54 protein-coding genes are annotated in these 56,955 nt (G+C 59.9%); 30 read left to right on the top strand and 24 right to left on the bottom strand.

The genetic code is table 11. The features are described from left to right. Positions 1 to 677: molybdopterin oxidoreductase family protein (locus GVK32_RS22120; protein ID WP_304623232.1), on the top strand; the 677-nt coding region annotated here is incomplete at its 5' end. Positions 678 to 802: 125 nt separating this feature from the next. Here the strand turns inward: GVK32_RS22120 and GVK32_RS22125 are convergent. Beyond that, positions 803 to 1,573, bottom strand: coding sequence for a DeoR/GlpR family DNA-binding transcription regulator (locus GVK32_RS22125; protein WP_045858664.1), 771 nt, complete (start codon positions 1,571 to 1,573; stop codon positions 803 to 805). Positions 1,574 to 1,664: 91 nt separating this feature from the next. Between GVK32_RS22125 and GVK32_RS22130 the strand changes: the two genes are divergently transcribed. Together GVK32_RS22130 and GVK32_RS22135 are read left to right on the top strand one after the other, a co-directional pair. Further along, on the top strand, positions 1,665 to 2,048 hold the full coding sequence (locus GVK32_RS22130) for a VOC family protein (RefSeq protein WP_041145950.1): 384 nt from the start codon (positions 1,665 to 1,667) through the stop codon (positions 2,046 to 2,048). Positions 2,049 to 2,083: 35 nt separating this feature from the next. Continuing rightward, the gene (locus GVK32_RS22135) at positions 2,084 to 2,725 is read left to right on the top strand and encodes a CatA-like O-acetyltransferase, family 1 (protein ID WP_159872374.1); all 642 of its coding nucleotides are present in this window, start codon (positions 2,084 to 2,086) and stop codon (positions 2,723 to 2,725) included. A 46-nt stretch (positions 2,726 to 2,771) separates the two neighbouring features. Here the strand turns inward: GVK32_RS22135 and GVK32_RS22140 are convergent, their stop codons facing one another. Beyond that, on the bottom strand, positions 2,772 to 3,275 hold the full coding sequence (locus GVK32_RS22140) for a DUF1543 domain-containing protein (protein WP_159872376.1): 504 nt from the start codon (positions 3,273 to 3,275) through the stop codon (positions 2,772 to 2,774). Positions 3,276 to 3,552: 277 nt separating this feature from the next. Between GVK32_RS22140 and GVK32_RS22145 the strand changes: the two genes are divergently transcribed. From GVK32_RS22145 to GVK32_RS22185, 9 genes are all read left to right on the top strand, one after another. Continuing rightward, entirely contained in the window at positions 3,553 to 4,776 is a 1,224-nt protein-coding gene (locus tag GVK32_RS22145; protein ID WP_159872378.1) for an SfnB family sulfur acquisition oxidoreductase, read from the top strand. A gap of 10 nt (positions 4,777 to 4,786) precedes the next feature. Then, a complete protein-coding gene (locus tag GVK32_RS22150) occupies positions 4,787 to 5,452 on the top strand; it encodes a methionine ABC transporter permease (protein WP_370461189.1) in 666 nt (221 codons plus the stop codon). Positions 5,453 to 5,526: 74 nt separating this feature from the next. Beyond that, on the top strand, positions 5,527 to 6,303 hold the full coding sequence (locus GVK32_RS22155; RefSeq protein WP_159872380.1) for a MetQ/NlpA family ABC transporter substrate-binding protein: 777 nt from the start codon (positions 5,527 to 5,529) through the stop codon (positions 6,301 to 6,303). A 64-nt stretch (positions 6,304 to 6,367) separates the two neighbouring features. After that, complete coding sequence (locus GVK32_RS22160; RefSeq protein ID WP_159872382.1) at positions 6,368 to 7,396, top strand: methionine ABC transporter ATP-binding protein; 1,029 nt, start codon at positions 6,368 to 6,370, stop codon at positions 7,394 to 7,396. Between the two features lie 163 nt (positions 7,397 to 7,559). Further along, positions 7,560 to 9,263, top strand: a complete 1,704-nt coding sequence (locus GVK32_RS22165) for an ABC transporter substrate-binding protein (RefSeq protein WP_159872384.1) — start codon at positions 7,560 to 7,562, stop codon at positions 9,261 to 9,263. Positions 9,264 to 9,308: 45 nt separating this feature from the next. After that, positions 9,309 to 10,268 carry an ABC transporter permease gene (locus GVK32_RS22170; protein ID WP_133598055.1) on the top strand — a complete coding sequence of 320 codons (960 nt, stop codon included), beginning with the start codon at positions 9,309 to 9,311 and terminating at the stop codon, positions 10,266 to 10,268. Beyond that, positions 10,268 to 11,215 carry an oligopeptide ABC transporter permease gene (opp4C, locus tag GVK32_RS22175; protein WP_370461187.1) on the top strand — a complete coding sequence of 316 codons (948 nt, stop codon included), beginning with the start codon at positions 10,268 to 10,270 and terminating at the stop codon, positions 11,213 to 11,215. Before GVK32_RS22170 ends, opp4C begins: the two co-directional genes overlap by 1 nt. Next, on the top strand, positions 11,212 to 12,192 hold the full coding sequence (locus tag GVK32_RS22180) for an ABC transporter ATP-binding protein (RefSeq protein ID WP_159872386.1): 981 nt from the start codon (positions 11,212 to 11,214) through the stop codon (positions 12,190 to 12,192). Before opp4C ends, GVK32_RS22180 begins: the two co-directional genes overlap by 4 nt. Then, positions 12,189 to 13,154 carry an ABC transporter ATP-binding protein gene (locus GVK32_RS22185; RefSeq protein WP_159872388.1) on the top strand — a complete coding sequence of 322 codons (966 nt, stop codon included), beginning with the start codon at positions 12,189 to 12,191 and terminating at the stop codon, positions 13,152 to 13,154. Before GVK32_RS22180 ends, GVK32_RS22185 begins: the two co-directional genes overlap by 4 nt. A gap of 106 nt (positions 13,155 to 13,260) precedes the next feature. Here the strand turns inward: GVK32_RS22185 and GVK32_RS22190 are convergent, their stop codons facing one another. Then, on the bottom strand, positions 13,261 to 15,666 hold the full coding sequence (locus tag GVK32_RS22190) for a membrane-bound PQQ-dependent dehydrogenase, glucose/quinate/shikimate family (RefSeq protein WP_200842921.1): 2,406 nt from the start codon (positions 15,664 to 15,666) through the stop codon (positions 13,261 to 13,263). Between the two features lie 497 nt (positions 15,667 to 16,163). Next, the gene (locus GVK32_RS22195; RefSeq protein ID WP_159872390.1) at positions 16,164 to 17,072 is read right to left on the bottom strand and encodes a DUF535 family protein; all 909 of its coding nucleotides are present in this window, start codon (positions 17,070 to 17,072) and stop codon (positions 16,164 to 16,166) included. Between the two features lie 310 nt (positions 17,073 to 17,382). Here GVK32_RS22195 and GVK32_RS22200 point away from each other — a divergent pair, with 310 nt between their 5' ends. Continuing rightward, complete coding sequence (locus tag GVK32_RS22200; RefSeq protein WP_004102786.1) at positions 17,383 to 17,523, top strand: hypothetical protein; 141 nt, start codon at positions 17,383 to 17,385, stop codon at positions 17,521 to 17,523. A gap of 110 nt (positions 17,524 to 17,633) precedes the next feature. On the opposite strand, the gene GVK32_RS22205 is transcribed toward GVK32_RS22200, so the two are convergent. After that, positions 17,634 to 18,548, bottom strand: coding sequence for a LysR family transcriptional regulator (locus GVK32_RS22205; protein ID WP_200842922.1), 915 nt, complete (start codon positions 18,546 to 18,548; stop codon positions 17,634 to 17,636). Positions 18,549 to 18,690: 142 nt separating this feature from the next. Between GVK32_RS22205 and GVK32_RS22210 the strand changes: the two genes are divergently transcribed. The 8 genes from GVK32_RS22210 to cspF all read left to right on the top strand — a co-directional run bounded on the left by GVK32_RS22210 (position 18,691) and on the right by cspF (position 25,176). Then, a complete protein-coding gene (locus GVK32_RS22210) occupies positions 18,691 to 19,398 on the top strand; it encodes a CoA transferase subunit A (RefSeq protein WP_041145964.1) in 708 nt (235 codons plus the stop codon). A 2-nt stretch (positions 19,399 to 19,400) separates the two neighbouring features. Then, complete coding sequence (locus tag GVK32_RS22215; protein ID WP_159872394.1) at positions 19,401 to 20,057, top strand: CoA transferase subunit B; 657 nt, start codon at positions 19,401 to 19,403, stop codon at positions 20,055 to 20,057. Between the two features lie 10 nt (positions 20,058 to 20,067). Further along, the gene (locus tag GVK32_RS22220) at positions 20,068 to 21,264 is read left to right on the top strand and encodes an acetyl-CoA C-acetyltransferase (protein ID WP_159872396.1); all 1,197 of its coding nucleotides are present in this window, start codon (positions 20,068 to 20,070) and stop codon (positions 21,262 to 21,264) included. After that, complete coding sequence (locus GVK32_RS22225; RefSeq protein WP_159872398.1) at positions 21,261 to 22,184, top strand: 3-hydroxyacyl-CoA dehydrogenase family protein; 924 nt, start codon at positions 21,261 to 21,263, stop codon at positions 22,182 to 22,184. Before GVK32_RS22220 ends, GVK32_RS22225 begins: the two co-directional genes overlap by 4 nt. A gap of 43 nt (positions 22,185 to 22,227) precedes the next feature. Beyond that, positions 22,228 to 23,622, top strand: coding sequence for a GntP family permease (locus tag GVK32_RS22230; RefSeq protein ID WP_200842923.1), 1,395 nt, complete (start codon positions 22,228 to 22,230; stop codon positions 23,620 to 23,622). 37 nt (positions 23,623 to 23,659) lie between these two features. Next, positions 23,660 to 24,430: a 3-hydroxybutyrate dehydrogenase gene (locus GVK32_RS22235; RefSeq protein WP_123708220.1), complete on the top strand. Its 771-nt coding sequence runs from the start codon at positions 23,660 to 23,662 to the stop codon at positions 24,428 to 24,430. A 167-nt stretch (positions 24,431 to 24,597) separates the two neighbouring features. Then, the gene (locus GVK32_RS29265; protein WP_217698331.1) at positions 24,598 to 24,768 is read left to right on the top strand and encodes a YnfU family zinc-binding protein; all 171 of its coding nucleotides are present in this window, start codon (positions 24,598 to 24,600) and stop codon (positions 24,766 to 24,768) included. A 195-nt stretch (positions 24,769 to 24,963) separates the two neighbouring features. Beyond that, the gene (cspF, locus tag GVK32_RS22240) at positions 24,964 to 25,176 is read left to right on the top strand and encodes a cold shock-like protein CspF (RefSeq protein ID WP_076948161.1); all 213 of its coding nucleotides are present in this window, start codon (positions 24,964 to 24,966) and stop codon (positions 25,174 to 25,176) included. Between the two features lie 12 nt (positions 25,177 to 25,188). Here the strand turns inward: cspF and GVK32_RS22245 are convergent, their stop codons facing one another. After that, entirely contained in the window at positions 25,189 to 26,061 is an 873-nt protein-coding gene (locus GVK32_RS22245; protein ID WP_159872402.1) for a LysR family transcriptional regulator, read from the bottom strand. A gap of 106 nt (positions 26,062 to 26,167) precedes the next feature. Here GVK32_RS22245 and budA point away from each other — a divergent pair, with 106 nt between their 5' ends. From budA to GVK32_RS22265, 4 genes are all read left to right on the top strand, one after another. Next, a complete protein-coding gene (gene budA, locus GVK32_RS22250) occupies positions 26,168 to 26,947 on the top strand; it encodes an acetolactate decarboxylase (RefSeq protein ID WP_159872404.1) in 780 nt (259 codons plus the stop codon). Positions 26,948 to 26,957: 10 nt separating this feature from the next. Continuing rightward, a complete protein-coding gene (gene alsS / locus GVK32_RS22255; RefSeq protein ID WP_159872406.1) occupies positions 26,958 to 28,637 on the top strand; it encodes an acetolactate synthase AlsS in 1,680 nt (559 codons plus the stop codon). Between the two features lie 22 nt (positions 28,638 to 28,659). Next, positions 28,660 to 29,430 (top strand): (S)-acetoin forming diacetyl reductase, encoded by a 771-nt coding sequence (locus tag GVK32_RS22260; RefSeq protein WP_045858717.1) that lies wholly within the window; start codon positions 28,660 to 28,662, stop codon positions 29,428 to 29,430. A gap of 68 nt (positions 29,431 to 29,498) precedes the next feature. Beyond that, positions 29,499 to 29,660: a hypothetical protein gene (locus tag GVK32_RS22265; RefSeq protein ID WP_159872408.1), complete on the top strand. Its 162-nt coding sequence runs from the start codon at positions 29,499 to 29,501 to the stop codon at positions 29,658 to 29,660. A gap of 459 nt (positions 29,661 to 30,119) precedes the next feature. Here the strand turns inward: GVK32_RS22265 and ccmI are convergent, their stop codons facing one another. From ccmI to GVK32_RS22340, 15 genes are all read right to left on the bottom strand, one after another. Next, positions 30,120 to 30,962 (bottom strand): c-type cytochrome biogenesis protein CcmI, encoded by an 843-nt coding sequence (ccmI, locus tag GVK32_RS22270; RefSeq protein ID WP_159872410.1) that lies wholly within the window; start codon positions 30,960 to 30,962, stop codon positions 30,120 to 30,122. Continuing rightward, positions 30,959 to 31,417, bottom strand: coding sequence for a cytochrome c-type biogenesis protein (locus tag GVK32_RS22275; protein ID WP_159872412.1), 459 nt, complete (start codon positions 31,415 to 31,417; stop codon positions 30,959 to 30,961). Before GVK32_RS22275 ends, ccmI begins: the two co-directional genes overlap by 4 nt. Then, positions 31,414 to 31,971, bottom strand: a complete 558-nt coding sequence (locus GVK32_RS22280) for a DsbE family thiol:disulfide interchange protein (RefSeq protein WP_159872414.1) — start codon at positions 31,969 to 31,971, stop codon at positions 31,414 to 31,416. The genes GVK32_RS22275 and GVK32_RS22280 overlap by 4 nt, the downstream gene beginning before the upstream one ends. Continuing rightward, positions 31,968 to 33,923 carry a heme lyase CcmF/NrfE family subunit gene (locus GVK32_RS22285; protein ID WP_159872416.1) on the bottom strand — a complete coding sequence of 652 codons (1,956 nt, stop codon included), beginning with the start codon at positions 33,921 to 33,923 and terminating at the stop codon, positions 31,968 to 31,970. The genes GVK32_RS22280 and GVK32_RS22285 overlap by 4 nt, the downstream gene beginning before the upstream one ends. Next, positions 33,920 to 34,378, bottom strand: a complete 459-nt coding sequence (ccmE, locus tag GVK32_RS22290) for a cytochrome c maturation protein CcmE (RefSeq protein ID WP_076947579.1) — start codon at positions 34,376 to 34,378, stop codon at positions 33,920 to 33,922. Before ccmE ends, GVK32_RS22285 begins: the two co-directional genes overlap by 4 nt. Beyond that, positions 34,362 to 34,592 (bottom strand): heme exporter protein CcmD, encoded by a 231-nt coding sequence (gene ccmD, locus GVK32_RS22295; protein ID WP_159872418.1) that lies wholly within the window; start codon positions 34,590 to 34,592, stop codon positions 34,362 to 34,364. Before ccmD ends, ccmE begins: the two co-directional genes overlap by 17 nt. Then, positions 34,589 to 35,326 carry a heme ABC transporter permease gene (locus GVK32_RS22300; RefSeq protein WP_159872420.1) on the bottom strand — a complete coding sequence of 246 codons (738 nt, stop codon included), beginning with the start codon at positions 35,324 to 35,326 and terminating at the stop codon, positions 34,589 to 34,591. Before GVK32_RS22300 ends, ccmD begins: the two co-directional genes overlap by 4 nt. Before the next feature lie 55 nt (positions 35,327 to 35,381). Continuing rightward, a complete protein-coding gene (gene ccmB, locus GVK32_RS22305) occupies positions 35,382 to 36,041 on the bottom strand; it encodes a heme exporter protein CcmB (protein WP_159872422.1) in 660 nt (219 codons plus the stop codon). Further along, positions 36,041 to 36,661: a cytochrome c biogenesis heme-transporting ATPase CcmA gene (gene ccmA / locus GVK32_RS22310; RefSeq protein WP_159872424.1), complete on the bottom strand. Its 621-nt coding sequence runs from the start codon at positions 36,659 to 36,661 to the stop codon at positions 36,041 to 36,043. Before ccmA ends, ccmB begins: the two co-directional genes overlap by 1 nt. A gap of 81 nt (positions 36,662 to 36,742) precedes the next feature. Continuing rightward, positions 36,743 to 38,086 (bottom strand): cytochrome c, encoded by a 1,344-nt coding sequence (locus GVK32_RS22315; protein ID WP_200842924.1) that lies wholly within the window; start codon positions 38,084 to 38,086, stop codon positions 36,743 to 36,745. Between the two features lie 10 nt (positions 38,087 to 38,096). Then, a complete protein-coding gene (locus GVK32_RS22320; protein ID WP_159872426.1) occupies positions 38,097 to 39,881 on the bottom strand; it encodes a GMC family oxidoreductase in 1,785 nt (594 codons plus the stop codon). Between the two features lie 2 nt (positions 39,882 to 39,883). Beyond that, positions 39,884 to 40,627, bottom strand: a complete 744-nt coding sequence (locus tag GVK32_RS22325) for a gluconate 2-dehydrogenase subunit 3 family protein (RefSeq protein WP_200842927.1) — start codon at positions 40,625 to 40,627, stop codon at positions 39,884 to 39,886. Between the two features lie 575 nt (positions 40,628 to 41,202). Further along, positions 41,203 to 42,273 carry an ABC transporter ATP-binding protein gene (locus tag GVK32_RS22330; RefSeq protein WP_159872430.1) on the bottom strand — a complete coding sequence of 357 codons (1,071 nt, stop codon included), beginning with the start codon at positions 42,271 to 42,273 and terminating at the stop codon, positions 41,203 to 41,205. Next, entirely contained in the window at positions 42,266 to 44,035 is a 1,770-nt protein-coding gene (locus GVK32_RS22335; RefSeq protein WP_159872432.1) for an iron ABC transporter permease, read from the bottom strand. The genes GVK32_RS22330 and GVK32_RS22335 overlap by 8 nt, the downstream gene beginning before the upstream one ends. Before the next feature lie 85 nt (positions 44,036 to 44,120). Next, a complete protein-coding gene (locus GVK32_RS22340; protein ID WP_159872434.1) occupies positions 44,121 to 45,209 on the bottom strand; it encodes an ABC transporter substrate-binding protein in 1,089 nt (362 codons plus the stop codon). A 573-nt stretch (positions 45,210 to 45,782) separates the two neighbouring features. Here GVK32_RS22340 and ptsP (GVK32_RS22345) point away from each other — a divergent pair. From ptsP (GVK32_RS22345) to GVK32_RS22360, 4 genes are read left to right on the top strand one after another with little or no spacing between them, the layout of a single operon-like run. Then, positions 45,783 to 48,284, top strand: a complete 2,502-nt coding sequence (gene ptsP / locus GVK32_RS22345) for a phosphoenolpyruvate--protein phosphotransferase (RefSeq protein WP_159872436.1) — start codon at positions 45,783 to 45,785, stop codon at positions 48,282 to 48,284. A gap of 24 nt (positions 48,285 to 48,308) precedes the next feature. Then, a complete protein-coding gene (locus GVK32_RS22350; RefSeq protein WP_095102200.1) occupies positions 48,309 to 49,328 on the top strand; it encodes a PTS fructose transporter subunit IIC in 1,020 nt (339 codons plus the stop codon). Between the two features lies 1 nt (position 49,329). After that, positions 49,330 to 50,184 (top strand): helix-turn-helix transcriptional regulator, encoded by an 855-nt coding sequence (locus GVK32_RS22355; protein ID WP_159872438.1) that lies wholly within the window; start codon positions 49,330 to 49,332, stop codon positions 50,182 to 50,184. Continuing rightward, on the top strand, positions 50,181 to 50,570 hold the full coding sequence (locus GVK32_RS22360; protein WP_159872440.1) for a PTS fructose transporter subunit IIB: 390 nt from the start codon (positions 50,181 to 50,183) through the stop codon (positions 50,568 to 50,570). The genes GVK32_RS22355 and GVK32_RS22360 overlap by 4 nt, the downstream gene beginning before the upstream one ends. Positions 50,571 to 50,603: 33 nt before the next feature. Here the strand turns inward: GVK32_RS22360 and GVK32_RS22365 are convergent, their stop codons facing one another. Genes GVK32_RS22365 through GVK32_RS22375 form a run of 3 tightly spaced genes read right to left on the bottom strand, consistent with a single transcriptional unit; the run spans position 50,604 to position 54,038 of the window. Continuing rightward, entirely contained in the window at positions 50,604 to 51,344 is a 741-nt protein-coding gene (locus GVK32_RS22365; RefSeq protein ID WP_159872442.1) for a phosphatase, read from the bottom strand. A 52-nt stretch (positions 51,345 to 51,396) separates the two neighbouring features. Beyond that, positions 51,397 to 53,391, bottom strand: coding sequence for a transketolase (tkt, locus tag GVK32_RS22370; protein ID WP_159872444.1), 1,995 nt, complete (start codon positions 53,389 to 53,391; stop codon positions 51,397 to 51,399). Positions 53,392 to 53,405: 14 nt separating this feature from the next. Continuing rightward, complete coding sequence (locus GVK32_RS22375; protein WP_255429594.1) at positions 53,406 to 54,038, bottom strand: HAD-IA family hydrolase; 633 nt, start codon at positions 54,036 to 54,038, stop codon at positions 53,406 to 53,408. 351 nt (positions 54,039 to 54,389) lie between these two features. On the opposite strand from GVK32_RS22375, the gene ptsP (GVK32_RS22380) reads away from it, so the two are divergent. After that, on the top strand, positions 54,390 to 56,900 hold the full coding sequence (gene ptsP, locus GVK32_RS22380; RefSeq protein ID WP_159872446.1) for a phosphoenolpyruvate--protein phosphotransferase: 2,511 nt from the start codon (positions 54,390 to 54,392) through the stop codon (positions 56,898 to 56,900). Positions 56,901 to 56,955: the final 55 nt, after the last annotated feature.

The raw sequence follows: 56,955 nt of genomic DNA on the forward strand, positions 1-56,955 counted from the left end.
ACCCGATGCGCTACAGCAACACCCAGGAGATCTGGAACGAGCTGCGCCATCTGTGTCCGGACTTTTACGGCGCCACCTACGAGAAGATGGGCGAACTGGGTTACATCATGTGGCCGTGCCGCGACGAATCCGCCGCCGACCAGGGGACCTCTTATCTGTTTAAAGAGAGGTTCGCTACCCCCAACGGGCTGGCGCAGTTCTACACCTGCGACTGGGTTGCGCCGATCGACAGGCTCACCGGGGAGTATCCGATGGTGCTCTCAACGGTGCGCGAAGTCGGTCACTACTCGTGCCGCTCGATGACCGGTAACTGTGCGGCGCTGGCGGCGCTGGCGGACGAGCCGGGCTATGCGCAAATCAATACCGCCGACGCCGCGCGTCTGGGTATCGAGGATGAGGCACTGGTGTGGGTTAACTCACGTAAGGGCCGCATCATCACCCGCGCGCAGGTTAGCGAGCGGCCGAATAAGGGGGCGGTCTATATGACCTACCAGTGGTGGATTGGCGCCTGCAACGAGCTGGTAACCGAGAACCTGAGCCCGATAACCAAAACGCCGGAGTACAAGTACTGCGCGGTTAACATTGAGCGGATTGCCGACCAGCGCGCCGCCGAACAGTACGTGATTGATGAGTACAGTAAGCTAAAAGCCCGCCTGCGCGAAAGCGCGATGGGCTAAGTCAGACCGCTTTCCCGGGTAGCGACGTCAATGCCCTGCCCGGTGGCGGGGTTGTCGGGAATGCGTCGCCGCCTGCGAAGAACGCCCTTAGAAGAATGCGGACTTCATCCGCCGCCGGCCGGTCATCACACCGTATAAATGCGGATATCGTGCTCGCGAAACGTGGCGCTGTACTCGCGGCTGACGTTTTCTTCCACCACCAGCACATCGATAGCGCCGCTTTCGACCACTACAAAGCGGGCCACCGCCGGGATCTTGTCCGACGTCAGGCCAACAATAATTTCGCTACACTGCCTGATAACCGCTTTCTTAAATTCGCAGTCCGCGTAGTCAAATCCCGTCAGGCCGGACTCCGGCGCCATCGCGCAGCCGCCGATAAACCCCTGGTCAAAGAGAATCCCCTGCAGCTGCGCCACTGCCGAGGTGCCGACGCATCCCCCGGACGCCCGCTGTATCTGTCCGCCGAGGATCACCACGTCATAGAGCGGTTTTTTTAGCAATACGGCGGCTATTTCCGGCGAGTTCGTCACCACCGTCAGCGCCAACTCGGCGGGCAGCGCCTCGGCCATCGCCAGGTTGGTGGTTCCGGTATCGATAAAAATGCAGCCACCGGGCTTTACCAGCCTTGCGCATTGTTGCGCGATCCTGAGTTTTGTTGCCGTGTTTTTATCTTTACGTTCGCTATAGTCACCGGCCTCCGGCAGATTCATCACTGCCCCACCGTAGACCTTTTTGCAAAACCCACCTTTGCTAAGCTCATGTAAATCACGACGAATTGTGTGTTCAGAGACGTTCAGCCTGGTCGCCAGTTCGGCGCAAACCACCCTGCCGTTCTCCTGCAGGATCTGGCAAATGAGCGCTTGTCGCTGCTGAGGGAATGCAGCATAATCGAGCATGTAACATCCTTTTAATTATATAATCGAGCATTAGTGAGCATGATCATGCATCTGCTCTCCCTCTGTCAACACGCGTCAGGAGATATTCACGATGAAAGTAGCCCATATCGCGCTTTGGACCCGTCAGCTTGAGCAGCAGGCCCGCTTCTGGGTCGATTTCTTTGCCGGCGAGATTAACGATAAGTACTGCAGCCAGACGAATCACGGCTTTGCCTCCTACTTTGTGAAGATCGGCGACAATATTGCCATCGAGCTGATGACCAAGCCGGGGCTCAGCGAAGGGACGCCGGATAATAACCACACCGGCTGGGTGCACCTGGCCATTGCGGTAGGCGGAGCAGAAAAAGTTGATCTACTGGCGCAGCGCGCTGACGCGCAGGGTATTTTAGTCTCGCCGCCGCGCACCACCGGCGACGGCTACTATGAGGCGGTGATCAAAGACCCCGATGGCAATCTGATTGAAATCGTCGCATAGTCGTCTCTGACATCCGAACCAACCAGGAGCGCCCCGTGCCCGCCTACCACGTTATCGACAGAGAAACCTGGCATCGCCGGGAGCATTTCGAATTTTATCGCACGTTTGCCAACCCCAGCTTTAACCTCTGCGTACCGCTTGAAGCGCAACGACTGTACGAATGCGCCAAAGACCGGCAGATCTCCTTTTTCCAGCTGGCGCTCTACGCCCTGCTGCGGGCGGCCAACGCTATTCCTGAGCTCAAACAGCGGATGCTGGGCGACGAGATTATTGAATACGATGAGATAGCAGTGATGACGCCGGTGATGACCGCTCAGGAGGGGTTTCGCCAGGTGTGGTGCGACAACGCCGCCGATTTTGCCGCCTTTAACCGGGCGGCAACGCCGGGCATTGAGGCGGCAAAAACCACCGATCCGGCGCCGCTTATCGTCAACGGCGAGCACTTCTTCTGCGCCAGCTGCCTGCCGTGGCTGCATTTCAGCGCCATCACCCATGCCGAATATTATGTCGGCGCCGCGGTGCCCGCCCTCACCTGGGGCAAACTGAAAAACGGCGTAATTCCGGTCGCGGGTAAGTTCAACCACGCCTTCGTTGACGGCCTGCACGCCAGCCGCTTCTTCGCCGAAATAGAGGCGGGGTTTGCCGATCCAGACGCGCTATGGCGGCCGCTGCCCTGAAACGCTATCCCGCCCGCTGACGCCCCTCAGCGGCTTCGGCGCGGGGCTAGCGCCCGATCGGCTGGTAGCCCTGCCATTCAGGTTTCGCCGCCGTTCCCGCCGCGTTGGGCGTCAGGTGCAGATACCAGTCGCCCACCTTATCCAGAAGCAGGCAGTCATCAACCTCTTTGAGATTATCTTTATGCTGCTGATCCACGCCCCGCAACAGCGTGCGCAGCGCCTTCTCTTTCGCTTCCCGCGCGTCCCGCGCCGCGAAAAGGTCAAACTCGTGCAGTTCCGCCAGCGTATCCGGCCGATAGCCCCCGGCATTCACAAAGAACAGCCTGACGTCGGCCGCCGGGGGCTGCTTCGCTAATACCACGTCGTAGCCATCAGCCCAGGTAATCTGACTGTAGCCATCGATATGAATTTTATCGGCATCACCAAACCACGCCGCGCGCAGAGCGGGCCAGGCATCCTCGGGTTTTTCCGCCGCCACAAACTGAATATCGTGCACTTCAATATTCGATTTTCCCGAATTGCCGCCAACATAGAACATAAATAGCTTCACTTCAGATCCCCTGCATCGTTATTTTCGCTATATATAAGACTATATAACGAAGATTTCAGCAAGCCGGCTGTCGCAAATGCAGCAGCCCGCATTCAGCGCAGCTGCATTTGCAGCATCTTCTCTGCAGACACAAAAACCTAACTCGTTGATTATAAATCAAATAAAAATTTAATTTTCTGGCACAGCCTTTGCTACCTGATTATATAACTCATTGGAATTATAGATTATTTAGTTATCTATTTTTTGCATATAGCACGGTAATCAGGATGGGATCAGCATGCCAGAAAGCACACAGCCGGTTAGTTACACCCGTTTCGCCCCGCGGGCGCACGTTATCAGCAGCGATGAAGAGGCGGTGGCCATCGCCCATGAGATAGCGCTGGTGCTGCAGCCCGGCGCCGCCGAGCGCGACCGCAGCGCCGTTGTGCCACCCGAGATCGTCGATACCTTTTCCAATAGCGGGCTATGGGGCATTACGGTACCGCGCCGCTGGGGCGGAGCCGAGGTCTCTGCCGCTACGCTGGCGCAGGTTATCGCCATTATCTCCGCCGCCGACCCTTCGCTGGGGCAAATCCCGCAGAACCACTACTGCCTGCTGGAGGATATTCGCCTGCAGGGCAGCGATGAGCAGCGCGCCTTCTTCTTTAACCTCGTCCTGCAGGGGCACCGCTTTGCCAACGCCCTCTCAGAAACCGGGGGTAAAACGGTTCTCGATATCCGCACCCGGCTTGAAGCCCGCGCGGAGGGCCTGTATATCAACGGCCGCAAAGGCTACTGCACCGGTTCGCTCTACGCCCACTGGATCGGCATTCTGGCGCTGGACGCCGACGACAACGCGCAGCTGGCGTTTGTCCCTCGCGACAGCGCGGGGCTGACCGTGGTCGACGACTGGGCCTGCCTCGGGCAGCGCAATACCGCCAGCGGGACGGTGCTAGCCGAGGATCTGGCGGTCGAGCCGTTTCATCTGTTTCCGACGTGGCAATCCTACGCCACGCCAACTCTCGCCGGGCCCTTCGCGCAGCTCACCACCGCCGCCATCGATGCCGGCATCGCCCGGGCGGCCCTCAACGACACGGTGGCGTTCGTGCGCGAGTTCGCCCGGCCGTGGATTGACGCCGGGGTAGAGCGCGCCGGCGACGACCCGCTCACCATCTACCATATCGGGCAGATCGACAGCCGGCTGGCCGCCGCCGAGGCGCTGCTGGAGCGGGCGGGTAAAACCCTCGATCGCTACCGCCACGCGCTCAACGAGGAGAACGTGGCGCTGGCTTCGGTTGCCGTCGCCCGCGCAAAGGTATTCACCACCGAAGTGGCGCTGGAGGCCGCCAGCCGCCTGTTTGAGCTCAGCGGCACCCGCGCCGCCGCCAGCAGCAATAACCTCGATCGCCACTGGCGTAACGCCCGCGTCCATACCCTGCACGACCCGGTGCGCTGGAAGTATCAGTTGCTGGGCAACTGGGTGCTGAACGGCGTTCGCCCACAGCGCCACGACTGGAACTAAGGTGGCAACGGTGCTGGAATTTTTTGCCGAAATCGACTGGAACGACGTGGCGCAGGCCGCTATCGATACCCTGACGATGCTGGGCTGGTCGCTGGGCTTTACCGTCCTGATTGGCCTGCCGCTGGGGATCGTGCTCTACCTGACCGGCCAGCCCCGGCTGCTGCACGCCCCGCGGCTTTATCGCCTGCTGTCGCTGGCCGTCAACGTGCTGCGCTCTCTGCCGTTTATCATTTTGCTGATCGTGATGATCCCGGTCACTACCTTCATCACCGGCACCTCGCTGGGGGTACAGGGCACCATTCCGCCGCTGGTGGTCGGCTGCGCGCCCTTCTTCGCCCGGCTGGTCGAAACGGCGCTGCGCGAAGTGGATCACGGGCTGGTGGAGGCCAGCTGGTCGATGGGCGGCAACACCTGGCAGCTGATCTGGCACACCCTGCTGCCCGAGTCGCGCTCGGGGCTGGTGGCCGCGGTGACCGTCACCGCCATTCTGCTGGTGGACTACACCTCGATGGCGGGAGTGATTGGCGGCGGCGGTCTCGGTGACCTGGCAATCCGCTTTGGCTATCAGCGCTTTCAGACCGACGTTATGGTCGTCACCGTGCTGCTGCTGATTGCCCTGGTGCAGATATTACAAATGAGCGGCGACCGCCTCGTGCGGTCGATAAGCCGTAAATAAAGGATGCCCGCCCTCTTCCCGCTGCCACAACCGGTTGACGGGCATCCGTCGCGCAAACATTAAAGGAAAAGATGATGAAAAAAACGCTTATCGCCGCCGGGCTGCTGGCCCTGTTCTCTTTATCGGCCGCCGCCAACGAAACGCTGACCGTCGGCGCCACGCCGGTCCCGCACGCGGAGATCCTCGAATTCGTCAAACCGGTGCTGGCGAAAGAAGGGGTCGATTTAAAAATCAAAGTCTTCAACGACTTTATTCAGCCTAACCAGCAGCTGGCGGAAAAAAATCTCGACGCTAACTACTACCAGTACCGGCCGTTCCTCGATAACTACAATCAGACGCGACACACCCATCTGCTGCCGGTGGTGGGCGTGCATATCGAACCGTTTGGCGCCTACTCCAGCAAGTACAAATCCATTAAAGCGGTACCGGACGGCGCCACCATCGCCATCCCCAACGATCCGGTCAATACCGGCCGCGCGCTGGTGATGCTCAGCAACGCGGGGCTCATCACCCTGAAAAACCCGCAGGACCCGCAGTCGGCCACCCGGGATATCGTCAGCAATCCGCACCGTTTCAAAATTCGCGAGCTGGAGGGGGCGATGCTGGCACGGGCGGTGAATCAGGTCGACCTGGCGTTTATCTTTGCCAACTATGCGCTGGAGGCCGGAATTGATACCGACAAAGCGCTGCTGGTGGAAAAAGGCAGCGATCTTTACGTCGAGTACCTGGTGGCCCGCCCCGACAACATCAACGATCCGGGGATCCAAAAGCTGGCGAAAGCCCTGCACTCCGAGGCGGTACGCAATTTCATCCTCACCCGCTATAAGGGCAAAATTGTGCCCGGTTTCTGACCGCTGAAATTGACCCGGCAGCGCCACCGCTGCCGCCATTTGCTGGCTAACGGAGGAGAATACCGTGACCAATGCGCCCACCGCGGTACCGCATATTGAGTTAACCCACATCGGTAAAGCCTATCCCACCGGCGTTCGGGCGCTGCAGGATATCAACCTGACGATTCACCAGGGCGAAATCTTCGGCATTATCGGGCGCAGCGGTGCCGGGAAATCCACCCTGCTGCGCCTGTTTAACCGCCTGGAAAGCGCCGACAGCGGCGAAATCATTATTCATGGCGAGCCTACCCGGCGCTATTTACCCGCCCAGCTGCGGGATCTGCGCCGCCGGGTGGCGATGATCTTTCAGCATTTCAATTTGATGTCGACGAAGACGGTGGCGCAGAACGTCGAGCTGCCGCTAAAAATGGCCGGCGTTCCCCGGGACGAAAGGCGGCGGCGGGTCGACGAAATGCTTGAGCTGGTGGGCCTTAGCGCCCTGCGCGACAGCTGGCCGTCGAGGCTCTCCGGCGGGCAGAAACAGCGTACCGGTATTGCCCGCGCGCTGGTCACCCAGCCGGAGATCCTGCTGTGCGATGAGGCGACCTCGGCGCTCGACCCGGAGAATACCTACGCCGTGCTGGCGCTGCTGCGAGAGATAAACCAGCGCCTCGGCCTGACCATTATCCTTATCACCCACGAGATGGACGTGATTCGTACGCTGTGCGATCGGGTGGCGGTGCTCGAACAGGGCAAAATTATTGAACAGGGCGAGGTGTGGCAGATTTTTGGCAATCCGCAGCATGAGGTCACCCGCAGCATGACCGGGACGCTGCATCACGCGCGCCCCGGCGAGCCGGAGGCGCCGGTCGCCGGTCGCCAGGTGGTGACGCTCCACTTTGACGGCAGCAGCGGGCGGGAGCCCAATTTACAGCAGATCGCCAGCCTGCTCGGGGCCCAGGCCAGCCTGCTCTCCAGCAGCTGCGAGCATATCCAGGGGCGAACGATCGGCCAGATTAGAGTACGCCTGGCGCAGCCGCTGGACCTCGCCGCGCTGCGCCAGCACGGCTGGGTAGCGGACCGCTTCACCCTTGGCACGGAGGTGATAGCGTAAACCACTGCTCGTTTGCCAAAATCCGGCATTTTAATTCTGTATTATTGCTAATTCTAATTCGTCATAAATCATAGCTTTTCGGTGTTAGACAGTCGGAGGTGCGGCTCTTATCTTTCGTCATGAATTGTAAATTTAAGCGCAATCATTTGATGAGGGAGCACTTTTGTCCAGATTACTGCCCGGATTAAAAACCAAACGTTCGCGATTCTCGCTAGCTCTGAAAATCGCGCTCATTAGCGGCGCGGTGGCATTTTCTTCTGTCGCCACTGCGGATGATATTTTACAGGAAGGGATCACCCCGGCCACCGATGCCAGCCAGATCCCGGCGGCCGCCAAACTGCGTAAAGACACCGTGGTTGCCGGTATTTCCGAGCCGCAGGGCATCTTTAACCCCTACTTCTTCGTTAACGGCTGGGACGAAAACGTCACCAACGTCATCTTTTCACGGCTGATTGACTGGGACAGCCACGGTAATCTGGTGCCAGGGCTGGCCGAAAGCTGGACCGTCAGCGCCGATAACAAGGTCTACACCATCAAGCTGCGTCCCAATCTGACCTTCAGCGACGGCTCGCCGCTCACCGCCGAAGACGTGGCCTTTACGCTCACCGTGTTGCTGGACCCCAAATACGACGGCGATACCGACATCACGCTCGCCAATATTACCGGCGGTGCTGAATATAAGGCCGGTACGGCAGACAGCGTGAGCGGCCTGAAGGTGATCGACCCGCTGACGCTGCAGGTGACCACCAGCGAACCGGGCGCCACTACGCTTGCCAAAATCGGCGGCCCGGTGCTCTCCAAAGCTTACTACGGCAAGGGATATCAGCGCGGGCAGCTCGACTATCTGCGCACGCTGCACGGCAAACCGCTGGGCAACGGCCCTTACGTCTACGACAAGTATCTCCCGGGCCAGGAGATCCGCTTCCACGCCAACAGCCATTACTATCGCGGTACGCCGCCGACGCCGCGCTTTATCTATCGCGTCACCAATCCGTCCACCAACTTCCAGCTGTTCCAGACCGGCGAGACCGATTACGACGCCTTTACCTCACGCCCGGACGATATCGAACAGCTGAAAATGCTCGGCTTCGCCAACATCAACCTCTACGGCTCCAGCGACTACAGCCAGGTTGAATTCAACGTACGCCGCCCGGCGCTGCAGGATGTCAAAGTGCGCCAGGCGCTGATTTACGGCCTCGACCGGCAGAAGCTGATTGACGTGGTGTATCAGGGCTACGGCAAGGTGGCCATTGAGCCCATCGCCCCCATCTCCTGGGCCTACAGTGCAGAAGGCGTTAACCCGTATAAATACGACCCGGCACAGGCGAAAAAGCTGCTTGATGAGGCGGGCTGGAAGCCCGGACCGGACGGCATCCGGGTGAAAGACGGCAAGCGCCTGGAGCTGACGCTGCTGGTCAGTAAGAAGGTGCTCAACGATGCGCTGATCCCCATCGCCAAAGAGAACTGGCAGCAGATTGGCGTCCTGCTGAAACCACAGGTGGTGGACTTCAACGCCCTGATGGCCCAGCGCAAATCGGGTAACTACGATCTGGCCTCCTTCAGCACCAGCACGCTGAACGATCCGCACGACGGGGTGTGGGACTTCTACAGCAGCGAGGCGAAAGAGTCGGGCTATCACAATCCGCAGGTCGATAAGCTGATTAGCCAGGGCAATTCGGTGCTCGACGTGAACCAGCGCAAGCCGATTTACCACCAGCTGTACAAAGTGCTGGCGGAAGACCCGCCGGTTATCTTCCTCGGCTACCGCCAGATCCTCTCCGCCAGCAGCGCCAGGGTCAGCGGCTTTAAGCCGGATATCTATAACGGTCTGACCGGCAGCCTGCCGGACGTGAAAATCGCCAGGTAAAAATCGCCTCCGCCGGGGTTTCCCTGCGGGGGATATGAGAATGTTATGAGAAATTTCATCCTGAGACGGCTGCTGCAAACTCTGCCGATGCTGCTGCTGGCTTCCTTGATCATTTTTATGCTGTTCGCTAAAACCCCGGGCGACTTTATCGACGGTAATATCACTCTTACCGCCGCCCGCGCCGCCGAGCTGAAGGCCATCTACGGCCTCGACCAGCCCCTGTTCACCCGCTACCTGCACTGGCTCGGCCAGCTGCTGCGCGGCGACCTGGGCTTCTCGCTGCAGTACCAGATCCCGGTCAGCCAGCTGCTCAACCAGTACGTCTGGAACTCCTTTCTGCTGGCCAGCGTCGCGCTGGTTTTTTACTGGGGCATTGGCCTGACGGTGGGGATCGTTTCCGCCATGAAGCCCAACTCGCTGTTCGATCACCTGGTCAGCATCGCCGTCTTCGCCGCCATGTCCTTTCCGACCTTTTTCCTCTGCCTGCTGCTGATTAAGTGGTTCGCCGTCGATCTGCACTGGCTGCCGCCGGGGGGCATGACCAACACCGGCAGCGATGAGCGCGGCTGGGCCTATATCCTGCAGGTGGCGGCGCATCTGGCGCTGCCGGTGCTGGCGCTGGTGATGCTGCAGGCCGGTAGCCTGACGCGCTACTTTCGCGCCAGCATGCTTGAGGTGGTGAAAATGGATTTTATCCGCACCGCCCGCGCCAAGGGGCTGCGCGAACGCACGGTTATCTTCAGGCACGCGCTGCGCAACGCCCTGCTGCCGATTATCACCCTGCTCGGCTTTGAGCTGCCGGGGTTGTTTTCCGGCGCCATCATCACCGAAAAAGTCTTCAACTGGCCGGGAGCGGGCCATATTCATATCGACTCGCTGGCCGCCCGCGACTATCCGGTGCTGATGGGTTTTACCCTGTTTCTGGCGGTGCTGACGATCCTCGGCAACCTGATTGCCGACGTGCTCTACGCGTGGGCCGACCCGCGAATCCGAGTGAGGTCCTGATGCTTAGCTCCCTGTTTTCAACCAACCGTCGCCTGCGTAAAGCGACGATCCCGACGCTGGCGCAGATAGCGCCCTCCCCCTGGCGCCAGGCCTGGCAGGCGCTGAAGCGCAACCGACTGGCGATGCTGTGTCTGATAATCCTGCTGCTGATGGCGGCGTGGTGCGCGCTCGGTCCCCTGTGGTCACCGTGGAAAGATGATGCCACCGACGTGCTGATGATCAACAAGCCGCCAGGCGCCGAACACTGGCTGGGTACCGATTTTCTCGGCCGCGACGTCTATACCCGTCTGCTGCTGGCCGGGCGGATCTCACTGATTATCGGCCTTCTGACCATGCTGCTGTCGGTGACCCTGGGCTATCTGCTCGGCGCGGTCTCCGGCTACGCCGGCGGGCTGACCGACCGGCTGATCATGCGCCTGGCGGACCTGGTGATGACCATTCCCGGCCTGCCGCTGCTGATTGTCGCCGGGGCGATGCTCTCTGAACTCGATTTCTCCCCGGAGTCGCGGATCTACATGGTGGTGATAATGCTGAGCCTGCTGGAGTGGCCGAAGCTGGCGCGGCTGGTGCGCGGTCAGTGCCTGTCGCTGCGCGAGCGCGACTTTATGCTGGCCACCCGGGTGCTGGGCCTGTCGGCGCGCCGCCGCCTGTTTGGCCATCTGCTGCCCAATACCATTCCGATACTGGTGGTGATGGCGACGATGGCGGTCGCCAACGCCATTCTGAGCGAGTCGGCCCTCAGCTATCTCGGGCTCGGCGTAGTGCCACCCACCCCGTCGTGGGGCAACATGATGGACGCAGCCAACAGCCTGATCGATTTCCAGCGCCGCCCGTGGCTGTGGATGCCGCCGGGACTGGCTATTTTTATCACCGTTATCGCCATTAACGTGCTGGGCGACGGCCTGCGCGACGCGATGGACCCCAAAATGAAACAGAGGCTGAAATGAGCGCGCCGCTAATCACCTTTAACCAGCTTTCGGTCTCCTTTACCGGTGAAACAAGCCGCGTGCGGGCGGTGCAGGAGGTATCTTTCGCCATTCATGCCGGGCAAACCGTCGGCGTGGTCGGCGAGTCCGGCTGCGGCAAAAGCGTCACCGCGATGTCGCTGATGGGCCTGCTGCCTCCCCAGGCGGCGCGCATCGACGGTGGAGAGATTCTGTTCAACGGCGAGGATCTGCTGCGCCTGAAGGCGGGCAAAATGGCCGACCTGCGCGGCAACCGGCTGGCGATGATCTTCCAGGAGCCGATGAGCGCGCTCAATCCGGTATTCACCATCGGCGAGCAGCTGTGCGAACCGCTGATCCGCCATCGCGGTGAATCGGCAAAGGCCGCCTGGCAGCACGCCACGCGGCTGATTAACGACGTCGGACTGGCGCGGGCGGAGAACCTGATGAACAGCTACCCGCACCAGCTCTCCGGCGGGATGCTGCAGCGCATCATGATCGCGATGGCCCTGAGCTGCCGGCCGCAGCTGCTGATTGCCGACGAGCCCACCACCGCCCTGGACGTCACCGTGCAGGCGCAGATCCTCCAGCTGCTGCGCGATCGTTCCCGGGCCAGCCGGATGGCGATGATGCTGATCACCCACGACCTCGGCGTTATTGCGCAAATGGCAGAGCACGTGGTGGTGATGTACGCCGGCAGGGTTGTTGAACAGGGCCCGACGGCCGAGATATTACGCCACCCGCAGCACCCCTATACCCAGGGGCTGATTGCCTCCCGCCCGGTGCCCGGCGAGCGCCGTCGCCGCCTCTACTCGATCCCCGGACAGGTGCCGGATCTGGCCGCTCTTCCGCCGTACTGCGCCTTTGCCGATCGCTGCGCGCGCGCCAGCGAACGCTGCCGCCAGGGGATCCCCCCGCTGGCGGGCCGCGCCCAGCAGGTCGCCTGTTTTCACCCTGAGCTCGCGGAGGTTGTGGCATGAGCAGTGAATACGTCATCGAGGTCGAAGGACTTAAAAAGCACTTCCCGCTGCGCGACGGGCTGTTCGGTCAGCAAACCGGGGAGCTGCGGGCGGTGGACGGCGTGAGCTTTAAGATCCGTCCGGGGACCATTTTCGGCCTGGTGGGGGAATCCGGCAGCGGCAAAACCACCGTCGGGCGCACCCTGCTCGGGCTGTATGAGAAAACCGCGGGCAGCGTCAGGTATCGCGGCCGCGAGCTCAGCGCGCTCTCTTCGCACGAGATGCGGGCGCTGCGGCCGAAAATCCAGCTGGTCTTTCAGGACCCCTACAGTTCGCTGAACCCGCGAATTCGCATTGGCGACGCCATCGGTGAGGCGATGCTGGAGCACGGGCTGTGCAGCAAGGTGGAGCTGTATGACCGAACTATTGCGGTCATGCAGATTTGCGGCCTCGCGCCGCAGCATTACAACCGTTTTCCGCACGAATTTTCCGGCGGCCAGCGCCAGCGCATCGGCATCGCGCGGGCGCTAATCCTCAACCCGGATTTCATTATTGCCGACGAGCCGATTTCGGCGCTGGACGTTTCCATCCAGGCGCAGATCATTAACCTCTTTTCCGACCTGCGCGACGACCTGGGGGTTACGTTCCTGTTTATCTCCCACGACCTCGGAGTGGTGGAGCATCTGTGCGATGACGTGGCGGTGATGTACCTCGGACAGCTGGTGGAAACCGCTAGTCGCGACGCGCTGTTTGCCCGGCCGCTGCATCCCTATACCCGGGCACTGCTGGCGGCGGTACCCACCTTAGACCCGCTGCGCGAACCGGCGGTGGTGGTGCAGGGCGAGATCCCTGACCCGTCAAACCCGCCGCCCGGCTGCCGCTTCTCCTCCCGCTGCCCGCAGGCCAGCGAACGCTGCCGCCGGGAAGTCCCCGCCCTCCGGGAGGTCGCCGCGGGGCATCACGTCGCCTGCCACGGCGTTTAGTTCACCCGGCCGGCTGCGGGCGAAAAAAAACCTGCCGCTCGTTCAGCGGCAGGTTTTTTTCCCCTGGGGGAGCTAATCCTCGGTATGCGTGGAGAGCCCGCGGGCGCTACTCGTCGAGGGCGTAGGCGATGATATCGTCGCCGACGTCCGGCGAGTGGCTGGCGCCACCGGCTGAGATAACCACGTACTCTTTGCCCGTTTTCGGCGATTTGTAGATCAGCGGTGCGGCCACTGCGCCTACCGGCAGGCGCGCGCGCCACAGCTCTTTCCCGGTCGCCGAATCCAGCGCCCGTAGATAGTTATCCTGGGTACCGGCAAAGAAGATCAGCCCGGAAGCGGTCGAGGTTGGGCCGCCCAGGGTCGGCATTCCCAGAGGAATATGCAGATGGGTTTTCAGCCCCAGCGGACCGGTATCTTCGACCGAGCCCAGCGGCACCTGCCACAGCAGCTGGCGGCTATTGAGGTCAACGGCGCTCATGGTGCCGAACGGCGGCGTGTTGCACGGTACGCCCAGCGCAGACTGCAGAATATCGATCCGCACGCCGCCGTACGGCCCGGCGATCTGCGGACGGACGGTGCCCATAAAGCCCGGGACTTCGTCGGTGGAGACCTTGTATTTCGCCATATCTTCCTGACGCACCAGCGACATTCTCAGCGGCATACGCATGTCATTAACAAACAGCGTCCCGGTGCGCTCATCGATGGTGATGCCGCCCCAGTTCATGCCGCCCAGCAGGCTCGGCCATTCGATATACGGCTTCTCTGACGGCGGCGTATACATTCCAAGATAGGTGGACTCTTTAAAGTCAATGCGGCAAATCAGCTGGTCAAACGGCGTCACGCCCCACATTGATTTCTCGGTTAACGGCTCGACGCCGAGCTGCGGCATGCCGCTAGAGAACGGCTGGGTCGCGGAGAGACGCTCGCCTTCCGCCCCGCCCTGCGCCACCGGGCGCTCCTCTACGCGGGTCACCGGCTTGCCGGTACGGCGGTCAAGGACGTAGATTTGGCCGGTTTTGGTGGTCTGAATCAGTACCGGGACCTCTTCGCCCTGGTCGTTCTTCATGTGGAACAGCACCGGCTGGGACGGCAGGTCATAATCCCAAATATCGTGGTGCACGGTCTGGAACACCCACTTCGTTTCACCGGTACTGGCATCGACCGCCACCACCGAGGAGCCGTACTTCTCTTTGGCTTCGTTACGATCGCCGCCCCAGTAATCCGGCGGACCGTTGCCGGTCGGCAGATAGACCAGGTTCAGCTCTTTATCAAAGCCCGGTACCGTCCACACGTTCGGGGTTTCGAGGGTGTACACGCGCCCTTTTTGCGGATCGGTCACATTTTCCGGATGGCCAATGTCCCAGGCCCACACCACCTTACCGCTGCGCACGTCAAAGGCGCGGACTACGCCGGACGGCTCGCCGTGGACGATATCGCGAACCCAGCCGCCGAGAACCGCGATGTGCCCCATAATCACCGGCGTTGAGGTTGGGTGATAGCGCTTGCTGTTTTCGGTGTTATCCATCCCCTGCTTCAGATCGACGCTGCCGTGAGTGCCGAAGTCTTCGCACAGTTCACCGGTTTTCGCATTCAGCGCCAGCAGGCGGGCGTCAACGGTGGAGACCAGAATCCGCTGCGGGCACTGCTGCAGTGACGGGCTGGCCTTCTCCTCGGCGCTCAGCGAGGTGTCGCTTTGCACGTCGTAATAGCCCACGCCGCGGCAGGTAACGTGCTCTGCGGTCTGCGCGTGCGGGTCAAAGCGCCAGCGCGCTTTACCTGTGTCGGCATCGATGGCAGTCACCACGTTGAGCGGCGTACAGGAATAGAGGGTATCGCCAATCTGCAGCGGGGTATTTTCATCAACCCCGATCCCCGCGCCGGTCAGCCGACGGCCGGTGTGGTAGGTCCAGGCCACCTTCAGGTTTTTGACGTTTTGCGGGGTGATTTGGTCATAAGGCGCGAAGCGGGTGCCGGAAGCGTCACGGCCGAAGAACTCCCAGTTATCGCTTTGCGCGGCCTCGGCCGGCCTGCCGTCGGTCGCCGCTTGGACGACGCCGTTATGGATGCCGCCGTGCGGATAGAATGCCGATACCAGTGTCGCCAGCAGGGCGATGAAAATCACCGCGGCGCTGCGGTTCGCGTAGCGGATCTGCGCGCGTTTAAGCGGCAGGGTCGCGGCCAGCCACAGGCCCAGCATCAGCAGCAGAGCGGGAACCACCAGCCGCGGGATCAGGCCCCAGTAGCTAAGCTGGACTTCGTACAGCGCCCAGACCAGGGTCAAAAAGAAGGTAATAATTGCGAAAGGGAGAACGTATTTACTGCGGATAAGGTAGCCGACGGCGATAACCATGTAGGCCAGGCCCGCCAACAGATACCAGGCGCTGCCGCCAAGAGAGAGGAGCTTGCCGCCCCAGATAGTTAAGAACAGACCAATGCAAAAACTCAATAACACAAATAGCAGGCGCCAGGCGGTGAAGAACATCCCTCTGCCGCTACCTCGTTGTTCGTCCATATTTCATCCCATACGACGTTAGTCGTTATAACCAATGTATTTATTTTAAACAGTGCTTTATTGACATAATTAAGGCACAGACCACATAACATACTGGTTTGACGCTCCTGAGCGGAGCGAAGAACGTAAGAAAGTATATGATTTTGTAAATTTTATGTAAAACTATCCAGCATTTTATGTTTAAATTTTTTTAATTTATAAAAGGAAGTTGATAGACGAAGCGGTTTTAAGCACCACGACGCGAGGCGGGAAGATGGCACGATGGTCGAAGAGAATAAGGAGTGGTCCGGAGCAACTGGAAGCTATCCCGAACAGGAGGGAGCGATACGGAGCCTGCGGAAGATTGCGGGCTAGTGCCTGCTAGTACGGGAGAGAGTGGGCAATAGCTGGCGATGATGGGAGATAGCGGGAGAGGGTTATAAATAGCCTGAGATGGTGGGAGATTGCCGGCCAACAGCCCCCTGTTGACCGACTCCCGACAACCCCGCCGCTGCAGATTAACCGGCGTTAAGACGCCCGCCAAGCTGCTGGATTGAAGCCGCAAGCTCGTGCTGCGCCAGCTCCTTCAAACTTTCACGTTTGATAAACTGGCTGCGATGCTTACTTTTGACCTCTTCAAGGCTTTTCTTTATTTCCTGCGACGGCAGCTTATACCAACCGCGACGATGCTGCTCACCGCCCACTTCCAGCCACAGCGCAGCGTAATTAGTCATTACTTTGTCGCTTTTAACGTGGAAATTGCTGTCAACCGCATAGATCTCTTTAATATTACAGTGCTGTAAAAAACCGTACAGCAGCGTGATAATTAAATTTTTAGGTCGGATACCGTGAAGCTCCTTAGTCAAGACTTTAATTTCATCACCGGTCACGTCTTTCCCCCCCTGAATACCGCCAATATAAGCGCGGCCGTCGGCGGTACAGGAAAAACAGAGACTGTAGATGCGTCTATTATCGAGAAGCATTAACAGCATCAGCTCCCCTTCTTCCTGAAAAGGCGATGCCAGCAGCTTAACGTCAATGCTGGTACCATTTTTCAGCGGAACGGTCGCTACCGTCAGCCCAAACTCCGTCACGTTATACAGCTGCGGCATGATCGCTGCGGAAAATGTTTTTTCCATAAAAATCAACGAGCCGTAGGCGATATCGAGTTTGGTTCTCTTTGACAACTTCTTATTTAAATAGGCTTTGAAGGGTTTATCCTGAAAGCTGACCAGCCCCTCCGTGGCGCCGGTTAATCTGGCGCAAACGTATTTATCACACAGCGCCCGGTATTCCCTATATTTGCCCCCTGCCAGAGGTATTTCTCTGCATCGACGTAACACCTTCTTATATTTGAGTTTAACATTACAAATGAGTTTATTATTTTTTCGCCATTCTTTGATGGCGACTGCTGCTGTTATAGCCATCGATCAAGATCCATAGAATCAACCATAATCACGGCAATAATATCATAAATCATTCAAGTCAACGCTTAGTTACCCGTTCGTTGTCCTTTCATTTAATAAATAGCCAGGTGATCATTCTTTAAAACCTGAAATTAAATTCAGCCCGCCTGTCAACTCTCATTATTAGCAGTCAGCTTCATTATTTATCACCTGCAGGGGGAAACGGATGCGGGTTACCGCTACGTGCTGTCAACGACGGCACGGGGTGCCCCCTCGCCCGTTTTGCCCTATAATCTGGCCACGGTCAAAACTGAACTAAAGTGGGTAACTCATGGAAATTGATCTCGACAACCTGGTTTTTAGCGGTCTGGAAGAGGCGCAGGAGCGTAATGCTGAACGCCTTGAAGACGCGGATAAGAAAGCCCAGGCGATCGTTGCCGATGATGATTGCGGCGACGCCTGCAAAATCTGATTTCTGAACCGGCCGACGAGGCCGGTTTTTTTATGCCCCTCCCCGCTGAAATTGTCCCCTTTCCCGGGGAAATTAATTCCCCAGGCCGGCGCTGCGGGCCTGCGTCAGCATTACGGCAAATACCGTCCCTGCGGCCAGGCGGGCAGAAAACCCTTCAGCGTGTCCAGCAGCGCCTGCGCCGCTTTTGAGAGCTGCATATGTCCGGCGTGGATCACCCCGATGCATTTTTCAATCGGCGGGTTATCCAGCGGCAGGCACACCGCCCCCAGCGCCGCCATCTGCGAGCGGCACAGCGCCGGCACCGCGCTGCCGCCGAGGCCACTGGCGACCATCCGCCCCACCGTCACCAGCTGGTGGCTCTCCAGCGCCACGTCGAGCTTAAGCCCGCTGCGCGCCAGCTCCTCCTCGAGCATCAAACGCACCGCCGACGGCCGCTGGAGGGTAATAAAATCCAGCGTCAGCAGCTCCCGCCACGAAAGATGGCTTTTGCTGGCTAAGGGGGACTCTTTCGGCACTATCGCCACGAAGCGGTCTACGGCGAGAGGCGTAAAAAGCAGATTGTTGGTCGGCGCGGGCTCAAAGGCGATGCCCATCTCCACTCGCCCTTCGCGAACCATTTCAATCACCTGTTCGTTGATAACGTCGTGAACCGTGACGTTAATCGCCGCATAGCGGTCGCGGAAGGCTTTCAGCACCTCGGGCAGCACGTTCGCGGCAAAGGAGGGCATCGCGGCGATGGAGATCTTTCCCCGCTGCAGGGTAAAGCTCTGGCGCATCGCCTCTTCGGCGTTATCCCAGTCCGCCAGCAGCTGGCGGGCCATCGGTAGAAAAATCTCGCCCTCCTGCGTCAGCGTCACTTTACGGGTGCTGCGCTGCAGCAGAGGGCCGCCTAAAACCTCTTCCAGCCCCTTGATTGTCAAACTGAGCGCCGGCTGGGAAAGATTCAGCCTCTCGCTGGCGTGAGCGAAATTCAGAGTGTGAGCTACCGCTAAAAACGCGCGTAACTGTTTGACACTCATTCTCATTTTTTACCCTGTTAACTAATTGAAAAAATTTAGTTAACAGTAAATTAATAAAAAAACCAAATGAGTGGGTCACAAATTCAAAATTAACAAATCAGTCTTCGCCCCCAATGATAACCCTATCGCAAGCCAGCAGAGGTGAAACATGGCAGGACTGGATAAGCGCGTCGCCAGCTACGAAGCGGCGCTGGAAGGATTAACCGACGGAATGACGGTACTGGCGGGCGGCTTTGGCCTCTGCGGGATCCCGGAAAACCTCATCGCCGAAGTGAAGCGCCGCGGGACGCAGGGCCTGACGGTGGTGTCCAATAACTGCGGCGTCGACGGCTTTGGCCTCGGCATGCTGCTGGAGAGCCGCCAGGTGCGCAAGGTGGTGGCCTCCTACGTGGGCGAAAACGCGCTCTTTGCCCAGCAGGCGCTGAGCGGCGAGCTCGACGTCGAGCTCACCCCCCAGGGCACGCTGGCGGAGAAAATTCGCGCCGGCGGGGCCGGTATTCCGGGGTTTTACACCGCCACCGGCTACGGTACGCCGGTGGCCGAAGGCAAAGAGGTGCGCCAGTTTGCCGGCAAGCACTACATCCTCGAAGAGGCCATCAGCGGCGATTTCGCCCTGATTAAGGGCTGGAAGGCCGACTGGTACGGCAACGTTATCTATCGCCACACCGCGCAAAACTTTAATCCGCTGATGGCCGCCGCCGGGCGCATTACGGTGGTGGAAGTGGAAGAGATTGTCCCCCCAGGCGAGCTGCCGCCAGCCACCATTCATACTCCTGGTATCTACGTTGACAGGCTGATCGTCGGGAACTTTGAGAAACGTATTGAGCAGCGCACGCTGCGCGCGGGGAACCTCTGACTATGCTGACTCGTGAACAAATGGCGATGCGCGTCGCCCGGGAGCTGCGCGACGGCGACTACGTCAACCTCGGTATCGGCATCCCGACGCTGGTCGCCAACTACATCCCCGACGGCATCGACGTGATGCTGCAATCTGAAAATGGCCTGCTCGGCATGGGCGGCTTTCCGCTGGAAGAGCAGCTCGACGCCGACATGATTAACGCCGGTAAACAGACCGTCACCGCCCGCGTCGGCGCGGCAATTTTTGACTCCGCGCAGTCCTTCGCCATGATCCGCGGCGGCCACGTCGACCTGACCGTGCTCGGCGCCTTCGAAGTGGACGTGCAGGGCAATATTGCCTCGTGGATGATCCCCGGGAAAATGGTCAAGGGCATGGGCGGAGCGATGGACCTGGTGGCCGGGGCGCAGAACATCATCGTGGTGATGACCCACGCCTCAAAGGATGGCGAATCCAAGCTGCTGGCGCAGTGCACCCTGCCGCTCACCGGCGTCGGCTGCATTCAGCGGGTGCTGACCGACCTCGCCCTGCTGGAGATTATCGACGGGGCATTTGTGCTGCGCGAATACGCCCCGGGCATCAGCGTCGCGGAGATTGTCAGCAAAACCGCCGGCCGCCTGATCGTCCCTGACGACGTGCGCGAAATGCGCTTCAACTGAGGAGATCCCTATGCAAGAGGTTGTGATTGTCAGCGCCGCCAGAACGCCGGTCGGCAGCTTTCGCGGCGCCTTCGCCACGCTTTCCGCAGTGGATCTCGGCGTTGAGGTCGTTCGTGGCCTGCTGGCCCGTAGCCAGCTCCCGGCGGATGCGGTCGATGAGCTTATTTTCGGCCAGGTGCTTACCGCTGGCTGCGGACAAAACCCGGCGCGCCAGACGGCGCTACGGGCCGGGCTGTCGGTTGATACCCCGGCGGTGACGGTGAACCTGGTCTGCGGCTCCGGGCTGAAGGCCGTTCAGCAGGCGGCCCAGGCCATCCGCTGCGGCGATGCGGAAATCGTCATCGCCGGCGGCCAGGAGAGCATGAGCAACGCGGCGTATCTGGTGGATGGCGCCCGCGCCGGGCTGCGCTTCGGCCACACCACCCTGCTCGACAGCATGATCCAGGACGGCCTGTGGGACGCCTTCAATGACTACCACATGGGCATCACCGCCGAAAACCTCGCCGACGAATTCGCCATTACCCGCCAGCGCCAGGACGCCTTCGCCGCCCGCTCGCAGCAAAAGACGGCGGCGGCCATCGAAGCGGGCCGCTTTGACGATGAAATTGTCCCCGTCAGCGTCAGCCAGGGTAAAAAGGCGGCGCGGCGGGTTGAGCACGACGAGCAGCCGCGCCCGGATACCAGTGAAGAGCAGCTGGCGCAGCTGCGCCCGGCCTTTCGCCCGCAGGACGGCAGCGTCACCGCTGGCAACGCCTCTTCGCTAAACGACGGCGCGGCGGCGGTGCTGCTGATGAGCGCTGACAAAGCCCGCGAGCTGGGGCTGCCGGTGCTCGGCAAAATCGTCAGTTCCGCCGTCGCCGGCGTTGACCCGGCGGTGATGGGAATAGGCCCGGTTAGCGCCTGTCGGCTGGCGCTGGCGCGCGCCGGATGGACGCTGGATGAGGTCGATTTAATTGAAGCCAACGAAGCTTTTGCCGTGCAGGCGCTGGCCGTCGGCGAGGCGCTGGGCTGGGACAGCCGGAAGGTGAACGTCAACGGCGGCGCCATCGCCCTCGGCCACCCCATCGGCGCCTCCGGCTGCCGCATTCTGGTGACCCTGCTGTATGAGATGCAGCGGCGCGGCGTCAGTAAAGGGCTGGCAACCCTCTGCGTCGGCGGCGGACAGGGCATCGCCGTGACCATTGAACGTGAACGGGAGGCATCATGAATGAACCAAACATCGCGGTACTCGGCAGCGGGCTGATGGGCGTCGGCATTGCCTGCCACCTTGCCCGCCACGGCCATCGGGTGCGAGTCTACGACACCGATCCGACGCGGATCGCCGAAATCGCCGCCGTCGCCAACGCCATTCTTAACGAACTACGGGATGCCGGACAGTTCGACGACACCAATCGCGCCGCGGCGCTGGGCAATCTCTGCGGCACCACCGCGCTGAGCGACGTGGCGGATTGCACCCTGCTGATTGAGGCGATTCCGGAGCGCCTGCCGCTTAAACACGCCCTGTACGCGCAGCTTGAGGCGCTGATCGCCGACGATGCGGTGATTGCCAGCAATACCAGCGGCCTGCCGCCGGATCGGCTGGCGCAGGGGATGAGGCATCCGCAGCGCCTGCTGATCGCCCATTTCTGGCACCCGCCGCATTTTATTCCGCTCGTCGAGGTAGTTCCCGGCAGCGCCACCCGCTCGGAGCTGCCGCAGCAGGTGAGCGACTTTTTATCCGCCACCGGGCTGGAGGCAGTGGTGCTAAACCGCGCCGCGCCGGGCTTCGTCGGTAACCGCCTGCAGTTTGCCCTGCTGCGCGAGGCGCTGCACATCGTGCAAAGCGGGATCGCCTCGCCGGAGGTGGTGGACCGGGTGATGCGCTCATCGCTCGGCCGCCGCTACGCGATGGTTGGCCCGCTTGAGGCCGCGGATATGACCGGCCTGGCAACGGTCAAGGATATTTGTCAGCACCTGCTGCCGGAGCTCGCCAGCGGGTCGCAGATGATGGAGCTGGTGGCGGAAAAGGTCGCCAGGGGCGAGACCGGCGCCCGCAGCGGGCAAGGGTTTTACCGCTGGGATGAGGCGCGCAACGCCCGTATTCAGTCGCGCCGGGAGCACCTGCTGCGCCACGCCCTGAAACCGTAACTTCTCGTACTGTACCCAACAATAACAATGAGAGTGAGGAGTCGTGATGAGTGTTTTGATTGCCCTGGCCGCACTGGCGCTACTGATGCTGGCCGCCTATCGAGGATATAGCGTTATCCTCTTCGCCCCGATCGCCGCCCTTGGTGCGGTACTGCTCACCGACCCGAGCGCCGTAGGCCCGACATTTACCGGGCTGTTTATGGAAAAAATGGTCGGCTTTGTGAAGCTTTACTTCCCGGTGTTTCTGCTGGGGGCGGTGTTCGGCAAGCTGATTGAGCTGTCGGGCTTCTCGCGCTCGATAGTCGCCGCGGCGATCCGGCTGCTCGGCCGCCGTCACGCCATTCCGGTCATCGTGCTGGTCTGCGCGCTGCTGACCTACGGCGGCGTGTCGCTGTTTGTGGTGGCCTTTGCGGTCTATCCCTTTGCCGCAGAGCTGTTCCGGCAGAGCGGGATCCCCAAGCGGCTGATCCCGGCCACCGTCGCGCTGGGCGCCTTCTCCTTCACCATGGACGCCCTGCCCGGCACGCCGCAGATTCAGAACATTATTCCGACCAGCTTTTTCGGCACCAACGCCTGGGCCGCGCCGTGGCTCGGGCTGATTGGATCGCTGTTTATTATTACCTTTGGCCTGCTGTGGCTGGATCGCCAGCGCCGCAGGGCGCAGGCTCGCGGCGAAGGCTACGGGACGGATCTACAAAATGAGCCGGAAACACCTGACAATATTAATCTTCCCCATCCGCTGATTGCGATTGCGCCGCTGCTACTGGTGGGCGTGCTGAACCTGCTGTTTACCCGCTGGATCCCGCAGTGGTACGGCCCTACCCACGAGCTGAGCCTGCCGGGTCTGGTGAAGCCCATCATCACCGAGACCGGCAAAATTACCGCCATCTGGGCGGTGGAAGCCGCCCTGCTTTCCGGCATTTTAGTGGTGCTGCTGTTCGGCTTTCGCAACATTCGCGGCCGCCTCGCCGAAGGCAGCCGGACGGCGGTGAGCGGGGCCATTCTTGCGGCCATGAATACCGCTTCGGAATATGGCTTCGGCGCGGTCATTGCCGCCCTACCGGGGTTTCTGGTGCTATCAAAAGCGCTGACCGCGATCCCGAACCCGCTGCTGAACGAAGCGATCAGCGTCACGGTGCTGGCCGGGATCACCGGTTCGGCCTCCGGGGGGATGAGCATCGCGCTGGCGGCGATGTCGGATACCTTTATCACCGCCGCGCACGCCGCCAACATTCCGCTTGAGGTGCTGCACCGCGTGGCCTCAATGGCCAGCGGCGGGATGGATACGCTGCCGCACAACGGCGCGGTCATTACGCTGCTTGCCATCACCGGACTCAGCCACCGTCAGGCCTACGGCGGGATCTTCGCCATCACCGTGATTAAGAGCCTGGCGGTCCTGTTCGTGATTGCCGTCTTCTATTTAACCGGTATCGTGTAACTGACACCGTTTAACCGGTAACGCTAAGGAAAATAAGATGAATCTTCAAGGTAAAGTCGCGCTGATCACCGGCTCAACGAGCGGCATTGGTTTAGGGATCGCCCGGGTGCTGGCGAAAGCCGGAGCGCAGACCATCCTCAACGGCTTTGGCGATAGCCAGGCCGCCTGCGCCGAGGTCGCGCAACTGGGACTCGCGCCGGGCTACCACGACGCCGACCTGCGCGACGTGCGGCAAATCGAAGCGATGTTCGCCTGGGCCGAACGCGAGTTTGGCGGCGTCGATATCGTCGTCAACAACGCCGGTATTCAGCACGTCGCGCCGGTCGAGTCCTTCGCCGTCGAGAAATGGGACGATATTCTCGCCATTAACCTGTCGAGCATTTTCCACACCAGCCGGCTGGTGCTGCCGCGCATGCGCGAACGCAACTGGGGACGCATTATCAACATCGCCTCGGTGCACGGTCTGGTGGCATCTAAGGATAAGTCGGCCTACGTGGCGGCTAAGCATGGAGCGATCGGCTTGACCAAAACCCTGGCGCTGGAGACCGCCAGAACCGGCATCACCTGCAATGCAATCTGCCCCGGCTGGGTGCTGACCCCGCTGGTGCAGCAGCAGATCGACCGACGCATCGCCGAAGGCACGGACCCGCAGCTGGCCAGAGAGCAGCTGGTGGCCGAAAAGCAGCCCTCCGGCGAGTTCGTTACTCCGGAGCAGCTGGGGGAGATGGCGCTATTCCTGTGCAGCGACGCCGCCGCCCAGGTGCGCGGCGCCGCGTGGAATATGGACGGCGGCTGGGTCGCTCAATAACCGTCGCGGGGCGGAAGACGCGACAGCCGCATCGTCCTCCCGCCCCGCTGGGATTGCGTAAATAGCGTTGACCAATCAGGCGCTTATTTTCCCGCGGCGAAATCATTTCGAGCTATTGATAGAAGAATGATGTATGGTTGCAGGCCATTACATCAGGAAAAAATCATATGTCAGATCGAAAAGACTCGAAAACTCGCCGTAATTATCTTGTAAAATGCTCCTGCCCTAACTGCTCCCAGGAATCAGAACATAGCTTTAGCCGAGTACAAAAAGGCGCCCAGCTTATCTGCCCTTACTGCCATAAACTCTTCCAGTCATCACCCAGAAACGCCGCCTAATCCCTAAATGCCCGACGCTGATTGTGCCTTGCCCCGTTATTTAGATAATTCTTATTATTGGGTCGAATGAGACAATCGGTTTATCCCGTTCAGGCAAATAGAAAACCCGCACTCTGGCGGGTTTTAAATAGATCAATATTGTATTTCTTTGCATAACCCCGGGTTAGCGCATTCCTATTTTTACCAGGAGTTTATTTGTTCCAAAAAATGACAGGCATTGTCAAAAGCTTTGATAATAAAACCGGCAGAGGCCTTATCGTCCCTTCCGACGGTCGTAAAGACGTTCAGGTTCATATTTCCGCATTATCCCCCAGCGAGTCCACGGCGATGACGCCCGGTATTCGCGTTGAGTTTCGTCGGGTTAACGGCCTGCGCGGGCCAACCGCGGCAAACGTCTATACCTGCTAGCCCTGCGCCCGCCTAAAACATCTCCAGAAAACGCTTTACCGTCCGCGAGCGATCAAAACGCCGCCACGCGATGGCGATCTCCGTCTTCAGCGACGCGTCCAGCAAGGGATGCCAGGTGACGTTGGGGTGGCGAATACAGGTCATCGACTGAGGCACCAGCGCAAAGCCGAAGCCCGCATCCACCATGCTAATGGAAGACGAGATCTGTGAAGATTGCCTGGCGCGGCTCATATCGACCCCGGCACGCCGGCAGCTATCATAAACCTGCTCGTAGAGCCCCGGCGCTACCTCCGGCGGGAAAATAACCGGCACCACGTCGCTCAGCTGCGCCAGAGAAAGCGCGCTTTCCCCGGAGAGCGGGTGCGAACGATGCAGCGCGATAACCATCGGTTCCTCGGCAATGATGCGCAAATTAAACGCCTTGCTGCTTTCACACGGCAGGCGCACAAAGGCGATATCCAGCTCCGCCTCGCCCAGGGCGTGCATCAGCGTCGCCATATTGCCTTCGACCTGGCGCAGAGCCACCGACGGATAGCGCAGCTGAAACTGGTACAGCAAAGAGAAAATCTGCGAATGAAAAGCAGCTGAACTGGTGATCCCCGGCACCAGGCTACCGTTCATGCCCCGCGCAATCCCCTTGGTTTTTTCCAGCGCCGCATCGCTTAAGGCGAGGATCTGACACGCGTCGACGTAGAACGATTCCCCGGCCTCCGTCAGCTCAACCCCTCGCGTCAAACGGCGCAGCAGCGGGGTCCCTATTTCGCGCTCAAGACGCTGAATTTGCTGACTTAGCGGCGGCTGAGAAATCCCAAGTTCGTGGGCCGCCCGGGTGAAGTTCCGCGCCTCGGCAACGGCGACAAAATAACGTAAATAGCGAAGTTCCATATCGAAAACGTCTCAAACCAGCATGGATTCTATATTGGAACTGTGAGCTGAATCGGGTCAACATTTATTTAATCTTTCTTATATTTGTTGAACGAGGAAGTGGATTGTGAATCATCATCCTGAATGCACCTGCCAGGAGAGCCTGTGCGAAACCGTACGCGGCTTCTCTGCCCACCATCCTGATAGCGTTATCTATCAGACCTCTCTGATGAGCGCGCTGCTGAGTGGGGTCTATGAGGGCAGCACCACCATCGCCGACCTGCTGACCCACGGCGACTTCGGCCTCGGGACCTTTAACGAACTCGATGGGGAACTGATTGCCTTTAGCAGCGAGGTCTACCAGCTGCGCGCCGACGGCAGCGCGCGTAAAGCCCGGGCGGATCAAAAAACGCCCTTCGCGGTGATGACCTGGTTCAGACCGCAGTACCGTAAAACCTTTGACCACCCGGTCAGCCGCCAGCAGCTGCACGACGTTATCAACCGGCAAATCCCCTCCGATAACCTGTTCTGCGCTCTGCATATTGATGGCCACTTTCGCCACGCCCACACCCGCACCGTGCCGCGGCAGACGCCGCCCTATCGGGCGATGACCGACGTGCTGGATGACCAGCCGGTTTTCCGCTTCAACCAGCGCAAGGGGACGCTGGTCGGCTTTCGCACCCCGCAGCATATGCAGGGCCTCAACGTTGCCGGCTACCACGAGCACTTCATTACCGACGACCGCCAGGGCGGCGGCCATCTGCTGGACTATCAGCTCAATAGCGGCGTGCTGACCTTCGGCGAAATCCACAAGCTGATGATTGACCTCCCGGCCGACAGCGCTTTCCTGCAGGCCGACCTGCATCCTGACAATCTCGATGCCGCCATTCGTGCGGTAGAAAACTAAGGAGCTTCAGATGGATAAACCGCGTCACGAACGTCAGTGGGCCCACGGTGCCGACTTAATTGTCAGCCAGCTTGAGGCCCAGGGCGTACGCCAGGTCTTCGGCATCCCTGGTGCCAAAATCGACAAGGTGTTTGATTCCCTCCTCGACTCCTCAATCCGCATTATTCCGGTGCGCCACGAGGCCAACGCCGCCTTTATGGCCGCGGCGGTCGGGCGGATTACCGGTAAAGCGGGCGTCGCGCTGGTCACCTCCGGTCCCGGTTGCTCAAACCTGATTACCGGCATGGCCACCGCCAATAGCGAAGGCGACCCGGTGGTGGCGCTGGGCGGCGCGGTGAAGCGCGCGGATAAGGCCAAGCTGGTTCACCAAAGCATGGACACCGTGGCGATGTTCAGCCCAGTCACCAAATACGCCGTCGAGGTGACCGCCGCCGACGCGCTGGCCGAGGTGGTCTCCAACGCCTTTCGCGCCGCCGAACAGGGGCGTCCGGGGAGCGCGTTTATCAGCCTGCCGCAGGATATCGTCGACGGCCCCACCCGTGGCAGCACGCTGCCCGCCAGCAGAGCGCCGCTGATGGGCGCCGCGCCGGATGGCGCCGTTGACGGCGTGGCGAAAGCGATCGCCGCGGCGAAGAACCCTATCTTCCTGCTCGGGCTGATGGCCAGCCAGCCGGAAAGCAGCCGCGCCCTGCACCGCCTGCTGGAAAAAAGCCATATTCCGGTCACCAGCACCTATCAGGCCGCCGGGGCGGTGAATCAGGATAACTTCACCCGCTTCGCCGGCCGGGTGGGTCTGTTTAATAACCAGGCGGGCGATCGCCTGCTGCGTCAGGCGGATCTGATCATCTGCATCGGCTATAGCCCGGTTGAGTACGAACCGGCGATGTGGAACAGCGGCACGGCAACGCTGGTGCATATCGACGTGCTGCCGGCCTATGAAGAGCGGAACTACGTCCCGGATATCGAGCTGGTGGGCGACATCGCCGGCACCCTCGAGAAGCTGGCCCAGCGCATTGAACATCGGCTGGTGCTAACCCCGCAGGCAGCGGACATCCTCGCCGACCGCCAGCGCCAGCGGGAGCTGCTTGACCGCCGCGGGGCGCAGCTGAATCAGTTTGCGCTCCACCCGCTGCGCATCGTGCGGGCGATGCAGGATATCGTCAACAGCGATGTCACCTTGACCGTCGATATGGGCAGTTTCCATATCTGGATTGCCCGCTACCTCTACAGCTTCCGCGCCCGCCAGGTGATGATCTCCAACGGTCAGCAAACGATGGGCGTCGCGCTGCCGTGGGCAATCGGCGCGTGGCTGGTCAATCCGCAGCGCAAGGTGGTCTCGGTGTCCGGCGATGGCGGCTTCCTGCAGTCGAGCATGGAGCTGGAGACCGCCGTGCGCCTGCACGCCAATATTCTGCACATCATCTGGGTCGATAACGGCTACAACATGGTGGCGATTCAGGAACAGAAAAAATATCAGCGCCTCTCCGGCGTGGAGTTCGGCCCGGTCGATTTCAAAGTCTACGCCGAAGCCTTCGGGGCCTGCGGGTTCGCGGTAGAGAGCGCCGACGCCCTGGAGCCGACTCTGCGCGCGGCGATGGACGTCGACGGCCCGGCGGTAGTCGCCATTCCGGTCGATTATCGCGATAACCCCCTGCTGATGGGCCAGCTCCATCTCAGCCAAATACTGTGAGTCACTACAAAAGGAAATGAAAATGGAAAAAGTCGCACTTGTCACCGGCGCCGGTCAGGGCATCGGTAAAGCCATCGCCCTGCGTCTGGTGAAGGATGGATTTGCCGTGGCAATCGCCGATTACAACGACGCTACGGCCACAGCGGTAGCCGCTGAAATCAACCAGGCCGGCGGCCGCGCGGTGGCCATTAAGGTCGACGTCTCGCGCCGGGACCAGGTTTTCGCCGCCGTTGAGCAGGCGCGTAAAGCCCTGGGCGGATTCGACGTTATCGTCAACAACGCCGGCATCGCGCCGTCAACGCCGATCGAGTCCATCACCGAGGAGATCGTCGACCGGGTCTATAACATCAACGTTAAGGGCGTCATCTGGGGGATGCAGGCGGCGGTGGAGGCCTTCAAAAAAGAGGGGCACGGCGGGAAGATCGTCAACGCCTGCTCCCAGGCTGGCCACGTCGGCAACCCGGAGCTGGCGGTCTACAGTTCGAGTAAATTCGCCGTGCGCGGCCTGACGCAAACCGCAGCCCGCGATCTGGCGCCGCTGGGCATCACCGTTAACGGCTACTGTCCGGGGATCGTTAAGACGCCAATGTGGGCGGAGATTGACCGTCAGGTCTCAGAAGCGGCGGGCAAACCGCTGGGCTACGGTACGGCAGAGTTTGCCAAACGCATCACCCTCGGTCGCCTGTCGGAGCCTGAAGACGTCGCCGCCTGCGTGTCGTTCCTCGCCGGCCCGGATTCCGACTATATGACCGGCCAATCGCTGCTGATCGACGGCGGCATGGTATTCAACTAATCGTGGTATTCAACTAATAATATTAAGCTCTAACATGCCTTGCCCCTGCCCTAACGCAGGGGCTTTTTATGCCCCATCCCACCGCCAGTGCAAACAAATCAGCCCTGCCCAATCTTCCACAGAACGTTCCCGGCACGTTACTCCCCGTACGCCTGGAGACTCAGCATTCCAACTTTCCAACAATAAAAATTGCCGCTGAAAAAACCTCCAGCAATGGTATCGCGACTTAATGACAACGGGCTGGCAGCGCGGGGGTTAGGGCGCATCAAGAAAACTGGCGGGAACGCAGGCGCGCATCCAGGACTGACCGCCAGGACAAAAACGCCGGGAGCGTTTTTGAACGACGCTAGCGTCGGCCCCGAAGGGGTGAGTCCCATGGATGGGACGAATAAGACGGTCAGAGAGGCAGGTCGAGACAGGGACGTCGAGTCCTGCCCGGTCCGCCAGATGAAGCCGGAGTGGAGCGTACCGCGCAGCGGCAGTTTTCAGCGCCATGCCGGGGGCCACGGGGGGCGGGCGAAACGCCCCCCGTGCCGTTCACCCGCAGCGGGCGTGAGAAAAACCCCGGACTCATCGTGAACGGAACATTCCACATTCAGTGGAAGGAACATTCCACCGAATGTGGGCGGTTCAATCCCCCGAAAGAGAGCGGAACAGCCCACTACGGTGAACAAAACACCCCCGCCAGCCTACGGCGCCCGCCCCTGCGCCTGCGCCAACTCACCCTCAATCGCCCGACGCCGGGTATCCCCCGGCGGCAACAACCCCAGCAGCGCCTGCAGCGCCTCAACCGCCTGAGGATAATCCTCGTTCCGTACCGCGCTCAGCGCCAGCATCTCCAGCACCGGCAGACTCCGCGGCTGCCGCTGATGCAGCTCGCATAGCAACAGTTCTCCCATCCGCATCTGCCCGCTATCCCCTGCCCGCACCAGCGCGCTGGCGTAGTCGAAGGTCGCCGCCGGGTCGTCCGCCGCCAGCCGATGGGCGCGGGCAAACGCGCCGATCGCCGTCTCGCCGTCGTTCAGCAACAGGCCGATACGCCCCAGCAGCTGCCAGCCGGCAAGATCCTGCGGATTATCCTGCAGCCGGCTGCGCAGCCCCAGCCGAAGCTCGGCGATCTCATCCATCCGCAGCGGCGCGGCGGTGGGGTCTTGCACCTGCTGCTGCAGGGCCGGATAGTGGCGCTGCGCCTGCTGCCAGAGCAGCACCTGGCCGAAATCGCTGGTTTTAAGGAACAGCCCGCCGCTGAGACAGACCAGCACCAGCGCTCCCGGCAGCAGCACCCGGCGGCCAAGGGGCCGGGGAGCGCGGGCGTCTGACTCCGGAATATCCGCCAGCAGCGTGCGCTGCAGCTCGACCACCAGCGCCTCGCGGGTAGCGCCGTTTTCCTGCTCCAGCTCCTCTAAACGCGAGCGGTAGAGCGCCCGGTTAAGCCGATCCCGGTCCATCGCCCCTTTCTCCTGCCAGGGCAGATAGAGCAGCGCGAGGGCGCCGGCCAGCAGCAGCGCGGCAACGATTAAGAACGCAGTCATGCATCATTTCCTTTTTTCAGTAACGCCGCCAGCCGCTGGCGCTCTTGTTCGCTCAGCACCGCATCGGCGGTATCGCGACGCCTGGCGCGCGCTACCAGTACCCCGGCGCCCGCAATCACAAACAGCCCTGGGATCAGCCACAGCAGGATCGTCCCCGCCGTCAGCGGCGGCTCATAGCTGACGAAGCTGCCATAGCGCGCCACCATATAGGCGACGATCTGCTCCTTGCTCTGCCCCTGCTGCTGCAGCTCGTAGACCTTAAGCCGCATATCGGCGGCGATCATCGCATTCGAATCCGCGATGCTGTTGTTCTGGCATTTCGGGCAGCGCAGCTGGGAGGTCACCTCGCGAAACGCCTGCTCCTGAGCCTCGTTCTTAAACTGCCAGGTATCAATGGCTCCCAGCGCGCTGCCCGACAGCAGCAGCGCCATCACGCCGCTCAGCAGGCGCTTCATGAGGCCGACTCCCGGCGATATTTTTCCCACAGCGGCCGCAGCTGCTCGCGCCAGATCCGCTCATTAAGATCCCCCGCGTGCCGCCAGCGGATAATTCCCCGGCTGTCGATCAGAAAGGTCTCCGGCGCACCGTAAACGCCAAGGTCCAGCCCCAGCATGCCGCTGCCGTCGAACAGGCTGATGGCGTAAGGATTGCCCAGGCTATCGAGCCAGCTCACCGCTTTACGGCGGTCGTCTTTGTAGTTCAGCCCCACTACGCGTACCCCCTGCTGTGCCAGGCCGTTAAGGAACTGATGCTCGGCGCGACAGGTTGGGCACCAGGTCGCCCAGACGTTGAGCAGCAGCGGCCCGCCGCTGACCAGCACCGAGCGATCGTAGAGCTGGCCCGGGACGTTCAGCGCTTCGAGGCGAAACTCCGGCACCGGTTTACCCACCAGCGCCGACTCCAGCGTCGTCGGGTCATCGCCGTCGGCGTTGCGCATCAGCTGCCAGAACAGCGCCGCCGCCAGCGCCAGGAACAGCGCCAGCGGGAGAAAAAGCCATCTGCGGTTCATGATTGCGCCTCCTGCAGCTTTTTACGCAGCCGGTAGCGCGGGTCGAGCATGCAGCACAGGCCGCCGAGCGCCATCAGCACGCCGCCGTACCAGATCCAGCGCACGAAGGGCTTGTAGTAGAGGCGCACCGCCCAGCTGCCGTCGCCCAGCTCCTCGCCCAGCGCGGCGTACAGGTCACGGGTCAGCCCGCCGCTAATGGCCGCTTCGGTCATCATCATCCGGCTGGCGCTGTAGAAACGCTTTTGCGCATACAGCGTGGCTTCCGGCCGCCCGCCGCGGGTGACCTGAATCACCCCTTCGCCGCCGGTCCAGTTAGCGCCCACGATGTTGCGCACGCCCGCGAAAACGAAGTGGTAGCGGTGGATATCAATGCTGTCGCCGGCTTTCATCCGCACGTCGCGCTCCACGCTGTAGCTCTGGCTGAACGCGATGCCGATAACCGTCACCGCCACGCCGACGTGGCCGAGCACCATCCCCCACTGGCTGCGCGAGAGCGTCCTCAACCCGCGCCAGAATCCGTGCCGGTGGGTAGCGCGTTCGTGCACCTCGATCAGCGAGAAGATAAGCACCCAGATAGCCATCATCAGGCCCAGCGTCGCCATCGCCGCGATGCGGTCCTCCAGCAGCCACGGCAGCAGCAGCGCCAACAGCAGGGTAACGACCGCTGAAGCCGCCGCGCGTTTCAGCTGCTTCGCCGCACCGTCGCGCCGCCAGCGCACCAGCGGCCCGATGCCCAGCAGCAGCGCAAACGGCGCCATCAGGGCGGTAAACATGGTGTTGAAGAAGGGTTCGCCAATCGAAATGCTGCCCAGCCCCAGCTCTTTATGCACCAGCGGCAGCAGCGTTCCGAGCAGCACCACCAGCATGGCGGCAATCAGCAGAATATTGTTGCTCAGCAGGAATGACTCCCGCGACCACAGCGAATGCTCGACGCGCGCCCGCACTTGTCCGCCCTTGACGGCGTACAGCAGCAGCGATCCGCCGATGGCAATGACCAGCAGCGCGAGAATAAACAGCCCGCGCGTCGGGTCGGAGGCGAAGGCGTGGACCGAGACCAGCACCCCGGAACGCACCAGGAAGGTCCCCAGCAGGCACAGCGAAAAGGCGGAGATCGCCAGCAGTACGGTCCAGGCGCGGAAGCTGCCACGCTTTTCCGTTACCGCCAGCGAGTGCAGCAGCGCGGTGCCGACCAGCCACGGCATAAAGGAAGCGTTCTCCACCGGGTCCCAGAACCACCAGCCGCCCCACCCCAGCTCGTAGTAGGCCCACGCCGACCCGAGGACGATGCCAAGGGTCAGGAAAACCCACGCCGCCTGGGTCCACGGCCGCGACCAGCGCGCCCACGCCGTATCCAGCCGCCCGGCCAGCAGCGACGCGATGGCGAAAGCAAAGGCCACCGAGAAGCCAACGTAGCCCATATAGAGGATCGGCGGATGGAAGATCATGCCGATATCCTGCAGCAGCGGATTGAGATCCCGGCCATCGATGGGATACAGCGGCAGCGTGCGGGTGAAGGGGTTAGAGGTGAGCAGAATAAACAGCAGAAAGCCGAAGGCAATCATCCCCATCACCGCCAGCACTCTGGCGACGGCGTCGAGCGGCATGCGGCGGCTCAGCAGCGCCACCGCAAAGGTCCAGACGCTCAGCAGCAGCACCCACAGCAGCAGAGAGCCCTCGTGGGCGCCCCAGGTCGCGGCCACCCGATACCACACCGGCAGCGCGCTGTTGGAGTTTTCCGCCACGTAGCGCACGGTAAAATCGTTAACCACGAAGGCGTGCACCAGCAGCAGGAAGGCGCCGACGATGCAGAAAAACAGCGCGCAGGCCAGCGGGCGGGCCAGCGCCATCATGCGCCGATCCTGACGCGAAGCGCCCCACAGCGGATAGACGCTCAGCAGCAGCGCCAGGCCCGCCGCGAGGCACAGCAGATAGTTGCCCAGCTCCGGCATCATGGCTGGCTCTCCTTATTCACGGGACTCATGGCGTCCTTTACCTCCGGCGGCGTGTAGTTTTCATCGTGCTTTGCCAGCACCTGGCGGGCGATGATGTGCCGGGGGGAATCCAGCTCGCCCTGGGCGACCACGCCCTGCCCCTCGCGAAACAGATCCGGCAGAATGCCGCGATAGCTCACCTCAACCGTGCCGCGGGCGTCATACAGCGTAAAGCTGACGTCCAGGGTTTGCGCATTTCGCCTGACGCTGCCCGGCTGAACGTAGCCGCCGATGCGCAGGCGCTGCCCGACGTGCGGCTTCTCATGGGTTTCCGTCTTGCCGTAGATAATCTCTCCGGGGGTATAGAACAGGTCGATGTTGGCGCTCAGGGCGTACAACGTCAGGCTGACGGCAAGCCCCAGTCCGGCCGCCACCGCCAGCACGATATAGAGGCGGTTCTTACGACGCGTCTGCATCTGCGGCCTCCCGGTCACGGACGCGCGCGGCGGCAATCCGCCGGTCGCGGGCCTGCTGGCGCCGAACCTCACTGAACAGCGCCCGGCGCTGCCACAGGGTATGCGCCGTCAGCAGGCCAAAGCCCGCCAGCGCGGCGGCGACGGCCAGCCAGACGTACGGCGCGTAGCCGCCCATCGCCAGAAACGCGGCGAAGGAGGGAAAAGCGGGACTCATTTCGTGGCTCCTTTATTCACCAGCGCCGCCACCCACGGGCGGCGACGCTCCTGGCGCAGGATCAGATTGCGCAGGCGCATCAGCGTCAGGGTAATAACCAGGCATAGCAGGCCGAGCATGCAGAAGCGCAACGGCAGGCGCATGCTGGGGTCAATGCTCTGCTGCATATTGGTCGACCCCTGATGCAGGGTGTTCCACCAGATGACCGAATAGTGAACGATCGGCAGATTGACCGCCCCGACTAGCACGAGGATCCCGGCGGCACATCCCGCCAGGCGGCGGTCGTCGAAGGCGTGCCAGAGGGCAATAATGCCGCCATAAATAAACAGCAGCACCAGCTCAGAGGTCAGCCGGGCATCCCAGATCCACCAGGTTCCCCACATCGGCTTACCCCACGCGGCGCCGCTAACCAGCGCGATAAAGGTGCAGACGGCGCCAACCGGCGCCAGCGCCGCGACGCTAAGGTCGGCCATTTTGACCTGCCAGACCATGCCGACGAAGGCCGCCGCGGCCATCGCGGCATAGATCCCCATTGACCCCATCGCCGCCGGGACGTGGAGATACATGATGCGATAGCTCTCCCCCTGCTGGTAGTCGGCGGGCGCATAGACAAATCCCCAGCCCAGCCCCACTACTAACAGCAGCGCGCTCAGCGTCGCCAGCCACGGGATCCAGCGGCCGCACAGGCCGTATAGCCGTTCGGGGATCGCCAGTTGATGTAATGCTTTCCACATAGACGTTTACTCACACGACTGTTTTTTATCACCGCGTCAGAAAGACCGCAGCGGGTTATTGCACCGTCAGCCGCAGCGCGGCGGCGGTGGCAAACGGGCATAGCGTCGCGCTGGCGGCTAAAAAAGCCCCCAGGATCGCCAGATAGCCATCCACCGGCAGTCCCACCGAGGCGGCCTGCGTTGCGGCGGTGGCAAAGATTAACAGCGGCACCGACAGCGGCAGCACCAGCAGGCTCAGCAACACGCCACCGCGCCTGAGCCCCACCGTCAGCCCCACGCCAACCGCGCCTAAAAAGCTCAGGGTGGGCGTACCCAGCAGCAGGGTCAGCGCCAGCACGCCCGCGTCGTGGGCGGTCATCCCCAGCAGCAGCGCCGCCAGCGGGGAGACGATCAGCAGCGGCAGACCGGTCATTATCCAGTGGGCGACCACCTTCACCAGCACCACCGCCGCCAGCGGCGTCGGCAGCAGCAGCAGCTGTTCCAGGGAGCCGTCCTGCCAGTCATCGCGAAACAGGCGATCCATCACCAGCAGCGCCGCCAGCAGCGCCGCGACCCACACCACGCCCGGCGCAATCTGCGCCAGCAGCGGCGGGTTCGCGCCCACGCCGAACGGAAACAGGGTGATAACCAGCAGGAAAAACCACAGCGGATTGAGGATTTCCGCCCCGCTACGCCAGGCGAGGCGCATTTCGCGGCAAAACAGCGCTCGCATCATCAGCCCACCGTCCTTTCGCCGGAGAGGCGCAGCGTCCGCAGGGGACAGGCCAGCGCCCGCAGCGGCTGATGGGTGGTGAGAATGACGCTGCCCCCCGCCTGCACGTGCTGCTCGAGGCGTCGGGTCAGCCGCTCCACCGCCGTGGCGTCAAGGGCGGTAAACGGCTCGTCGAGGATCCACAGCGTCGCCGGGGTCAGCCACAGGCGCGTCAGCGCCACCCGGCGCTGCTGCCCGGCCGAGAGCTGGCTCAGCGCCACGTCCTCGTAGCCCGCCAGCCCCATTGCCGCCAGCGCCTCTTCCCGCGCCCGCGGGCTGGTTTGCGCAAAGAAGAAACGCAGGTTTTCATCCGCCGTCAGCGCCGCCTTGACGCCGGGCCGGTGCCCGCACCACAGCAGCTGCTGATGGAAGGCGTCGCGCACCGACGAGAGCGGCTCGCCCTGCCAGCTGACGACACCGCTTTCCGGCCGAGCCAGGCCGCAAAGCAGCCGCAGCAGGGAGGTTTTTCCGCTGCCGTTATCGCCGGACACCTGCAGCATTTCGCCGCGGTTAACCGTTAACGTGAGCGCCTGAAACAGCACCCGATCGTCGTAGATGCAGGTGAGTTGTTCTGCGTGCAGCATGAGTGCAAGCCCTTTCAAATCAGACCATAGTCGGCAGCGGCAATCGCGGAATGCGCCGCGCGAACGGCGCATTCCTGGCTGCTACTGCCCGGAGACCGGCAGCTTCGAGATGTCGGCGCTGCCGAGCGCCTTCTCATCAGGCACGATCGACCTGTCCTTGCGGACTTTCGCCACGTCGCTGGCGGTGACCGGCGGCGCGCTGTTGCCCCAGCTGGTGCGGATAAAGTTGACCACATCCGCCACCTGCCCGTCATCCAGACGCCAGCCAAACGGCGGCATGGTCAGGTTAGAGACCGCATTTTTCACCGCCGGCGTGGTGCTGCCCGTCAGGATGATGTGGATAAGCGACGTCGCATCTTGCGTCTGCACCACCGGGTTGCCCTTCAGCGCCGGGAAGGCGCGTTTATAGCCCGCGCCGTCGGTACGGTGACAGGCCGCGCAGTTATCGACGTACAGCGCCGCACCGGGCTTGCTGTCATCACCCTTCCACAGATCTTTCGCCACGCTGTCCTCCACCGGCGCAGGGGTCTGCTGACCGCCGCGCGGCGGCAGGGATTTCAGGTAGCGGGCAATCGCCGTCACGTCCTCGTCGGAGAGATACTGCAGGCTGTGCTCCACCACGTCGCTCATGCCGCCAAAGACCACCGACTTATCGTTGCGGCCGGTTTTCAGGAACTCCGCCAGCTCCGCTTCGCTCCAGCTGCCGAGGCCGTCGCGGTTTTCGCCGCGCAGGCTCGAAGCGACCCAGCCGTCCACCGGCGCGCTGCTGCCGGCGAGGAAATCGTCGCCTTCGGTTTCGCTCAGCGCCTTCTCCTGCATCGTCAGGCTACGCGGCGTATGGCAGGCGCCGCAGTGGCCGAGCCCCTCCACCAGATAGCGGCCGCGTTCAAGCAGCGGGTCGGCCTGCGGATTAGCGACAAAATCACTCGGCGCGGGCGCGAAGATCCCGCGCCAGAACACCAGCGGCCAGCGCATAGAGAGCGGCCACGGGATATCGCTGTCGCGATTCGCCGCGTTCACCGGCGCCACGCCGTGCATAAAGTAGGCGTACATCGCCCGCATGTCCGCTTCGCTGATGCGCGCGAACGACGGGTACGGCATCGCCGGATAGAGCGTCGAGCCGTCCTTACGCACCCCTTTGCGCACCGCATCATCGAACTCTTCGAAGCTATAGTCGCCGATACCGTGGGTTTTATCCGGGGTAATATTGGTGGAGTAGATGGTGCCGATTGGCGTCCCCATCGGCAGACCGCCGGCGAAGGGCTGGCCCTCTTTGCCGTTGGTATGGCAGGCGACGCAGTCCCCCGCGCGCGCCAGATACTCACCCTGTTTAATTAAGCTGCCGTCGGCCGGGGCCTCTTCGGCAAAAGCGGAAAAACTCAGCGCACCAAGCACCAGTGCAGATAGCCATTGCATCTTCATCATTTGCCTTCCTTTATGCCTGCACCAGTGGACCCGGGTTTTTCAGGTACCGTTCGCGGATCGCTTTTGCCGACCAGTAGGCCAGCGCGGCCACGGTTCCCGTCGGGTTATATCCCAGGCCCTGCGGGAAGGCAGAGGCGCCGATAACGAAAACGTTGTGCACATCCCAGCTCTGCAGATAGCGGTTAACGGCGCTGGTTTTCGGGTTCTCGCCCATCACCGCCCCGCCGTTCATGTGGGTGGTCTGATAGCTGGTGGTATCAAAGTGGCTGTTGGCGTTTTTCGGGCTGCCGAGCATATATTTCGGCTTCATGGCTTTGGCAATCGGCGCCATCTTGTCGAACATAAACTGCGCCATCTTGATGTCGTTCTCCTGCCAGTCAAAGGTCATGCGCAGCAGCGGCTGGCCAAAGACGTTTTTGTAGTTCGGATCGAGGTCAAGATAGTTCTGGCGGTAGGATTGATGCGCGCCGTGCGCGTCCATCGACAGATGGTGGGTATAGGTGTCGGCAACCGCCGCTTTCCACTTGCTGCCCCACGCCGGGGTGCCCGGAGGAACCGGCAGGCCGGAGATAGGCTTGGTCCCGGCCTGGTTTACCCAGAACGGGGAGCCGCCGACAAAACCGGCGGCGCCGTGATCGAAGTTATCGCCGTTAAAGTCATCAATCCCGACGCCGTTGCCGCCGGCGCCAATAAACGGATTGGTGACGGTATCTTTGTCGAAGATAGCCTTAATGGTGGTCATGTTCTGATAGGCAAAGTTGCGCCCGACTACCCCTTCGCCGGTTTGCGGATCGTAGGGTTTGCCGATGCCGGAGAGCAGCATCAGGTGCACGTTGTGGAACTGGAAGGCGCCGATGATGACCAGATCGGCCGGCTGCTCCATCTCCCGCCCCTGGGCGTCGACGTAGCTGACGCCGGTGGCCCGCTGCCGGTCGGGAGTGAGGTTAACCTTCAGCACGTTGGCGTTGGTGCGCAGCTCGAAGCGCTTCTCCTGGCGCAGCGCCGGCAGAATATTGACGTTAGGCGAGGCCTTGGAATACATGTAGCAGGCGTAGCCGCTGCAGTAGCCGCAGAAGTTGCACGGCCCCATCTGCGCGCCGTAGGTGTTGGTATAGGAGTCAGAGGTGTTGGCTGACGGCAGGTTGTACGGGTGATAGCCCACCTCACGCGCCGCCTTCTCAAACAGCTGCGCCGACCAGGTATTTTTCTGCGCCGGCAGCGGGAAGTCGTCCGAGCGATCCGGAGCAAAGACGTTGCCGCCGCGATCCTTCCCGACCACCTTCCCCTTCACCGACCAGGCGGTGCCCGAGGTGCCGAAAACCTTTTCCGCCTTATCAAAGAACGGCTCCAGCTCGTCGTAGGTAACGCCGAAATCCTGGATAATCATGTCCTGCGGGATAAAGCTTTTGCCGTAGCGCTCCTCATAGTGGCTGCGCATCCGCAGCTCAATCGGGTCAACGCGGAAGTGCACCCCGGACCAGTGCAGGCCCGCGCCGCCAACGCCGGTTCCCGGCAGGAAGGCCGCCAGCTGCCGGTACGGCACCGCTTCCTGAGCGCTATTATGGCGAATGGTGACCGTGCTTTTCGACAGGTCCTGGAACAGCTTGCGGCGAATGTTGTAGGTCAGCTCATCGACCACCTGCGGATAGGCGCCATCGGGCCAGGTATCGCGCATCGGGCCGCGCTCCAGCGCCACCACGTTGAGGCCCGCTTCGGTCAGCTCTTTGGCCATAATGGCGCCAACCCAGCCAAAGCCCACAATCGCGACATCGGTTTTTTTCAGTACGGTGGCCATCGTTACGCCCTCTCCCCATTAATTGATACCGGCGGGAGGGGATAGCGTTCACCCCGTTCAACCCAGTCCATAAAGTCGGCGCGCGCGCCGGGAAAATTAATCAACGTCCAGCCGACCATGCCCTTATTGCCGCCATGAATCGGGTCGCTGAAGAATCCTTCGCGGGTGTTCTGCAGCAGATAAGAGAAGAACAGCGAGGACGGCAGCTGCTTAAACGCGGCGCTGCCCGCTTCAAACTGGCCCAGCGCGGCGTCCTGCTGCCCGGCGGTCAGTTCGGCAAAAGGCTTCTGATGCTGGCTACGGCACCATTCGTCGGCGTCCGCAATCCCGAGGTTGTAGATCTGTTTTGGCACCAGCGGGAGCTGGTAGCCCATCTCTTTCGGCACGTCCGGGTTAAACGGACCCTGCATATACCAGATGGAACCGGTAGCATAGGGAGTATTCATCTGGCGATCGATAAACTCCGGAACCCCCGCCTCGCGCGCGCCGGGGCCCAGCTCGTCGGCCGGGATAAGGCGAGCCACCGCGGCATTGATAAACGCCCACTCCTGCTCGTTGAAGAACTGCGGCTGCCAGCCCTCGCCGGCCGGCGTTTTTGCCGCCGCTGCGGCGTCGGATGCCTGGGCCTGAGCCGCGGCGCCAATGGCCCCGATGCCGCCGCCAGCGATGACGACCGTTGGAATCAAGGCCATTGATTTTACTAAAAAATCACGCCTCGAGCTGTTGTTTTTTTCACTCGACATTATCACATTCCTGTCATTTAAAATGGCTGCTTTTGTAGGTTACAAGCCCAGCAATATCAAACCTGGAACCGATACCATTCAGCCTCCGCATGGCGGGACCTGCCGGTTCGATTCCATTAAGTCGTACAAAAAATCGCCATTGGCGAGGTGATTATTTATCGCGTTATCGTTTGGATATTAGTCGATTCTCAAAATCAGTCGCCAAAACGGGAAAATTATTCCCGGGGATTTGATAATAAGAACGTTTATTAAATAACCTGGATGCAGAAGCTCGTGCGGAATCACCGAAGGCGTAATGCTTATCCGTGCCAAAAAAAGAGTGATATGTATCACAAATGTTATTATTTGTTTATGGTACATGTCTGCCTGGCGGCGTGCAAACGCCAGCGTCAGCAAATATTAAACAATTTGAGCGGTTAAGTTAGTTAATTACGGATATTAATTACTTTACTTTCTCCCGGCGTCTGGCGGTTATTTGCGCCGTGCCGGGCGAGCGCTATCAGCCATTAACCGCGCCGCCCGGCCCTATTTATTTCGACCGTCGGCCCTTCTCGCCGCGACCGATTTTATGCCGTCGCCTAAGGCGTCGGGAAAATCCACAGGTCGCCGGCGGGAAGCGTAATATGACAATGCTCCGCGTCGCGCAGCGCCGAGCCGTAAACGCGAATGGCAAAGTCATCCCCGCGGGTGCGGAACAGATATTCCCAGCGGTCGCCAAGATACATGCTGGTCAGCAGCGGCAGCTCAAGCATGTTGTCTTCCGGCGAGGAGCCGAGGCGCAGACGCTCAACGCGGATCACCGCCGTCGCCTCCTCGCCGATGCTAACCCCCTCTCCCGCCATGCCCCACAGCGCCCAGCTGGCTCCCTCAATACGCGCCCGGCCGCTTTCCAGCGCCGTGATTTTACCGCGCAGGCGGTTATTGCTGCCCATAAACTCGGCGGCAAACAGCGTCGTCGGGTTGCCGTACATCTCCTGGGGCGTGCCCTGCTGCTCAATCACCCCGTTGTTCAGCAGCAGGATCCGGTCGGATATCGCCATCGCCTCATTCTGATCGTGAGTCACCATCAGCGCTGAGAGTCCGAGATTGATAATCAGCTCGCGCAGAAAGACCCTCGCCTCTTCGCGCAGCTTGGCATCGAGGTTCGACAGCGGCTCGTCGAGCAGGATAACCGGCGGGTTATAGACCAGCGCCCGGCCAATCGCCACGCGCTGCTGCTGGCCGCCGGAAAGCTGATGGGGATGGCGATTGCCGAGATGTCCCAGACCGAGCTGGTCGAGAACGGCCTGCACCCGCTGGGCGATTTCGCCGCGGGCGACCTTGCGCAGCTTCAGCGGATAGGCGACGTTTTCAAATACGCTCTTATGCGGCCACAGGGCATAGGACTGGAACACCAGCCCCAGATTGCGCTCCTCGGCGGGGATTTCGCTGCGCGGATTGCCGTCGTAGACCGTAGTTTTACCAATGGTAATACGCCCGGCGGTGGGTTTCTCCAGCCCGGCGACGGCGCGTAGCAGGGTCGTTTTCCCGCTGCCGGAGGGCCCGAGCAGGGAAACCACTTCCCCCCGCCTGAGCGCCATCGATACCCCTTTCAGGACCGGGTTGTCGCCATAGGTGAGATGCAGGTTTTCTACAGATAGCTCAATCATGTAATTTCACTCCAAAGCGCAGGGCGATACCCAGGCCGATGACCACCAGCAGGATATTGATAAACGAGAGCGCGGCGACGATATCAATCGCTCCCGCCGCCCACAGCGAGACCAGCATCGAGCCGATCGTTTCCGTTCCCGGCGAAAGCAGGTACACCCCGGTGGAATATTCGCGCTCGAAGATCAGAAACATCAGCAGCCACGAACCGATCAGGCCGTAGCGCGACAGCGGAACCGTGACGTGGCGGGTGACCTGCCCGCGGGAGGCGCCGGTGCTGCGGGCCGCCTCCTCAAGCTCCGGCGCCACCTGCAGCAGCGTCGAGGAGATCAGGCGCAGCCCGTAGGCCATCCATACCACGGTATAGGCCAGCCAGACGCTGAAAATGGTGTTGCGCAGCGCCCGCAGCTGTACGATAAGATGCTCACGCAGCCAGTCGGCCATCGGCAGCGCCGAGAGCCAGCCGTTTTTCAGCGACTGATCCAGCCACATCGGCAGGAATAAAAACACCCACAGAAACGCCAGCCCCGCCAGCAGGCCCGGCACCGCGCGCGGCACCAGCACGCTGTAGTCGAGAAAGCGCGTCACGTTGTCCGGCTTACGGTGCATGGCGATCCCGACAAACAGATAGCAAACGACCGCCAGCGCGCCGCCAAAAATGCCGATCGCCATCGAGTTGACGATGGCCCGCAGCAGGTTCGGCTGCTGCCAGATATTGCGGAAGGTCGCCAGCGAGAGCTCGTCCCACAGCGAAACGCCGACGCCCCAGTTGGAAATAAACGCCCGCAGCGCCACGCCAACCAGCGGAACGCCGATGGTCACCGTCAGCCACAGCACCACTACCACCCCGGCAACCCAGCGCCACTTGCCCAGCGGCAGCGCGCGCGCCTGGGAGGCCTTGCCCTTCATGGTGACAAAGCGGTTGGCAGTGCGCATCAGCCGACGCTGCAGCATCACCAGCGGGATGGTGATGCAAATGAGCACCACCGCCACCGCCGCCATCAGGTGGTAAGAGGGAGTGCCAAGCTTATTGGTCAGCTTATAGAGATAGGTTGCCAGCACCATGTTGCCCTCGGGGTCGCCGAGTACCAGCATCAGGCCGAACACCTCCAGGCCGAGGAAAAACAGCAGCACGCAGGCGTAAAGGATCGAAGGCCGCACCATCGGCAGGCTGACGGAGGTCATGACCTGCAGCGGCGAAGCGCCGACCGTCCTGGCCGCCTCCTCGACGTCGGAGCCGACGCTGCGCAGAGCGGAAGAGATATAGAGATAGGCGTGCGGGACGTGGGTTAATCCGGCGATCGCCACGATGCTGAACATCGAGTAGATGTTCCACGGCACAAAGCCCAGCAGCCGCTCGGCCCACTGCGAGAAGAAGCCAACCGGCCCCGCCGCCACCACGTAGCCAAAGGCCAGCACCATCGGCGAGACGAAAATGGGTACCAGGATCAGGGGTTCAATAAAGCGCCGGCCGGGCAAATCGGTGCGGACCATTAAAAAGGCGAGGATCCCCCCGAGCGGAATGGCGATCGCCACCAGGCCAAACGCCAGAATAAAGCCGGACTTCAGCGCCAGATAAAAATCAGGGTCGGTAAAGATAAATTCGAAGGCTTCGAAGCTGAACGCTTTCGAGCGTGCAAAAAAAGGGGCCGAGAGAAAGCTCTGCACCACAATAAATAACAGCGGGACGTAGATCGCTAACGCCGCGATCAGTACCACAATACCGCGCGGCAGCCCCTGCCATTTTCGGCGTAATACGTTCATATGCGATCCCTTTGCTCAGGCGTATAAACAGAGCCTGCCGGGTATTAACGGGCGCGACAGCGGAAGATGTCGCGCCTCAGGAGGATTATTTAGCCGCCGCGGTACGCCACTGTTTGATAAATTCCAGACGCTTTTTCGGTTCCAGATATTCCAGCAGGGTTTCGTCCACCGGAATCGGCTTCAGGGCGTTACCCAGCATTTTGGTCATCCCGTCGATATCATTTTTGCCTTCGATATCGTTACGAATAGAGGGAATATCGGCCTGACCGGCGAGGATACTCTGCCCTTTCTCTGACAGCACGTAGTCGAACCACAGCTTCGCGGCGTTAGGATGCCCGGCGTCGGCGGTAATAAACGCGACGCGGGAAAGGACCAGCACGTAGTCTTTGGGATAGGCGATGCCGAGGGAGGGATCGGTTTTGGCGCGCGCTTCGGCGTAGGAGCCCAGAATGTTAAAGCCAATCAGGTTTTCACCCGATGAGACGCGCTCCATCATGGTGCCGGTAGAGGATTGCACGGTCAGGCCGCCTTTGGCCATTCCCGCCAGGTTACTGAAATAGCTGGCGTCGGCCTTGCTGTCCTGCACCGCCAGCATAAAGCCGAGGCCAGACTTTTCGATATCGTAGGTGGTGACCTTGCCTTTAAACTTGTCGGCCTGGCCGGCAATCAGCTTCGCCAGCGCGGTATGGGAGTCCGGCACGTCGCCCTGCGGGATCAGCCGCTTGTTGTAGATAAAGACCACCGGCTCATAGGTGGTGCCGTAGGCTTTTTGCTGCCAGACCGCCCATTTTGGCAGCTTGCCCAGCTCGGGCGAGGCGTACTCTTCGGCGTAGTCGGTGGCGAGCTTCAGCGCCGTATCCATCGATGAGCTCCAGACCACGTCCCCGCTGCCGCCGCCCGCCGCCTGCTCGCTGATGTAGCGGTTATACAGCTCGGTGCTGTTCATATCGTTATATTCAACTTTAATTCCGGGGTACTGCGCCTCAAATCCTTTAATTAGCGGACCCGCCGCTTTGGTGTCCGTCGTTGAATAGATGACAACTTTGCCCTCTTTCTTCCCGCCATCAACCACTTTTTGATATTCAGCCGGGTAGCCTTGAGGGAGTACCGCCAAAACGGAGCCAGAGAAGACCGTCGCCAGTGAAACCACTAAACCACCAATTTTCTTATACATAAAACCAACCCTTAAGAATCATTTATTAAACACAAATTTAACATATAGCGAGGCGTTCGCGGCTTGCAACGCCGGGGGCGGTTTTTTTCTGGCTTTTGTGATGCTGACGGAATTTAACTAAATAAATGGCGATCGGAATCCGTGCGGCGATAAGCGTTACCCTGCTGGAATATTAAGAAAATATTAAGTTAAGCCGTTTCGCAAAATAGCCCTTACGTTTACCTGAGCGCAAATATAATGCCCGCGGGGTTGTCGAGCAGCACAATATTCATGCGCGCAATGCTCCTCGGCGGTATTTTCGCTTTTACCGCCGACTGCTATCGCCTTAAGCTTAAAATTTGTGACCGACACAGCAAGCTGGTCATGAAAGAAAAAAGTAAAAATATTTTTTAATATCAAAAAGGTAATAAAAAAAACGCGTCAGCATAAACATGACAAAAGTCACAAAATTACAATCAGGTCACTATTTTTAAGTAAAGGTGACTTTTTTACTATTTCATCACCCTGGAGAACGAGGAAAGATAGCGAGCTTAGACCGCGAATATCGATGTACAACAGCGCGCAGGAGCCGAAATGGCGGTGATAGTTACTTATACATGCGATCTTAACGAAGGTATTCACGCCAGACCCGCAGGATATATCGCGCGCTTATGCAACCTGTTTCAGGCTGCTGTAAGCTGGGAGAATATCCGTACCGGCCTACAGGCCAATGCGAAAAGCGCCCTCTCGTTGGTCGCCACCGATACGTTGCTAAACGATGAGTGCCGTATCGTGCTTAGCGGTAATGATGAACAGCAGATCGCATCTGAGCTGCGCGCGCTACTGGCCCGCCTTCCTGCGTTTAGCATTGCGTCAGCTCCCGTCTCCCTACACGGCTACCTTCCCCGCTGCCTGCGGGAGCTAAACCCGCGGGTGATCCAGGGAACCCGTATTAATAAAGGCGCGGCAATTGCCAAAACGCTGTTCATGCAAAGCCTTACGTTCAGCGAGCTTGCCGCGCGCAATCCCGGCCGTATTGAGGACCTGGAGAGCGAAAAGGCGCGGCTGATTACCGGGCTCGAGGGATTAGGCGCCGAAAAAGAAATCGCCCTCGGGCAAACCCAGGGCGTTGAGCACGATCTTATCGAGGCTCAGCATTCGCTCATCAGCGACATTGTTTTTCAGAATAATGCGATCGGTTATCTTAATGACAAGATGAATGCCTGGTCCGCGATCGTACAGGCGGCACTCGATTTTTGTCGCGTACTTGAGCGCTCATCAAGCCACTATCTGCGGGAGCGAACGCTGGATATCCTTGATATCGCCAGCCAGCTAATCCGCATCATGTATGGCGAGCAGGCTCTGGCGCAGCAGCCGCTTACGCTGAATGCGCCGACGATCGTCTTCGCCAGCACGCTGACCCCCGACCAGTTTTTGGCCCTCGACAGAACCCAGCTTGCAGGCCTGGTCATGTCGACTACCGGAAAAACGTCGCACACGGCGATTCTGGCCCGCTCATTAGGCATTCCGGCACTGACGGATATCGATTTTTCGGCCCTCAAATTTGATGCCCATCGGCAGGTCATCATCGATGGCGATCCGGGCATTTTAATTACCGATCCGGATGAGAAAATCCTGCGCTATTACCGCCATGAAATCGCGATACAGCAGAAAATGCAGCGGCTGATGCGCGCCAGCGCGACAACCCCAGCGCGGACCAGCGACGGACATCGTGTCGAAATAGCCGCCAATATCTCCAGCCTTGCAGAAGTACAGGCGGCAATCGACGGCGGCGCGGAGCATATCGGGCTCTATCGAACCGAGACCGCATTTATGCAGCGCGACCGGCCGCCGTCCGGGGAAGAGCTGAACGAGCTGTATAGCCAGGTGGTCAGACTGGCCGCCGGAAAATCGGTGACCTTTCGCACCTTCGATATCGGCGGCGACAAGCCCGTCGGGTACCTTAACTGCGGTAAAGAAGAGAACCCGTTCCTCGGTTTCCGCGCAGTGCGAACTTATCCGCAATATCGTGACCTTTTCGCCCTGCAGCTAAAGGCGATTCTTTCCGCGTCCGCGGTCGGTAGAGCCAAAATCCTGCTGCCGATGATTGCGCGCGTTGAAGAGCTGATCTGGTGCCGGGAGGTGCTGGAATCAGTTAAGCAGGAGATGCGCCGCGAGGGGCGCGCCTTCGATGAGCGGATTGCGCTCGGTATTATGCTGGAGGTTCCCTCCGTGCTATTCGCCATGGAGGAAATGGCCGAATACGTCGACTTTTTCAGCCTGGGCAGCAACGATCTGGCGCAGTATCTTTTTGCCGCTGACCGGGGTAATAGCCGGCTCAAGGGAGTTTCTGACAGCTATGCGCCGCCGCTTCTGCGCGCCCTCAAATTAGCGACAGGCGAGGCCCACCGCCTCGGTAAACCCATCGGCCTGTGCGGCGAACTGGCCGCTGACGAGAGCATACTCCCGCTCCTTATCGGCCTCGGCTTTGATGAATTGAGCATGAGCTGTCCGGCGATTGCGGGGATAAAACAGGCCCTGCGCGAGCTTAGCTTTGCCGATTGTCAGACGCTGGCGCGGGTTCTTCTCCAGAGCCCAAACGCCGAGCGGGTCAAAACCGAGCTGCGCAGGTCTGCGGTCGGCGCGGTGAAGAAACCGCTGCTGTCGCCGGAGATGGTTATGTGGGGCATTGACGCTGCCGATAAAAACGAAGCAATCAAAATAATGGTCGATAACCTGTGGTTACACCAGCGCACCACCGCGCGGGAGATACTGTGCGACGATATCTGGGCCCGCGAAGTCCCTTTCCCCACCGTTGTCGGCTCGGGATTTGCTATCCCCCATGCCCGAACGGACGCCATTGGCGACTCGACCGTCAGCGTCGCGACGCTTAAACAGCCGATCGCCTGGGGCGGCGTGATGGTCGATACCCTCTTTATGCTGACAATCAGCAAATCGGCGAAGGATAACGAGCATATGAAATACTTCTCCACGCTTGCGCGCATGCTGATGAATGATGAATTTGTCCGCCAAATCAAAGAGACACAAAACCCGAAAGCGCTCTATGACCTGATATCCAGAACGCTGGCCTTCTGATCACCACTACGGTATGAGGCTAAGATGTTAAAACTATTAAAAAATACCAAGCGGCATTTTATGACCGGCGTGTCGTACATGATCCCCTTCGTGGTGGCCGGCGGCGTGTTGCTGGCGCTGGCGGTGATGTTCAATGGCGAAGCGGCCGTGCCGGACCACGGTTTTTTGAAAGCCATGTCGCAAATCGGTATGGCCGGACTGACCCTGTTCATTCCGATCCTGTCGGGTTTTATCGCCTATTCAATGGTGGATAAACCCGGTATCGCGCCGGGTGCCATCGGCGGGTTAATGGCCTACCAGATGGGGGCCGGTTTTTTAGGCGGCATGCTCTCCGGGATTATTGCCGGGCTGGTCGTCTATCTTCTGCTCAATATGATTGCCCGACTCAATGTTCCCCACTTCCTGCGGATGGTATTGCCGATCTTTATTATCCCGCTGGTCGGCACCTTCCTCACCGGAATGGCGGTTTATTACATCATTGGTGACCCGATAGCCGGAGTCATGAAGTGGCTTAGCGTTTGGCTTGGCAATATGCAGGGGACCTCGTTCATTATTCTCGGGACCATTCTCGGCTGCATGATCGCCGTCGACATGGGCGGTCCACTGAACAAAACCGCTTTTTTCTTTGCCGTCGCTCTGATCTCGACTAACCCACAGCTGATGGCGGCGGTTGCCGCCGCTGACTGCACCCCGCCCCTGGGGCTGGCGCTGGCGACCTTTCTGTTTAAAGGCATTTTTAATGATGTTGAGCGAGAAGCCGGGAAGCCCGCGGTTATTATGGGCGCGATGGGCATCACGGAAGGGGCGATCCCGTTTGCGGCGGCGGATCCGGTCCGCGTGATCCCGGCGATTATGCTCGGTAGCGCGGTCGCCGCCGTCCTCTCTTTATGGTTCGGCGCCACCAACGCCGCGCCCTGGGGCGGGCTTATCGTGTTGCCGGTGATCGGCAACCACTTTGGCTATCTCGTTTCAGTGGCCGCGGGAACCGTGACTACCGCAGTTGCGGTCAAAATATTAAAAACCGTTATCAAACCGCGAGCATAATATGGGCACGTTTATTCAATCCATCCTCAGCGAATTTAGTACCCAGGGCGCGAGCAATGACAACGTGCTGGTGGCCAACGGCAACGCGCAGGCCCCGGCGATGGCCTACCATCTGCACGTGCCGCGCATCGAACTTACGGTAAAAGGCACCCTGAGCATGCTGCTGCCGAAAGGGACCGACAGGATCGTTAAATGTGAGCGCCCGGTCGGCACGATTACCTATATTCCCGCCAACGGCTGGAACTCGCCGCTGTGGGAAGGCCCGGTTATCTGCATGTCGATTGTGTTCTGGAAGCAGGATGTTGGTTTCAGTATCAGTAACTGGGACGGGACGCAGTTTAAAGAAGTCGAGAAATATAACCTGCAAAACTCCAGCAGTACGGTTCGTGACCGCCTGCTTGAGCTGACAGAATCGTTAGCGTGGGCGCAGGATCATACCGGCGAAACCTTTGCCCACATCGCCTATGCGCTAATAAACGATCTGCTGTGCCAAATCACCGATGGCCTGAATGACCAGCAGGGTCCCTTCTCTCTGCTGGATGAAATTAAAGGCCATATCGATAGCCACTACCACACGGACATCAGTCGGGAAAGCGTCGCCGAGACCTTTAACATCTCACCCGGCTACCTGTCGCGTCTGTTTTCGAAGGAGTCAGACGTGAAATTCAATGAATATCTGAAGTTGGCCCGTATCTCGCGTTCGAAGGCGCTGCTGATGAATACCAATCTGAAAATCAACGAGGTTTCAGAGAAGTGCGGTTTCACTGATACCAACTATTTCTGCAAAGTCTTTCGCGATATTAACGACTGTACGCCGCTTGAGTACCGGCGCAAAAATAAGGGAGCAAGCTTATGATAACTCGCACAGGAAGAGATGAGATCCCGCCCTTCTCAAGCGAACGCAATCTGCATATTGTCGCGGTAACCGCGTGCGCAACCGGCGTGGCACACACCTATATGGCCGCAGAGCAGCTGGAAAAACTGGCGAAGCAGTATCGCTTTGCGATCAAAATTGAGACCCAGGGCGTGCTGGGGCTGAAGAATCCCATTACCGATAAGGATATTTTCGCATCCGAGCTCGCCATCATTGCGTCCGATATTACTATCGATAATCCCGCACGCTTTGACGGCTGCCGTATTCTCAACGTGTGCATTAACTCGCTGCTGCTTAAGCCGACGGAAGTTATCGCCGCGATCCGCAAGTCGCTGAATCTGCCCAGAGGCAACGTCATCGACCTGTAGCTGGTGGACGTGAAGCTGAGAAGCAAATGCTTCTCAGCTCAGTGCAGCGTAGAGCTCCTCAATACGATCCCCGCCGCGGCGTTCAAGAAACTCCAGCACCCGTCGCGGGGAGGTGTTGAGGACCCTTGAGGCGGGAAAATCAGCCTCTGCAAGCAGATGCTGACAGGCGCTGAAATCACCCACTGAAAACGCGCTGTGCGAATCGCTGCCCAGCGCGATAAGCCCGCCGCTATCCCGAACGGCGGCAACAATGTTGCGGCAGTTCGCCTCACTGCCCTGACGCGAATGGACAAAAGAGGCGTTATTCACTTCCAGCGCCACTTGGCAGGCTTTGGCGGCCGCAACTACCGCCGGGATATCAATGGGATACTCCGGATTGCCGGGGTGGCTAATGATATCCACCTTTCCGCTCTCAATTACCGCGATCAGCGCATCGGTGTTGCTCACCATCCCGGCCGGGGCAAAGACCTGTTTGTGGAACCCGGCAATAACCAGATCTAACGAAGCGCGCATTTTGGCGCTGCAATCGGTCTCACCACCGGGTTTGATGTTGGCTTCGATACCGCGCAGGAGTCCCACGCCCTCAACGACGCGCGGCAGCACGCGCAGATTATTAAAGTGGAACGGATGCGGCGCGTCGACCATTTCCGGCCCATGGTCGGTGATAGCGATCAGACGGATATGCTTGCGCGCGGCGACGGCTATGTAGTCATGAATCGTGCTGTAGGCGTGGGTGCTGGCAAGAGTATGCATATGCAGGTCGACGGGATACATTTCTTTCCCCTGAATAAAACATGGCCCCAGGTCGTGCAAGGGGCCGGGAAGGTTAAGCCAGAAGCGCTTTCGCCTGATGCAAAATCGCCTCGGGGGTGATACCGAACGTCTGATACAACTGCTCCGCCGGGGCCGATTCGCCGAAGGTGGTCATGCCGATAACCGCTCCGTTCAGCCCAACATATTTGTACCAGTAGTCGGTAATCCCCGCTTCCACCGCCACGCGAGCGGAAACGGTTTTTGGCAGTACGGCCTCGCGATAGGCGGCGTCCTGTTTATCAAATACATCGGTGGAGGGCATTGACACCACCCGCGCCTTCACGCCGTCGGCGGTCAGTTTTTCATAGGCAGCAACCGCCAGCTCAACTTCAGAGCCGGTCGCGATAAGGATCAGCTGCGGCTGGCCGAGGCAATCCTTCAATACGTAGCCGCCGCGCGCAATATCCTGCACCTGCTGCCAGGTCCGTTCCTGCTGGGTCAGGTTTTGCCGGGAGAAAATGAGCGCGGTTGGGCCATCTTCACGCTCCACGCCGTACTTCCACGCCACCGCCGATTCCACCTGATCGCAGGGACGCCAGGTGCTAAGGTTAGGAGTCAGGCGCAACGAGGCAATCTGCTCGACCGGCTGATGGGTCGGGCCATCTTCACCCAGACCGATGGAGTCGTGGGTATAGACCATCACCTGACGCTGTTTCATCAGCGCCGCCATACGCACCGCGTTACGGGCATACTCCACAAACATCAGGAAGGTCGAGGTGTACGGCAGAAAGCCGCCGTGCAGCGCGATACCGTTGGCGATGGCGGTCATGCCGAATTCACGCACCCCATAGTGGATATAGTTCCCGCCGCTATCGAGGTTGATCGCTGTCGATCCCGACCAGAGCGTCAGGTTTGACGGAGCCAGATCAGCGGAGCCGCCGAGAAATTCCGGCAGCAGCGGACCAAAGGCTTCAATCGCATTTTGTGAGGCCTTGCGGCTGGCGATCTTCGCCGGTTTCGCCTGCAGCTTTTCAATATACGCCTGAGCTTTGCTGGCAAAGCCGGGCGGCATCTGCCCCTTTATCCTGCGGGTGAATTCGGCAGCCAGTTCCGGGAACGCGTGAGCGTAGGCGGCGAACTTGTCATTCCATGCCGCCTCCTTTGCCCGACCGGCCTCTTTTGCATCCCACTGCGCGTAGATGTCAGAAGGGATCGCGAACGGCGGATGCGGCCAGCCCAGGGCCTCGCGCGTTGCCGCCACTTCGGCCTCTCCCAGCGGCGCGCCGTGGACATCATGAGTACCGGCCTTATGCGGCGAGCCAAAACCGATGATCGTTTTACAGATAATCAACGTCGGCATTGAGTCTATCGACCGGGCGACGTCAATGGCGGCACGGATAGACTCAGGGTCATGCCCATCTACCCCGCGCACCACGTGCCAGCCGTAGGCCTCAAAGCGTTTGGCGGTATCGTCGGTAAACCAGCCCTCCACATGACCGTCAATGGAAATGCCGTTATCGTCATAGAATGCCACCAGCTTACCGAGCTTCAGCGTCCCGGCCAGTGAGCACGCTTCGTGCGAAATCCCCTCCATCATGCAGCCGTCGCCCATAAAGGCCCAGGTGAAGTGGTCCACGATCTCGTGGCCGGGGCGGTTAAACTGCGCCGCCAGGGTTTTCTCCGCAATGGCCATGCCGACCGCATTAGCGATCCCCTGCCCCAGTGGCCCGGTGGTAGTTTCCACGCCAGGGGTATAGCCCACCTCCGGGTGGCCCGGGGTTTTGGCATGCAGTTGACGAAACGCCTTCAGCTCGTCAATCGGCAGATCGTAGCCGGTGAGGTGTAACAGGCTGTAGATCAGCATTGAGCCGTGGCCGTTGGAGAGCACGAATCTATCGCGGTTTGCCCACATCGGGTTATTCGGGTTGTGGTTAAGAAAATCCCGCCACAGAACTTCGGCAATATCCGCCATCCCCATCGGCGCGCCCGGGTGACCCGAATTGGCCCGCTGGACGGCATCAACGCTGAGCATACGGATGGCATTCGCCAGGGTCTTTCTTGATGACATAACAAACTCCCTCTTTACATCTTAAGGAAAAAATCTGCCTCGCCCTTGCGCATCACGCGCAGGTCGAGGTAGTGATCAACGGTTTGCCAGGTGTCGATATCGTGAACCATCGACTGGCGGGTCAGGACTTCAACCACCACGCATCCGGCCTCGGTGGCGGAGAGCAGACCGGCGGTGGAGTCTTCAAAAGCGAGACAGCGGGCGGGAGAAAGGTTGAGCCGGGATGCGCCGATCGCAAACGGCTCCGGGTGGGGCTTGCCGTGACGGACATCTTCACTGGTCACCAGCATGGGCGGATTCGGAAAACCGGCCTGTTTAATGCGCGCCGAGGCAACCTTAAGCGAGCCGGAGGTCACGATGGCCCAGGGAACCTGAAGCCGCACCAGTTGGCGAAGAAATTCATCAGCCCCGGGCACCGGGGTGATGCCGTCGGTATTGCGTGCTTCAAACGCTTCCAGGGCCAGAAACTCATCGTTAATCGTCCGCTCGCTGGCGTCGGGCATAAAATGGCGCAGCGTACTGAGCGCCGGTTTGCCATGCAGGTAATGGCATACCGTTTCGGCATCCAGCCCCTTTTTATTCGCCCATATCCGCCACGACGCCTCCACGAAATCCAGCGAATTGACCAGGGTCCCGTCTAAATCCAATAATATTCCACGAAAATGCATCGCCCTCACCTCAAAAACAGAAAGTGTGTGCTTTATTTTGTACGCCATTATCCGGCACCAAATAAATAGAAAAAATGGCCCTTTAATAGCAATTACGTGACCGCAGATTACCCATCAGCCAGAGTGTGATAACTATCACAAGACATATCACCACTTAATTTCATGACTGCGATCACATAATCGCAATCATGTTATTTAATTAGAGCAAAGGTAACTTTTTTACTATTCAAAGCAGAGCAATAACGATGAAGGATATAGAACAAGAAACGCAGGCACTAACGTCTGCCCAGAAAATTAACTCGCTTTGTTTAAAGATTCTCGGGAGTGATCATGTCACAGGTAATAAATTATCAATGTGAGCTGAAGGACGGCATTCATGCCAGACCGGCGGGGCATATCGAACGGCTGTGTAATACCTTTCAATCTGCGGTAAGCTGGAAAAATATGCGCAGCGGGATTGCCGCCAATGGTAAAAGCGCCCTCGCCATTGTCGCTACTGATACATTATTCAATGACACCTGCGAAATTACGCTCATCGGTCAAGATGCGCCTGCTGCTGCGCAACGGCTCGGCGCGCTGCTGAAAAAGCTGCCCTCATTCGAAGTCAGCCAGGCGGAAGAAGCTCCGGCATCCACGGGCTATCTCCCGCGCTCGCTGCGGGAAACCCAGCCCAGGTTTATTCAAGGTTCACGCATTAGCGGCGGTGTCGCCATTGCCAAACCGCTGCGCATTCAGAGCCTGTCATTAGACGAAATGCTGGCGCGGAATCCCGCCGAAATATATGACAAAGAGTCCCAGCAGCGTATTTTCCTGGCAGGTTTAGAAATGCTGCAGCATGACAAACAGGCGGCCCTGGAAATAACTCAAGGCGTTGAGCATGAGATCCTCCAGGCACATTTATCAATCATTACCGACGTAACCTTTCAAAGCCATATTTCCAGCGCAATAGCTGACGGTGAAAATGCCTGGAATGCGGTCATTAAAACCGCCATCGAATTCAGCGAAATACTTAACCGCTCGTCCAGTAAATACATAAAAGAGAGGACCCTTGATGTCCTCGATATTACCGGGCAGTTGCTCACGGCCATTTATGGTGCGGGCGTGTTGCCGCCAAACCGGCTCGAGTTAAGCGAACCGTCAATTATTCTGGCCAATAGCCTGACGCCGAGTCAGTTTCTCGCCATAAATAAATCGTTCCTCGCCGGGATGGTGCTATCTGTCACCGGGAAAACCTCGCATACCGCAATATTGGCGCGTTCCCTGGGGATCCCAACGCTGACGGATATCGATTTTTCAGCCCTCGAGCTGAATGCGGGAAGTGACATCATTATCGACGGTAATCCGGGTATTTTGATTACCGCTGCGGATGAAAAGGTACTGCGCTATTACCGCCATGAAATCGCCGTCCAGCGGACCATGCAACAGCAGATGCTGGCTAACGTTCATCTGCCGGCGACGACCAGCGATAACCATCGCATTGAGATAGCCGCCAATATCGCCAGCCTGGCGGAAGCCGAAACCGCGTTTAGCAACGGTGCTGAAGGTATCGGCCTGTTCCGTACCGAAATGTCGTTTATGGATCGGGAAACGCCGCCGAACTATCACGAGCTGACGGAGCTTTACAGCCGGGTGATGCGGCTTGCTGACGGTAAGCCGGTGATATTCCGCACCTTCGATATCGGCGGCGACAAGCCCGTCGACTATATGTGCATCGGTGAAGAGGATAATCCGTTTCTTGGCTTCCGGGCGGTACGCGCCTACCCGCGCTATCGAGAGCTTTTCGCCATGCAGCTGAAGGCCATTCTTACCGCCTCCGCGCTGGGTGAAGCCAAAATCATGATCCCGATGATCGCTAACGTCGATGAAGTTATCTGGTGTCGCGAAGTGCTGAATGAGGTGCAGAACGCGATGCGCGCTGAGGGACTGGGGTTCAACGATAATATTTCGCTCGGCGTGATGCTGGAAGTGCCCTCTGTCATCTTCGCCATCAGCGAAATAGCGGAATACGCCGATTTCTTTAGCGTCGGCAGCAACGATCTGACCCAGTACTTTTTTGCCGCGGACCGTGGCAATACCCAGGTCGAGGCGGTGTATGACAATTATGCCCCGGCATTTCTGCGCGCCATGCAGTTCGCCGCCGATGAAGTTCATCGTGCGGGCAAGTGGATTGGCATCTGCGGCGAACTGGGGGCCAGCAAAGACTTTCTCCCGCTGTTTGCAGGCATGGGCTTCGACGAGCTCAGCATGAGCGGTACCGCCATTCCCGGCGTGAAACATGCGCTACGGGAGTTGGATTTCGCCAAATGCCAAAGGCTGGCGCAGGAGAGCGTGACCTTAAAACGCTCCGCCGCGGTCAAAGCCCTGCTTCGCTCACCGGATGTGAAAGCGGTCAGCACAATGCCGATCTTCGCCCCGGAGTTTATTCTCTTTGACCTGCAGGCCAGCGATAAAAACGAAGTCATTAAAAAGATGACCGACAATCTCTGGCTGCACCATCGTAGCGATAACCGCGATCGATTAGCCGATGATATCTGGACCCGCGAGGACTCATTTTCCACCGCCGTAGGCTATGGTTTCGCCATTCCGCACACGCGCTCAAACCATATCCGCCACTCCACCATCAGTATGGCGACGCTTGATACCCCCATTATGTGGGGCGATCAGCAGGTCGAAACCGTATTTATGCTGACGGTGAGCCAATCCGCCGATCCTAACGAACACATGAAATATTTCTCTACGCTTGCCCGAAAGCTAATGAAAGAGGATTTCCGCAATGAAATAAAACAGGCCGAAGACGTCACCGTACTCTACAACCTGATGGCAACAACATTAGCCATATGAAATCAGGATTTATTAAGCCACGTTTTAACTTACAGCCAAATATCAAACTCAGGAG

The sequence above is a fragment of the Klebsiella sp. 18074 genome, assembly GCF_902705905.1.
In the GTDB taxonomy this organism is placed as follows: Bacteria; Pseudomonadota; Gammaproteobacteria; order Enterobacterales; family Enterobacteriaceae; genus Klebsiella; species Klebsiella terrigena.

What these genes read in the sequence shown, in the direction of transcription:
- opp4C (WP_370461187.1), top strand. Translation starts at nt 10,268, where the DNA reads ATGCTTAGCTCCCTGTTTTCAACCAACCGTCGCCTGCGTAAAGCGACG.
- GVK32_RS22170 (WP_133598055.1), top strand. Translation starts at nt 9,309, where the DNA reads ATGAGAAATTTCATCCTGAGACGGCTGCTGCAAACTCTGCCGATGCTG.
- GVK32_RS22190 (WP_200842921.1), bottom strand. Translation starts at nt 15,666, where the DNA reads ATGGACGAACAACGAGGTAGCGGCAGAGGGATGTTCTTCACCGCCTGG.
- GVK32_RS22215 (WP_159872394.1), top strand. Translation starts at nt 19,401, where the DNA reads ATGCTGACTCGTGAACAAATGGCGATGCGCGTCGCCCGGGAGCTGCGC.
- GVK32_RS22260 (WP_045858717.1), top strand. Translation starts at nt 28,660, where the DNA reads ATGGAAAAAGTCGCACTTGTCACCGGCGCCGGTCAGGGCATCGGTAAA.
- GVK32_RS22225 (WP_159872398.1), top strand. Translation starts at nt 21,261, where the DNA reads ATGAATGAACCAAACATCGCGGTACTCGGCAGCGGGCTGATGGGCGTC.
- GVK32_RS22130 (WP_041145950.1), top strand. Translation starts at nt 1,665, where the DNA reads ATGAAAGTAGCCCATATCGCGCTTTGGACCCGTCAGCTTGAGCAGCAG.
- GVK32_RS22145 (WP_159872378.1), top strand. Translation starts at nt 3,553, where the DNA reads ATGCCAGAAAGCACACAGCCGGTTAGTTACACCCGTTTCGCCCCGCGG.
- GVK32_RS22335 (WP_159872432.1), bottom strand. Translation starts at nt 44,035, where the DNA reads ATGAACGTATTACGCCGAAAATGGCAGGGGCTGCCGCGCGGTATTGTG.
- GVK32_RS22365 (WP_159872442.1), bottom strand. Translation starts at nt 51,344, where the DNA reads ATGTATCCCGTCGACCTGCATATGCATACTCTTGCCAGCACCCACGCC.
- GVK32_RS22285 (WP_159872416.1), bottom strand. Translation starts at nt 33,923, where the DNA reads ATGATGCCGGAGCTGGGCAACTATCTGCTGTGCCTCGCGGCGGGCCTG.
- ptsP (WP_159872446.1), top strand. Translation starts at nt 54,390, where the DNA reads ATGTCACAGGTAATAAATTATCAATGTGAGCTGAAGGACGGCATTCAT.
- ccmE (WP_076947579.1), bottom strand. Translation starts at nt 34,378, where the DNA reads ATGCAGACGCGTCGTAAGAACCGCCTCTATATCGTGCTGGCGGTGGCG.
- ptsP (WP_159872436.1), top strand. Translation starts at nt 45,783, where the DNA reads ATGGCGGTGATAGTTACTTATACATGCGATCTTAACGAAGGTATTCAC.
- alsS (WP_159872406.1), top strand. Translation starts at nt 26,958, where the DNA reads ATGGATAAACCGCGTCACGAACGTCAGTGGGCCCACGGTGCCGACTTA.
- GVK32_RS22350 (WP_095102200.1), top strand. Translation starts at nt 48,309, where the DNA reads ATGTTAAAACTATTAAAAAATACCAAGCGGCATTTTATGACCGGCGTG.
- GVK32_RS29265 (WP_217698331.1), top strand. Translation starts at nt 24,598, where the DNA reads ATGTCAGATCGAAAAGACTCGAAAACTCGCCGTAATTATCTTGTAAAA.
- GVK32_RS22235 (WP_123708220.1), top strand. Translation starts at nt 23,660, where the DNA reads ATGAATCTTCAAGGTAAAGTCGCGCTGATCACCGGCTCAACGAGCGGC.
- tkt (WP_159872444.1), bottom strand. Translation starts at nt 53,391, where the DNA reads ATGTCATCAAGAAAGACCCTGGCGAATGCCATCCGTATGCTCAGCGTT.
- ccmB (WP_159872422.1), bottom strand. Translation starts at nt 36,041, where the DNA reads ATGATGCGAGCGCTGTTTTGCCGCGAAATGCGCCTCGCCTGGCGTAGC.
- GVK32_RS22265 (WP_159872408.1), top strand. Translation starts at nt 29,499, where the DNA reads ATGCCCCATCCCACCGCCAGTGCAAACAAATCAGCCCTGCCCAATCTT.
- GVK32_RS22180 (WP_159872386.1), top strand. Translation starts at nt 11,212, where the DNA reads ATGAGCGCGCCGCTAATCACCTTTAACCAGCTTTCGGTCTCCTTTACC.
- GVK32_RS22155 (WP_159872380.1), top strand. Translation starts at nt 5,527, where the DNA reads ATGAAAAAAACGCTTATCGCCGCCGGGCTGCTGGCCCTGTTCTCTTTA.
- GVK32_RS22205 (WP_200842922.1), bottom strand. Translation starts at nt 18,548, where the DNA reads ATGAGAATGAGTGTCAAACAGTTACGCGCGTTTTTAGCGGTAGCTCAC.
- ccmA (WP_159872424.1), bottom strand. Translation starts at nt 36,661, where the DNA reads ATGCTGCACGCAGAACAACTCACCTGCATCTACGACGATCGGGTGCTG.
- GVK32_RS22195 (WP_159872390.1), bottom strand. Translation starts at nt 17,072, where the DNA reads ATGGCTATAACAGCAGCAGTCGCCATCAAAGAATGGCGAAAAAATAAT.
- GVK32_RS22200 (WP_004102786.1), top strand. Translation starts at nt 17,383, where the DNA reads ATGGAAATTGATCTCGACAACCTGGTTTTTAGCGGTCTGGAAGAGGCG.
- GVK32_RS22245 (WP_159872402.1), bottom strand. Translation starts at nt 26,061, where the DNA reads ATGGAACTTCGCTATTTACGTTATTTTGTCGCCGTTGCCGAGGCGCGG.
- GVK32_RS22125 (WP_045858664.1), bottom strand. Translation starts at nt 1,573, where the DNA reads ATGCTCGATTATGCTGCATTCCCTCAGCAGCGACAAGCGCTCATTTGC.
- ccmI (WP_159872410.1), bottom strand. Translation starts at nt 30,962, where the DNA reads ATGACTGCGTTCTTAATCGTTGCCGCGCTGCTGCTGGCCGGCGCCCTC.
- GVK32_RS22355 (WP_159872438.1), top strand. Translation starts at nt 49,330, where the DNA reads ATGGGCACGTTTATTCAATCCATCCTCAGCGAATTTAGTACCCAGGGC.
- GVK32_RS22340 (WP_159872434.1), bottom strand. Translation starts at nt 45,209, where the DNA reads ATGTATAAGAAAATTGGTGGTTTAGTGGTTTCACTGGCGACGGTCTTC.
- GVK32_RS22280 (WP_159872414.1), bottom strand. Translation starts at nt 31,971, where the DNA reads ATGAACCGCAGATGGCTTTTTCTCCCGCTGGCGCTGTTCCTGGCGCTG.
- GVK32_RS22330 (WP_159872430.1), bottom strand. Translation starts at nt 42,273, where the DNA reads ATGATTGAGCTATCTGTAGAAAACCTGCATCTCACCTATGGCGACAAC.
- GVK32_RS22360 (WP_159872440.1), top strand. Translation starts at nt 50,181, where the DNA reads ATGATAACTCGCACAGGAAGAGATGAGATCCCGCCCTTCTCAAGCGAA.
- GVK32_RS22220 (WP_159872396.1), top strand. Translation starts at nt 20,068, where the DNA reads ATGCAAGAGGTTGTGATTGTCAGCGCCGCCAGAACGCCGGTCGGCAGC.
- GVK32_RS22185 (WP_159872388.1), top strand. Translation starts at nt 12,189, where the DNA reads ATGAGCAGTGAATACGTCATCGAGGTCGAAGGACTTAAAAAGCACTTC.
- GVK32_RS22320 (WP_159872426.1), bottom strand. Translation starts at nt 39,881, where the DNA reads ATGGCCACCGTACTGAAAAAAACCGATGTCGCGATTGTGGGCTTTGGC.
- GVK32_RS22300 (WP_159872420.1), bottom strand. Translation starts at nt 35,326, where the DNA reads ATGTGGAAAGCATTACATCAACTGGCGATCCCCGAACGGCTATACGGC.
- GVK32_RS22275 (WP_159872412.1), bottom strand. Translation starts at nt 31,417, where the DNA reads ATGAAGCGCCTGCTGAGCGGCGTGATGGCGCTGCTGCTGTCGGGCAGC.
- GVK32_RS22210 (WP_041145964.1), top strand. Translation starts at nt 18,691, where the DNA reads ATGGCAGGACTGGATAAGCGCGTCGCCAGCTACGAAGCGGCGCTGGAA.
- ccmD (WP_159872418.1), bottom strand. Translation starts at nt 34,592, where the DNA reads ATGAGTCCCGCTTTTCCCTCCTTCGCCGCGTTTCTGGCGATGGGCGGC.
- GVK32_RS22315 (WP_200842924.1), bottom strand. Translation starts at nt 38,086, where the DNA reads ATGATGAAGATGCAATGGCTATCTGCACTGGTGCTTGGTGCGCTGAGT.